General features: G+C 35.9%; 51 protein-coding genes (1 of these 51 running past the window's edge). 24 read left to right on the plus strand and 27 right to left on the minus strand.

Annotation, left to right across the window (positions count from 1 at the left end; genetic code table 11):
- Positions 1-520 precede the first annotated feature (520 nt).
- From FB551_RS21985 to FB551_RS22005, 5 genes are all read left to right on the plus strand, one after another.
- Positions 521-1,687: a T9SS type A sorting domain-containing protein gene (locus FB551_RS21985; RefSeq protein WP_047429067.1), complete on the plus strand. Its 1,167-nt coding sequence runs from the start codon at positions 521-523 to the stop codon at positions 1,685-1,687.
- Positions 1,688-1,813: 126 nt separating this feature from the next.
- Positions 1,814-4,465, plus strand: a complete 2,652-nt coding sequence (locus FB551_RS21990) for a 4-alpha-glucanotransferase (protein ID WP_142018942.1) — start codon at positions 1,814-1,816, stop codon at positions 4,463-4,465.
- A 139-nt stretch (positions 4,466-4,604) separates the two neighbouring features.
- Complete coding sequence (locus FB551_RS21995; protein ID WP_142018943.1) at positions 4,605-5,579, plus strand: hypothetical protein; 975 nt, start codon at positions 4,605-4,607, stop codon at positions 5,577-5,579.
- 187 nt (positions 5,580-5,766) lie between these two features.
- A complete protein-coding gene (locus FB551_RS22000; protein ID WP_226798765.1) occupies positions 5,767-6,189 on the plus strand; it encodes a hypothetical protein in 423 nt (140 codons plus the stop codon).
- 153 nt (positions 6,190-6,342) lie between these two features.
- Positions 6,343-6,852, plus strand: a complete 510-nt coding sequence (locus tag FB551_RS22005; protein WP_047429076.1) for a ferritin — start codon at positions 6,343-6,345, stop codon at positions 6,850-6,852.
- A gap of 430 nt (positions 6,853-7,282) precedes the next feature.
- Here FB551_RS22005 and FB551_RS22010 read toward each other — a convergent pair whose 3' ends face one another.
- Positions 7,283-10,423 (minus strand): UvrD-helicase domain-containing protein, encoded by a 3,141-nt coding sequence (locus FB551_RS22010; protein ID WP_142018944.1) that lies wholly within the window; start codon positions 10,421-10,423, stop codon positions 7,283-7,285.
- 182 nt (positions 10,424-10,605) lie between these two features.
- Between FB551_RS22010 and FB551_RS22015 the strand changes: the two genes are divergently transcribed.
- From FB551_RS22015 to FB551_RS22030, 4 genes are all read left to right on the plus strand, one after another.
- Positions 10,606-11,352: a hypothetical protein gene (locus FB551_RS22015; RefSeq protein ID WP_142018945.1), complete on the plus strand. Its 747-nt coding sequence runs from the start codon at positions 10,606-10,608 to the stop codon at positions 11,350-11,352.
- Between the two features lies 1 nt (position 11,353).
- Positions 11,354-12,172 carry a carboxypeptidase-like regulatory domain-containing protein gene (locus FB551_RS22020; RefSeq protein WP_142018946.1) on the plus strand — a complete coding sequence of 273 codons (819 nt, stop codon included), beginning with the start codon at positions 11,354-11,356 and terminating at the stop codon, positions 12,170-12,172.
- A 17-nt stretch (positions 12,173-12,189) separates the two neighbouring features.
- Positions 12,190-12,999, plus strand: coding sequence for a carboxypeptidase-like regulatory domain-containing protein (locus FB551_RS22025; RefSeq protein WP_226798766.1), 810 nt, complete (start codon positions 12,190-12,192; stop codon positions 12,997-12,999).
- A gap of 79 nt (positions 13,000-13,078) precedes the next feature.
- Complete coding sequence (locus FB551_RS22030) at positions 13,079-13,813, plus strand: SIMPL domain-containing protein (protein WP_142018947.1); 735 nt, start codon at positions 13,079-13,081, stop codon at positions 13,811-13,813.
- A 52-nt stretch (positions 13,814-13,865) separates the two neighbouring features.
- Here the strand turns inward: FB551_RS22030 and FB551_RS22035 are convergent, their stop codons facing one another.
- The 5 genes from FB551_RS22035 to FB551_RS22055 all read right to left on the minus strand — a co-directional run bounded on the left by FB551_RS22035 (position 13,866) and on the right by FB551_RS22055 (position 19,061).
- Positions 13,866-14,378 (minus strand): GNAT family N-acetyltransferase, encoded by a 513-nt coding sequence (locus FB551_RS22035; RefSeq protein WP_142018948.1) that lies wholly within the window; start codon positions 14,376-14,378, stop codon positions 13,866-13,868.
- 3 nt (positions 14,379-14,381) lie between these two features.
- The gene (locus FB551_RS22040; RefSeq protein WP_034695702.1) at positions 14,382-14,603 is read right to left on the minus strand and encodes a PspC family transcriptional regulator; all 222 of its coding nucleotides are present in this window, start codon (positions 14,601-14,603) and stop codon (positions 14,382-14,384) included.
- Between the two features lie 295 nt (positions 14,604-14,898).
- Positions 14,899-16,155, minus strand: a complete 1,257-nt coding sequence (locus tag FB551_RS22045; protein ID WP_142018949.1) for a DUF2851 family protein — start codon at positions 16,153-16,155, stop codon at positions 14,899-14,901.
- 27 nt (positions 16,156-16,182) lie between these two features.
- Positions 16,183-17,331, minus strand: coding sequence for an N-acetyl-alpha-D-glucosaminyl L-malate synthase BshA (gene bshA / locus FB551_RS22050; RefSeq protein WP_079240311.1), 1,149 nt, complete (start codon positions 17,329-17,331; stop codon positions 16,183-16,185).
- 26 nt (positions 17,332-17,357) lie between these two features.
- Entirely contained in the window at positions 17,358-19,061 is a 1,704-nt protein-coding gene (locus FB551_RS22055) for a glycoside hydrolase family 3 protein (protein WP_142018950.1), read from the minus strand.
- 116 nt (positions 19,062-19,177) lie between these two features.
- On the opposite strand from FB551_RS22055, the gene FB551_RS22060 reads away from it, so the two are divergent.
- A complete protein-coding gene (locus tag FB551_RS22060; RefSeq protein ID WP_047429092.1) occupies positions 19,178-19,717 on the plus strand; it encodes a hypothetical protein in 540 nt (179 codons plus the stop codon).
- Positions 19,718-19,800: 83 nt separating this feature from the next.
- Here the strand turns inward: FB551_RS22060 and FB551_RS22065 are convergent, their stop codons facing one another.
- From FB551_RS22065 to FB551_RS22105, 9 genes are all read right to left on the minus strand, one after another.
- Positions 19,801-20,787: a hypothetical protein gene (locus FB551_RS22065; RefSeq protein ID WP_142018951.1), complete on the minus strand. Its 987-nt coding sequence runs from the start codon at positions 20,785-20,787 to the stop codon at positions 19,801-19,803.
- A gap of 150 nt (positions 20,788-20,937) precedes the next feature.
- Positions 20,938-21,534, minus strand: a complete 597-nt coding sequence (ribA, locus tag FB551_RS22070; protein WP_034695719.1) for a GTP cyclohydrolase II — start codon at positions 21,532-21,534, stop codon at positions 20,938-20,940.
- An 18-nt stretch (positions 21,535-21,552) separates the two neighbouring features.
- Entirely contained in the window at positions 21,553-22,011 is a 459-nt protein-coding gene (locus tag FB551_RS22075; protein WP_047429096.1) for a hypothetical protein, read from the minus strand.
- Entirely contained in the window at positions 22,008-22,622 is a 615-nt protein-coding gene (locus tag FB551_RS22080; protein ID WP_142018952.1) for a DUF4254 domain-containing protein, read from the minus strand. The genes FB551_RS22075 and FB551_RS22080 overlap by 4 nt, the downstream gene beginning before the upstream one ends.
- A 15-nt stretch (positions 22,623-22,637) precedes the next feature.
- Positions 22,638-22,853 (minus strand): twin-arginine translocase TatA/TatE family subunit, encoded by a 216-nt coding sequence (locus FB551_RS22085; RefSeq protein ID WP_047429099.1) that lies wholly within the window; start codon positions 22,851-22,853, stop codon positions 22,638-22,640.
- 31 nt (positions 22,854-22,884) lie between these two features.
- Complete coding sequence (locus FB551_RS22090; RefSeq protein WP_047429101.1) at positions 22,885-24,447, minus strand: peptidoglycan DD-metalloendopeptidase family protein; 1,563 nt, start codon at positions 24,445-24,447, stop codon at positions 22,885-22,887.
- Complete coding sequence (locus FB551_RS22095) at positions 24,444-25,289, minus strand: DUF4292 domain-containing protein (protein ID WP_047429105.1); 846 nt, start codon at positions 25,287-25,289, stop codon at positions 24,444-24,446. The genes FB551_RS22090 and FB551_RS22095 overlap by 4 nt, the downstream gene beginning before the upstream one ends.
- 106 nt (positions 25,290-25,395) lie before the next feature.
- Positions 25,396-26,412, minus strand: a complete 1,017-nt coding sequence (locus tag FB551_RS22100; protein WP_047429106.1) for a sugar phosphate nucleotidyltransferase — start codon at positions 26,410-26,412, stop codon at positions 25,396-25,398.
- A 152-nt stretch (positions 26,413-26,564) separates the two neighbouring features.
- The gene (locus tag FB551_RS22105) at positions 26,565-27,992 is read right to left on the minus strand and encodes an oligosaccharide flippase family protein (RefSeq protein WP_047429257.1); all 1,428 of its coding nucleotides are present in this window, start codon (positions 27,990-27,992) and stop codon (positions 26,565-26,567) included.
- A gap of 100 nt (positions 27,993-28,092) precedes the next feature.
- Here FB551_RS22105 and FB551_RS22110 point away from each other — a divergent pair, with 100 nt between their 5' ends.
- Both FB551_RS22110 and FB551_RS22115 read left to right on the plus strand, forming a co-directional pair.
- Positions 28,093-29,430 carry a dihydroorotase gene (locus FB551_RS22110; RefSeq protein ID WP_142018953.1) on the plus strand — a complete coding sequence of 446 codons (1,338 nt, stop codon included), beginning with the start codon at positions 28,093-28,095 and terminating at the stop codon, positions 29,428-29,430.
- A 211-nt stretch (positions 29,431-29,641) separates the two neighbouring features.
- Positions 29,642-30,703 (plus strand): hypothetical protein, encoded by a 1,062-nt coding sequence (locus FB551_RS22115; protein WP_142018954.1) that lies wholly within the window; start codon positions 29,642-29,644, stop codon positions 30,701-30,703.
- A gap of 154 nt (positions 30,704-30,857) precedes the next feature.
- Here the strand turns inward: FB551_RS22115 and FB551_RS22120 are convergent, their stop codons facing one another.
- From FB551_RS22120 to FB551_RS22130, 3 genes are all read right to left on the minus strand, one after another.
- Positions 30,858-33,155, minus strand: a complete 2,298-nt coding sequence (locus tag FB551_RS22120) for a GH92 family glycosyl hydrolase (RefSeq protein WP_142018955.1) — start codon at positions 33,153-33,155, stop codon at positions 30,858-30,860.
- Positions 33,156-33,231: 76 nt separating this feature from the next.
- Complete coding sequence (locus FB551_RS22125; protein ID WP_047429113.1) at positions 33,232-33,915, minus strand: response regulator transcription factor; 684 nt, start codon at positions 33,913-33,915, stop codon at positions 33,232-33,234.
- Positions 33,916-33,927: 12 nt separating this feature from the next.
- The gene (locus tag FB551_RS22130; protein ID WP_142018956.1) at positions 33,928-35,181 is read right to left on the minus strand and encodes a sensor histidine kinase; all 1,254 of its coding nucleotides are present in this window, start codon (positions 35,179-35,181) and stop codon (positions 33,928-33,930) included.
- 159 nt (positions 35,182-35,340) lie between these two features.
- Here FB551_RS22130 and FB551_RS22135 point away from each other — a divergent pair, with 159 nt between their 5' ends.
- The 9 genes from FB551_RS22135 to FB551_RS22175 all read left to right on the plus strand — a co-directional run bounded on the left by FB551_RS22135 (position 35,341) and on the right by FB551_RS22175 (position 43,741).
- The gene (locus FB551_RS22135; protein ID WP_047429116.1) at positions 35,341-35,751 is read left to right on the plus strand and encodes a DUF1573 domain-containing protein; all 411 of its coding nucleotides are present in this window, start codon (positions 35,341-35,343) and stop codon (positions 35,749-35,751) included.
- 174 nt (positions 35,752-35,925) lie between these two features.
- Positions 35,926-36,807 carry an SDR family oxidoreductase gene (locus FB551_RS22140; RefSeq protein WP_142018957.1) on the plus strand — a complete coding sequence of 294 codons (882 nt, stop codon included), beginning with the start codon at positions 35,926-35,928 and terminating at the stop codon, positions 36,805-36,807.
- A gap of 83 nt (positions 36,808-36,890) precedes the next feature.
- Complete coding sequence (locus FB551_RS22145) at positions 36,891-38,831, plus strand: M1 family metallopeptidase (RefSeq protein WP_142018958.1); 1,941 nt, start codon at positions 36,891-36,893, stop codon at positions 38,829-38,831.
- A gap of 367 nt (positions 38,832-39,198) precedes the next feature.
- Positions 39,199-40,086: a DUF2589 domain-containing protein gene (locus FB551_RS22150; protein ID WP_226798767.1), complete on the plus strand. Its 888-nt coding sequence runs from the start codon at positions 39,199-39,201 to the stop codon at positions 40,084-40,086.
- A gap of 14 nt (positions 40,087-40,100) precedes the next feature.
- Positions 40,101-40,796 (plus strand): hypothetical protein, encoded by a 696-nt coding sequence (locus FB551_RS22155; protein WP_047429122.1) that lies wholly within the window; start codon positions 40,101-40,103, stop codon positions 40,794-40,796.
- The gene (locus FB551_RS22160) at positions 40,796-41,374 is read left to right on the plus strand and encodes a hypothetical protein (protein ID WP_142018959.1); all 579 of its coding nucleotides are present in this window, start codon (positions 40,796-40,798) and stop codon (positions 41,372-41,374) included. The genes FB551_RS22155 and FB551_RS22160 overlap by 1 nt, the downstream gene beginning before the upstream one ends.
- Before the next feature lie 10 nt (positions 41,375-41,384).
- Entirely contained in the window at positions 41,385-42,647 is a 1,263-nt protein-coding gene (locus FB551_RS22165; protein WP_142018960.1) for a S8 family peptidase, read from the plus strand.
- Positions 42,644-42,847, plus strand: a complete 204-nt coding sequence (locus FB551_RS22170; protein WP_142018961.1) for a hypothetical protein — start codon at positions 42,644-42,646, stop codon at positions 42,845-42,847. The genes FB551_RS22165 and FB551_RS22170 overlap by 4 nt, the downstream gene beginning before the upstream one ends.
- Positions 42,848-42,913: 66 nt before the next feature.
- On the plus strand, positions 42,914-43,741 hold the full coding sequence (locus tag FB551_RS22175) for an endonuclease/exonuclease/phosphatase family protein (RefSeq protein ID WP_167497913.1): 828 nt from the start codon (positions 42,914-42,916) through the stop codon (positions 43,739-43,741).
- A gap of 4 nt (positions 43,742-43,745) precedes the next feature.
- Here FB551_RS22175 and FB551_RS22180 read toward each other — a convergent pair whose 3' ends face one another.
- Together FB551_RS22180 and FB551_RS22185 are read right to left on the minus strand one after the other, a co-directional pair.
- Entirely contained in the window at positions 43,746-44,432 is a 687-nt protein-coding gene (locus FB551_RS22180; protein ID WP_142018962.1) for a response regulator transcription factor, read from the minus strand.
- Positions 44,422-45,744 (minus strand): sensor histidine kinase, encoded by a 1,323-nt coding sequence (locus FB551_RS22185; protein WP_142018963.1) that lies wholly within the window; start codon positions 45,742-45,744, stop codon positions 44,422-44,424. Before FB551_RS22185 ends, FB551_RS22180 begins: the two co-directional genes overlap by 11 nt.
- Positions 45,745-45,858: 114 nt before the next feature.
- On the opposite strand from FB551_RS22185, the gene FB551_RS22190 reads away from it, so the two are divergent.
- The 3 genes from FB551_RS22190 (at position 45,859) to FB551_RS22200 (ending at position 51,205) form a co-directional block, all read left to right on the plus strand.
- Positions 45,859-46,692, plus strand: coding sequence for a GLPGLI family protein (locus tag FB551_RS22190; protein WP_142018964.1), 834 nt, complete (start codon positions 45,859-45,861; stop codon positions 46,690-46,692).
- A 171-nt stretch (positions 46,693-46,863) separates the two neighbouring features.
- Complete coding sequence (locus FB551_RS22195) at positions 46,864-49,233, plus strand: outer membrane beta-barrel family protein (protein WP_142018965.1); 2,370 nt, start codon at positions 46,864-46,866, stop codon at positions 49,231-49,233.
- Positions 49,234-49,339: 106 nt separating this feature from the next.
- Positions 49,340-51,205: a M1 family metallopeptidase gene (locus tag FB551_RS22200; protein ID WP_142018966.1), complete on the plus strand. Its 1,866-nt coding sequence runs from the start codon at positions 49,340-49,342 to the stop codon at positions 51,203-51,205.
- 35 nt (positions 51,206-51,240) lie between these two features.
- On the opposite strand, the gene FB551_RS22205 is transcribed toward FB551_RS22200, so the two are convergent.
- The 7 genes from FB551_RS22205 to FB551_RS22235 all read right to left on the minus strand — a co-directional run.
- On the minus strand, positions 51,241-52,626 hold the full coding sequence (locus tag FB551_RS22205) for a phosphatase PAP2 family protein (RefSeq protein ID WP_142018967.1): 1,386 nt from the start codon (positions 52,624-52,626) through the stop codon (positions 51,241-51,243).
- A 107-nt stretch (positions 52,627-52,733) separates the two neighbouring features.
- Positions 52,734-53,747, minus strand: a complete 1,014-nt coding sequence (locus FB551_RS22210; RefSeq protein WP_047429138.1) for a zinc metalloprotease — start codon at positions 53,745-53,747, stop codon at positions 52,734-52,736.
- A 429-nt stretch (positions 53,748-54,176) separates the two neighbouring features.
- Positions 54,177-55,181, minus strand: coding sequence for a zinc metalloprotease (locus FB551_RS22215; RefSeq protein WP_142018968.1), 1,005 nt, complete (start codon positions 55,179-55,181; stop codon positions 54,177-54,179).
- 248 nt (positions 55,182-55,429) lie between these two features.
- Positions 55,430-56,071, minus strand: a complete 642-nt coding sequence (locus FB551_RS22220; protein ID WP_047429142.1) for a response regulator transcription factor — start codon at positions 56,069-56,071, stop codon at positions 55,430-55,432.
- On the minus strand, positions 56,068-56,739 hold the full coding sequence (locus tag FB551_RS22225) for a sensor histidine kinase (protein WP_226798768.1): 672 nt from the start codon (positions 56,737-56,739) through the stop codon (positions 56,068-56,070). Before FB551_RS22225 ends, FB551_RS22220 begins: the two co-directional genes overlap by 4 nt.
- A gap of 92 nt (positions 56,740-56,831) precedes the next feature.
- Complete coding sequence (locus FB551_RS22230) at positions 56,832-57,479, minus strand: hypothetical protein (protein ID WP_047429146.1); 648 nt, start codon at positions 57,477-57,479, stop codon at positions 56,832-56,834.
- A 26-nt stretch (positions 57,480-57,505) separates the two neighbouring features.
- Positions 57,506-57,671: the end of a hypothetical protein gene (locus FB551_RS22235; protein ID WP_047429148.1), read on the minus strand. Its footprint extends 377 nt past the window's final position; only the last 166 of its 543 coding nucleotides appear in the window; its start codon lies off the right edge, out of view — the gene reads right to left on this strand; it ends in the stop codon at positions 57,506-57,508.

Below are 57,671 nucleotides of genomic sequence, written 5' to 3' on the forward strand. Positions count from 1 at the left end.
GAGTAGGCCGCCGCCAGTTTTTATTTTATTTTTAAAAATCCTTTATCATAACGATAAAGGATTTTTTTTTGCTTTATACCCAGCTCAGGGTTATGAGTAATGAGCAATGAGCAATGAGAAATAGATAATAGATAATAGATAATAGATAATAGATAATAGATAATAGATAATAGATGCGCGTAGTAAGCAATCATCAATTATCACTTATCATTCATGTTTCTCCCTAGCCCCGATAGCAATGGTTACCCCGCAGCAGGGGTGTAGGCCCTCCGGCTTCGCGCATAGGACAGCACTAGGCGCGAGGAGTATGAATGAATAGCGGGAAAAAGCTCCTGAAATTTTTAGATTTCTGTTATATTCTAATCTACAGAAGTAAACGAAATACACAGTCTTTATGCTGGCTGATATTTTTTGATTTGTAATTCACTTTATTCAATTACCGGAGATTTTTTGTTTTTGTATTTTGAAAATTGTGTAACTTAGTAGAATTAAAACAATTACAAATTTAAATATATATAGTATGAAAAAACATTTATTCCCTCTATTTTTACTGTTATTAGGTGTGAATGCACAAGCACAACAGGATTTCTTTGCGATTACAGGAAAAGACACTCAGAGTATTACTTTCAATGATTTTCGTGCCATTGATGGGACTAATGGAACATCAGGAGAGAAGTTTTTTACAGCTGATTCTTCAGCAAAAGTATTTTCACAAACGAGAAAAGGTGTTGTAGCAGAAGACAGAAATTCTTACAATCATTCTCAAGCCGTGACATTAGCAGCTCTTGCATATGATTCTTCGAATAACAATCTGGTTTATATGCCTATGTTTTCTTCAAATATTTACGTTTTGAATCCGAAGACAAAAGAAATTACTTTAGTGGAAAATAAAGTGGCAAGAGTATCATCATGCGATATCAATTCTCATATTACCAGGATGGCAACCGGATATAACGGAAATATTTATGCTGTAAATAATGCGGGAACACAGTTTTTGGAAATAAGAAAAGAAGCGGGACAATATATTGTAAATGATCTTGGAATTATTAAAGATGATGCTTCTAATGGCCGAAATTCCTTTACTGCTATGGAAACCGGTTTCGGAGGTGATATGATTGCTGATGCAGATAATAACTTCTATGTATTTGCTGCTTCAGGGAATGTCTTTAAAGTTGTGACAAAAGATTTGAAAGCTAAATTTATAGGTAAAATTACGGGGATTCCTGATAACTATTCAGTAAATGGTTCTGCAGTAAATGCTCAGGGTAAAGTTGTTGTAGCAAGTGCAAAAGGAGGAGCTTTATATGAGGTTGATCTGGTAACATTGCAGGCTAAGCAGCTTCCGGGAGAACAGGGACTTCATATTTATGATTTGGCAAGTAAATATTTTGCTAATGATAAATCTTCAACGGTTAATACTCTGGCTACAAATCTCGATATTTATCCAACAAGGGTTGATGAGCACTATATCAACGTTCATGTTAACAACAATGTAAAAGGTACCATTAAATTGAATATCTTTGATATGGCAGGCAAAAATGTAATGACTCAGAGCTTATCTGTAAAAGATAGCTCATTGGATGAAAAAGTATACCTTAAAGGATTGGTGACTGGAGCGTATATTGTAAATATTGCTGATGAATCCGGAAAAATAATATTCAACAAGAAGATTCTGGTAACGAGATAATAGTGTACTGTGAATCATCATATAACAACCTTTTCAAATTATTTTGAGAAGGTTTTTTAATGATTATTTGACATCCAATAAGTTTTATTTTTCGATATTAAAATGTACTTTTATAAAAAAATATAGATGAAACTATACTTTAATGTAGGATATATTGTAAATGCCGGAGAAAATTTGCAGCTGGTATTTGGTGAAGAGGAGAATACCTTACATATCCATACTATGTTTTATGCGGAGAATGGTCTATGGAAATGTGAAGTAGACTATTTTTCAAAATCCATTTCCTATCATTATCGAGTAGTGAACGAAAAAGGAGATGTATTGAGGGAAGAATTCGTGGGGCATCATTTGAGCTTTCCACACAATTATAAGGAGTTTATCATTTTTGATGAATGGAATAACAAAAACTTTCCTGAGAATTATTTAAATAACAAAATTCTTTATAATAAACTACACGATTTTATTCCTGAAAAAGTTACAGTTTTAAAAAAACATACCCATTTGTTCAGGATAGAAGCTCCTATTTATAATCCGGATTGGAGGATTGTTCTTTTCGGAAGTACGGCCTCTTTAGGAAACTGGAGCTATGATAATGTTGTTCATCTGAATCAGACAGATTTTGGAATGTGGGAAACTTCTGTTGAAATCCCGGAGAATGAATTTATCCAGTTTAAATATTGTATTTATGATACTAAAGAAAATAGGGTTATCGATGTAGAGACCGGCGAAAACAGATTTACAGTTGCCAATCCAATAAGTGATGTGCTGCAGGTGGTTTCCAATCATTATTTCAGATTTAAAGGATATCAGATGTATCATGATGCTGGTGTAGCAATTCCTGTATTCTCCCTGAGAAGTGAGGATGGATTTGGAGTTGGAGAATTTACAGATATTAAAAAACTGGCAGATTGGACCAAAGAAACCAATCTGGGAATTATTCAGATTCTCCCGATCAATGATACAACTGCTAATTACTCATGGACGGATTCCTATCCATATGCCGCAGTGTCTGTTTATGCTTTGCATCCACAATATATTTCTTTAGAAAACCTTGATTACGCTTTACCGAAAGAACTCGTTAAAGAATATCTGCTTGAAAAAGAGAAGTTAAATGCCTTGGACCTGATTGATTATGAAAAGATGATAGACGGTAAGTGGAAATATCTGACCGCTGTTTTCAACAAGGAAAAGGACAAAATTTATAAAGACAGGAACTTCAGGAAATTTATCAAGGATAATGAATACTGGCTTGTTCCTTATTCTGCATTCTGTGTTTTGAGAGATAAATATAAAACACCTAATTTCAACGAGTGGAAGACCCACAAAAAATATATTGCAGGTAAGATCTCACAGTTTTTTACAACGAAAAATAAAGATTATGATACCTTAATGCTTCATGCCTGGGTACAATATCAATTGCACGTACAGCTTAAAGATGCTGTTGATTATACCCATAACCTGGGAGTTTCGTTGAAGGGAGATCTTCCCATCGGAATTTACAGATACTCAGTAGAAGCCTGGACAGAACCGGAATTATTCGGTATGGATTTCCAGGCAGGCGCACCACCTGACCAGTTTACAGAACTTGGACAAAACTGGGAGTTCCCCACTTACAATTGGGAAGCAATGAAAGCAGACGATTACAAATGGTGGAAAAACAGATTCAAAGCATTGGAACAGTATTTTGATGCCATGAGAATTGACCATATATTAGGATTCTTCAGAATATGGAGAATGCCGATTTCTGCCGTACAAGGAATTTTAGGGTACTTTTATCCGGCTGTTCCTATTGTAGTGGATGAATTTAAAGCATGGCAGATTCCGTTCGATTTTGACAGGTATTGTAAGCCTTTTATCAACAATAAGATCTTATGGGATAATTTCGGAGAAGAAAGCGCAAAAGCTCTTGAGTTTATGAACCGTAATGAAGACGGTACTTATACTTTCAAGGAAGAATTTGATACCCAGAGAAAACTTGTTAACTTCTTTAAGAAAAAATCATACGGCTCCCTTGAAGAGAAACTGGTTTCCCTTTGTGCCAATGTTTTGTTTTTAACAGAGGAAAGAAATGGGAAAACAGTTTATCATCCGAGATTCAATGTTTACAATACAGAATCTTATAAATACCTTTCGGAAGCAGAACAAAAGAGTATTTATGACCTCTACCATGATTACTTTTTCAGAAGACAGGACCATTTGTGGTTTGAAAAGGCCATGGAAAAACTTCCGGTCATCCTGAATGCTACCAAAATGCTGATTTGCGGTGAAGATCTTGGAATGGTTCCTGCCTGCGTTCCCATAGTGATGGATGAATTGGCTATTATCGCACTTAAAGTACAAAGAATGCCTTCTGATAATATTCCATTCTATAATCCTAAGAATGCAAATTATATGAATGTAGTGACAGCATCCTCCCACGACAGTTCAACATTAAGACAATGGTGGAAGGAAGATCCTGTACTCACACAGAAATATTACAATCAACAATTAATACAGTATGGAAAATCACCCGAAGATCTCAATCCGCATCTTGCAGAGATCATCATGAAACAACATCTGTATAATGAGGCTATGCTTGCTATTTTCCCGATTCAGGAGTTCCTTGCCACAGATGCAGAGCTTACCAATAAGAAAATGGATAACGAAAGGATCAACAATCCTGCAGTTTTCCCACATTACTGGCGCTACAGAATGCACATCAACCTTGAAGACCTGAAAGAGAAGAAATCTTTCAACCAAAAAATTGCTCATTGGATAAAAGATAGTGGAAGAGTGTAAATTTAACATCTGATTATCAATTAGTTAAAAATATTTTGAAAGAAGTTTAATCTTATGATTTAACTTCTTTTTTTTATTTATATCAAAAAGATAGAATTAAGATATTCTGCTATATATTAACCAATTAACGACTATAGAAATGAAAAAAATATTTTTGGGATTAGCTATTGGGTTAGGCGTTTTGACGTCGGCTCAGCAGTATCCGAATAATGGTTGGGATGATGATGGTTATTATCAGAATGAGGGAGGTTATTACAGTGATGAAGATGACAGAAATTATTTTCCTGACGATTATTATTACAATTATCCTCAGGACTATTATCCAAGTAATTATTACCAAAGCTATTATAACGACTACAGAGGAAGTATTATTAATATCGACTGGAACGGATTTTTCGTACAGAACAGATTAAGCAGATGGCAGGTAGACCAGATTATGAGGTTGAATAATCTGTATGCAAGTTTTAGCTCATGGAATAATTTCTACAGATATAATCCGGACAGATGGTATTATGACAGGTTTTATGCCTTGGAAAGAATTTTAGGACCAAGAGTATTCGTGGTTTTCCAGAATAACTATTACAGAGGTTCCAGCCCAATAGTTTATTTCCAGAATTATAGAAGAACCTATTATGTACCGAGATATACGGTAATGCCGAGATATAGAAATATTAATATCAATATTTACAGGGTAGACCGATCAAGATTCCGAAGAATGGATAATCCTACTTTCGATATTGTCAGAAGAAGCAGCAGACCGGATAACGGTTTCAGAAACACGGGAAACCATGGAAATTCAGGTGGCTTCCGGGGAAATAATGGAAATAACAATAATTCCGGTTTCAGAAATGATAATAACGGCGGTTTCAGAGGGAATTCTGATAATGGAGGAAACAGAGGAAATAATGATAACGGAGGCTTCAGAAATAGCAATGGAGGTGGCTTCAGAGGAAATAGTGAAGTAAGAAGAGAAGCTCCGAAACGAGAAGATAATGGTGGATTCAGAGGAAACAATGGAGGAGGTTTCAGACAGAGATCTGAAAATTCTGCACCAAGACAGGAGAGCCGTGGGAATAGCGGCGGCGGTTTTAGAGGCAGTTTAGTAAGGAATTAATTTTCATATATTATATTTAAGTGGTGTGAAGGACAGGTTTTTATAATCTGTCCTTTTTTTTATTCTTTTATTGATTTATTTTTATTAAAATTTAACATTATTTATGAATATGTTAATTTAACTTGTATTTTAATTCATAATCAAAAAGGTATAATAACAAAATAACAATTAATTAAATTTTAAAAAGATGAAAAAATTAGTTTTAGCAATAGCATTTATCGGAATGGGAAGTTTTGCAATGGCACAACAAACTACAACTCCACAAGACAGACAGGCAAGAGCAGTTGAAATGAAGCAGAAAATGGAGCAGAGACAGCAGGAACGTCTCGATCAGATGCAAAAGGACCTTAATCTTAACCCATCTCAGGTAACACAGATAAAGGCTCTTCAAGACAAAAGAAAAGCTGAAATGAAGGCTGAGTTCGACAAAAATAAAGTAGACAGACAAGCTAAGATGCAGGAAATGCAGGCCAAAAGAGCGCAAATGGATGCTGATATGAAAAAAATCCTTACTCCTGATCAATATGATAAATGGCAGGCTGACAGAAAAGCTAAAGCAGAGAAAATGAAAATGGCTATGAAAGAAAGAAAAATGATGAAAAGCCGATGAATACAGGAACTGCTGAAGTAAAATAACAGTTTGTAATTTTAGTTTTTTAATGTGTTAAGGATGGATGATTTTCCATCCTTTTTGTATTAATTTTCTTTAAAACTTTTGATTTCGGGCTTTTATTCCCTATTTTTGACTATAAATTTAATACTTATGGTTAGCGAAAAAATTGCAAAATTAATTAACGAACAAATTGCCCACGAACAATACGCCGCTCAATATTATCTTTCAATGTCTGCATGGTTTTCCGGAAAAGATCTGGATGGAATTGCCAACTATTTCAGAGTACAGAGCAAAGAAGAATTGATGCATGCAGACAAAATGTTTGATTATTTGAATGATGTAGGAGGAGAAATTATCATCGGAGAAATTCCAAAACCTCCACACGAGTTCGAAAACGCGACAGATATTTTTGAGAAAGCATTAGCACATGAGAAAGTGGTAACTAAAAGTATTTTCAATATTGTAAAAAATGCAAACGATGAGGGAGATTTTGCAACAACATCATTCCTGCAGTGGTTCATCAACGAACAGGTAGAAGAAGAAGCGAGTGCTTCTCAATACGTAACAAAAATCAAAATGGTATGTGATAATCCATCCGCATTATATCTTTTTGACCAGGAATTGTCGCAGAGAGTATTTACTCCCAACACAACCGCTTAAGATTGAAAATCTTCAAAATATAAAACCGTTATCCTCAGGAATAGCGGTTTTTTTGTTAAAACAAGAGTGCTATTTCCTATATGGCTGCCTCTGGATTCTCACAGCGGAAATAAAAACCACCGCTCCCAATACAAAACTTAGAAATAAAGAGTTGGCTATGTTTTCAGCGGGCATATAATGATGCCCTTCTGATGTAACGGGCGGATCTAAACAATCGACAATATTGTAAGTGACCACTGTAGTACATAACATGATGATCAGACTTATAAAAAAGGAGTTTAAATATATTCTCATGGTTGGTTAGTTGTAATCAAAATATAATCGGAGACTATATAATTATATTCATCTTAGAATAAAAATAATAAAACCTTTTCATATTTTGAAAGATTTTTTACAAAAATTGTATAGTAATGTTTTGTAAATGTTCAGATTATAGATAAATGATCTGAGTTTTGAGTACTTTTTTGCCCAAACGTTCAAGAATGTTTTTATATCCTTCTACCTGCGCTTCATCCTTCGCTTTTTGTTCACCGGTTTTGAAATCTACAATCATATAACCTTCTTCATTCTTCAAGATACGGTCCGGCCTGAAGATATGGCTTTCTCCTCTTTCAGAGATCATAATATCTTTCTCGTTGATCACTTCCCATTTTTCATCAAAGAATTCTGCATATTTTCTGATAATTTCCTGCAGCGTAACCTGTATCTCATTTTTCTCCTCCAGTGTAATCTGTCCTTCTAAAGCATAACCATCCAATACCTTCACGATGTCATTTTCTGTATTGATCTTTGATAAAAGTTCGTGAACAAATAGCCCGATTCTTACCTTTTCATTTCGCACCTGATAGTTTTTTGAAGGCGTTGCAATCTTGATAGAAGTACTTTTTTCATTAACATTCTTCAGGTTCTGAATATTCTGCGTTTTAAAAGAGGAACTTTTATCTTTCGAATATTTCCTAAGCATTTCAGGATTCACTTCATAAACATCAAACGCATCAGCCTGTTCAGGATTTTTTGTCTGAAGGAATTCCAGAAGCTCAAGATTATTGGAAGTTTTATTCGCTTTTTGAAGATAAAAAAATAATTGTTCAACAGGTCTTGTCGTCGCTACATACTGAAGACATAATCTGTCAATCAGGTTTTTATAAGAATTTTTAGTGTTGAAAAGCAGGATTTCATCATCATAAGCTTCCAGATTTTTGCTGAACTGATTGATGTTGACCGATTTTAAAGCTTCATTCTCATTGGTATCAAACCAGTTGGTGAACTCACTGTCCCGATTCTTATTCATCATTGGGATAAAAACAATGGGAAATTCCAGTCCTTTAGACTTGTGGATGGTCATGATCTGGACAGCATCAATATTTTCTGAAGCCTGAATGGTATAGGAAGCAGCTTCTTCATCCCAGTATTTTAAAAACTCTTTGGTACTGGCACCTGCATTCTGCGTAAAGTTGAAAAGCATTTCCAGGAAGTTCAGTAGAAAGTCTGTTTCTTTATTTTCGACAGAGAATTCGTTGATATAATATTCTATAAAATTGTAAAGATTGAATCTCGGGAAGTTGTCCTGTTTAAGCTGCAGCGAATATTTTTGCTGAATAAACTGCAGAATTTCTTCGTGGCCTTCAATATCCAGAATTTCTTTCATTCCTAAAGTAAAATCCGGCATATGAATTTTTCCCAACGTAGTCAGATGATACATCATCATGATCAGGCAATGTTTATTCTTTGGATTAAGCTCCCAGCGAAGAAATTCAATAACCGCCTTTAACGTATTGGAAAGTTCCAGAGTAAGACCTTTATCTGAGATCGTTTTGATATTTGTTTCTTCTCCTTTGTAGTTTACCTTTAAACTTCCCAGTTTTTGAGAATAGCTGAAAATATCAAAATTTCCCCGGCAAAGAATAGTGATGTCAGAAAACTTGAAACCATTATCCAGACATTCCTGAATATCTTTCTGCATTCTTTCGGAAGTATTGGTATAAAATTCTTCATTCGTAAGATTTTCGATTAGGTTAACCTTAACACGTCCATCCTTTTGGGATTTTGGATTTTGCTCAGCGTCTGCCCCGAAAATATTTTGATGCTCTTCCAGGAGTCCTTCAGAGTGGAAACGGTACAACTCGTTGTTGAATTGTACAATGTTTCTGGCACTTCTCCAGTTGTCTTTTAATACCAGAAGATCAGCTTCCTTTGGTGAAAATTCCTTTTTGTTAATGATATCCAGCATCAGTTTACTTTCGCCGCCACGGAATCTGTAAATACTCTGCTTGGGATCTCCCACCAATGTAAATGAGGTGTACTCGGTGGAGACACTGTGATCTCTCAGCGGAACAAAATTCTGCCACTGCAGTTCTGAGGTATCCTGAAACTCATCAAAGAAATAATGCTGAAATTGTGAACCTACTTTTTCATAAATAAATGCTGATGGTTCATTTTTAAGATTTTCATTGATCAGAATATTAAACTTGGAAAGAAGGACAAGATCATTTTCCTCTTCAATTTTTTGAAGCTCATCCTGAATATCCTTATTTACCTTTAAAGGAAGAAGTGCAGACAAAACTTTCTCTTTCTTTTGAGTCTCAATATACAGAATGATAAGTTTCATCCGGTTGTCCAGAAGCTGATCCAGAATTTCAAAAATCTCAGATTCTTTATGTTTTGACTTTGAAGACGCTCCCTTTCTGTAATTGTTGATCACAGACTCTTCCTGAGTTGTAGGAAAAGGAAAACCGGCTCTCTTCTGTTGATAGAAATCTATAACCTTTGTGAAGAAGCCTCCGATTCCGTTTTTACCCTGAGCAAAATCCTCAATATCAATATTTCTTGATTTGAACAACTCAATGGAACCGGCTGCCAGTTCTGCAGACTGTTTTTTATTGAGAACAATCTCTTTACGTAGCGCATTCTTTATATTCTCATAATTGGCATCGTCAAAACTTTTATTGCTTTTCAGATGCTCGTAGTGAATATCCTTTACAAATTCCTTCGCAGAATCATAAAGATTTTTGTTAAGATTGATTCTTTCATTGTTTTCGAGACTGTAATCTACATAATCCATGAAAGAATTGGAGATCGTTTCATTTTCACCAATCTGATCCAGCATTTTATCTACGGCCTCTATCAGAAACGGCTCAGCTTCAATTTCAAGATTAAAATTTTTAGCCAGTCCCAATTCATAGGAAAAACTTCTTACCAGTCTTGAGTTAAAACGGTCAATCGTTCCGATATTCAGTGTGGAATAATTGTGGAGAACGTAATCCAGCAGTTTTTTAGAACGTTGATGAAGGTCATCAATGGTAATTTTCAGACCCTGTTCTTCAAATGCTTTCTGAATATTTTTCAGATCTGTATTTTCAGCATAATCTTTAGCTGAAAAATTCCCCAACCACGATAAAATTCTTTCCTTCATCTCATTCGCTGCCTTATTGGTGAAAGTCAGGGCGAGAATATTCCTGATCGACTGCTGTTGATTAGGATAGCGGAGACAGATCATCAAAAGCCTTTGTACCAGGGCATATGTTTTCCCGGATCCGGCAGAAGCATTGATGACTGTGTAAGAATTTTGCATTGTTGAAAGAGAATTGAGACTGCAAGTTAGCTAAAATTTAAAAGAAATTTTAACAATTTAATCAGCTCATTTAACAGTTTAGATGGCAAAAATTAAAAAGAAATATTAAAACGCGTTAACTGTGGTTAAACTTATGGGATAAATTAAAAATAATTTTAGCTTTGCTTTATAAAAAATAGCCCGTGAAACTCAAACTATTCTTTTTCTTATCCTTTATTCTTTTTAACCATACCCATGCCCAAAGTTATATATTTGGTAAAATTATTTCCGAAAATGGTACTGAAATGCAGGATGTAAATGTTGTAAATATCAGAACCGATGAAATAGTAGTTTCAAACCGGGATGGCCATTTTATGATTTCCGGAAGACAGGGAGATGAATTACGTTTTATAAAAGCGGGTTATGAACGTCTCACCAAAATAGTTTCTCAGGAAAATACACAGTCTCCTATGAATATAAGTCTTGTACGCCAGACCATTCAGATTCCTGAGGTGGAAATAAAACAAGGGCTTACCGGAAACCTTAAAATTGATTCGAAACTTTATAATAAACCCCAAAAGGTTGAAAAACTGCTCAAAGATATGGATCGGTATATTGCTCAGAAATCAGATCCAAGAATACTGGCCGCAAAACCCGGGGAATTTGTACAGCCGAAAGGAGAAGGTTTTTTTATAGGGAAAGTGAAAAATAAATGGGATGACGTAGATTTAATGAAATACATCAGAGCGAGCCTTGGTGATGATTATTTTACCAATCTTAAAATAGAAAAACCTCTGATAGACCATTTTATTTATTACGTTTTTGCAGGTGGTTTTGAAAGGAAAAAAATTCTGAAATATGGATTCTGCAGTGATGCGGATCTGAACAGATTTCAACGTTTTGTCCTGACAAGAATTTCATCTTATCGTGCTCCACAAACTCAAAGATAATATGAGAACAAAATATATCAAAAGAGTTTCATTATTGGTGTTTTTTTATATCGCTTCAGGATTGTTGGGACAACAAAAAATATCCGGGAAGGTGATAACAGGTGATGAACTTGATTTAGCACCTGTGCTTGTTGTTAATATTTCGGTAAATAGAAGTGTACTAAGTGATATGTCCGGGCGATTTGAAATCGAAGCCAAAGAAAATGATGAGATCAGATTTGTAAAAGAAGGGTATTATCGTGTTGATAAAAAAATTACCAGAGAAGAGATCAATACTCCGTTCAATATTATCCTGAAGAAAGTGGAAATTCAAATTCCGGAGGTTAAAATTAAGTACAGACCTACCGGAAATCTGGCAAAAGATAATCAGCATTATAATGAATCCAGAAAGCTTCAGAGTTTAAAATCTGATATGGAGGATTATATGAGAAGTCCGTTGATTGAACCCTTACCCAATAATACCACATCAAAAACTTTTACCGGACATGATTTTAATGTGGGCCAGGTAAATCTGTTTGGCGTATTTAATGCTGTATCGGACCTGGTAAAGAAGGCAACAAAACCTAAAATTACCAAAGCGAATTACATTGAAACTCAGGATTTCCTCAGGAGAGTAAGAAATGAAGTGAATCTGAATTTCCTTAAGAAATACGGAATGGATGAAGAACAGATTGAAGCGTTTCTTCTTTATGCGGATAAAACGCGTTCATTGGCGAAAAAATACCGTAAAGATTTTAGTGTCAGTGTCATTGAATATGAACTTAAAGTTGCCTTTGGGGAATACAGTAAAACACATCCCTTAGAAGGAACTCGGGAATAATATATATAAATTAAAAGTTGGCTTATATCACTGAAAATATTGAAATATCACAGAGAAGAATTTTTCTTTTCCTGATGCTTCTTTGCAGTACTTTTGTTTTGTCCCAACAAAAAGTAACGGGACGGATAGTGGATGACAATGGTGAAAATCTGAGTAAGGTAATCGTGATTAATATGGCTACTGATAAGAAAGTATATTCTGATTCCGAAGGTATATTTTCTATTGATGCCAATTCTAATGATGAATTAAGATTTGTAAAAGAAGATTTCAACAGAGTCTCCAGAAAAGTTCTTACCAATGGTACCAACTTGCCTCTGTATATTACGCTTCGCCAGATTCCGAGAGATGTGGGGGAAGTAAAAATTGTAAAAAAACTCACCGGAGATCTGGAAACAGATTCCCGGATTGTAGCTAAAGTAGATAAAGGAGAGCAGGTAAGAGATGCCGTTGGCCTTCCGCAGCCGGTAGGAAAGATGAGAGAGAAGCCGGCAGAAGTGAAAAGTGTTCTTTTACCCATACTTTTTGGAAGCCTCAATGTTCAGGGAGTGTATGATCTGATTAGCGGGAAAGCCCGAAGGCAGAAAAGGCAATACAGATATGATGATCTTCAGGAACATATTACCTGGGTCCGGGACAGAATAGATGATGAATATTTCATCAAAGCCGGAATTCCTGGTGACAGAATTTCAGAATTTATTCAGTTTTCATTTTTAGCAAAACCCCAGGTACGAACCTATGTAAAAGCAAGAAATCTTTCCGGTGTCATGCTGAGGCTGGAAGAAACAGCTCCTCTTTTTATAGAGCGATTAAAACAGAATCAAAAGTAATTTAAATGTTAATAAATTCTTAAAATATTGGAATAGAAATTGATACAATAGTAAATAACAATCCAAATTCACAAATTTTATGAATAAAAACATTTTTGCAGTAGCTATTGCAGCATTAGGTTTTATCGTTGGTCTCGCATTTTTAGGAAACGCAATTAAAAACAGAAATAAATCTGAAAATACCATATCTGTAACAGGTTTAGGAACCAAACAGTTTACATCTGATTTGATCACCTGGTCTGGAAGTTTTTCCAAAAATAATGTGGATCTGAAGTCTGCCTATGACGAGCTGGCAATGGATAGAAAAGTAATCAATGACTATCTGCTGTCAAAGGGAATCCAACAGAAGGAAATCGTATTTTCTTCGGTAGATATTCAGAAACAGTTCAGAAGCTATAATGATTCAAACGGAAATTATGTTCAGGGTGAATTCTCCGGTTATAATCTTACCCAAAAAGTTTCTATTGAAAGTAAGGAGGTAGGAAAAATTGAAAACCTATCCAGAAATATTACCGAAATTATCAACCGCGGTATTGAATTCACTTCTTCTTCACCCGCTTATTTCTACACCAAACTGGCTACAGTGAAACAGGAAATGATTGCCAGTGCAACGAAGGATGCCAAGGAACGTGCTGAAAAAATTGCAGAAAACTCAGGAAGCAGCCTTGGAAATCTTAAAAAAGCAACCATGGGTGTGATTCAGATTACAGCTCCCAACTCCAATGAAGATTATTCTTACGGTGGAACTTTTAATACTTCATCCAAAGAAAAGGAAGCCAGTATTACCATCAAACTGGAATATGAAGTAAATTAATATAAATATCAGTAAAAGAAAAACGCCGGAAAGTTATTCCGGCATTTTATATTTAAGCATAAATAATTTTATGAATCTCTTTTTTAGCTTCCTCTACATTTTCAGGAGTGTAGTTGGCAAGCAGCCATAAGTTCAAAGATTTTTTTCCTTCACCATAACTAGGCTGTACATGGTTGGTGTCAATCAGACTGAAATTATTTCTCTGATAAAAAGAATACCGTCTTGAAGCATCCTCACTCAATTCTGCAGGCTCAATTTCCAGGATAATACTTGGATAACTTTCCGATAAATGATTCATAATGTGAGATCCGAGTTTTTTACTTCGGAATGCTTCAAACACTTCAAAATGTTCTACAAAAACAAAAGAATCCAGTTTCCATAGGATGAGGTATCCAATAGCTTCAGATTCGTGGATAACAGACATGAATTCTACATAAGGATTTGAAAATAAACTTTCAAACTTATCTTTATCTCTTTGTTCGTCTGCAGGAAAAGTGGTAGTATAAGAAGTATAGATTTCCTGAACTCTATAATCTTGTGCGGAAGTAATTGGTGAAAATTCCATAATTTATAAATCAAAGACACTAGGTCTTCTGGTGATGAATATATCTTTAATCCAAAGGGTGAATGCCAATCCTAAGTAGATCAGAAAGAAAAAACCTGCCGTTGCAAAAGTAGAATAAATAAAGAAAATTCTCAATTTAGAAACAGGAATTCCCAGTTTGGCACCAGTTCTTGTCAGTACACCAAACCACTCTCTTTCCATTTTATGACGGATATTACTCAGCATTTCCGGATTGTTATTTAATAGTTTAATCTAATACTCAAAGTTAAGGATTTTTTTTGATACATTTTTTGCCTGATTTTATCTGTAAAATCATTCTTGTCCGGTTACATTTAAGAATAATTAACAGTCAGCTCCTGCTGGAGCTGGATTTGATCCTATCGGGATCTGCTGTTAGTAGAAAAAATGAAGTTTCCGTAAAAAATAAAGCTCCCTAGGAGCGATCTGTTAATTCATGCTGTAAATATTGATATTTTCAATGTATTTATTTTTTATCGGACAGTAATGCTGTAAAATATAACTATTCTTTTAAAAGTTTGAAACCGATAGCACAGGATAAACAGTTTTTCGGCTCACAGCAGGTTTTATGATGATAAATAAGACTTTGACTTTCCAGCGCATTGGTAACCCGCACCCCAAGTTTTTTCCAGCTTGTAATGATGGTGTTTTTCTCTCCCGCAATAGACCTGTAAAGCTCAATAATGTCATCTGCAATCTCTTCCTGATGATATTTGTAATAAGCATATTGTAAGGGGATTACCGTGTTTAAAATAAGAAGATCTACAAAATCTCTACTCAATGTTTTAGGCTGTACTTTGGAAATGCTTCCGAAATTAAAATGAAAATCCCAATACTCAGAGGCTTTTATAGAGTGGAAAATACTGTACAGCTGTTCCAAACTTCTCGCTTCCATAATTTTTGAGAATAAGTTCTGATGTTTGTAAAGGTCTGCCAATTGAGACAATCGGATGGTTGGGAAATTGGGTGGTCTTAATCTTAAAAACTTAGGATGAAGCTTTACATCAGAAATGGAAAATTTGCTTTTAATGAAATCAAATTCTCTTTTCCATAGTTTCATCTGGCCATCCTTAGGAATATCCAGCCATCCTGAAATTCCAAATAACAAGGCTTCAAGCTGCAGAGGATTCTGGCGGATTTTATTAATAATACTGTAATCTACACTTTCTGCAATCTGCCGGAAAATTGCAGCATTTACTTTTAACCCGAATGAATAAGCAAAACTGTGGAATAAGACGGCCTCAAAATTATTTTTATATTGATGTAAACTCTGTTCAAGTTCTAAAGATTTTTCATCCAGTTTTTTTAGTATACTTTCTTCATAAAAGTTGACAGGCATTTTTTTTGGGTCAAAAATCTTTTCGCAGGCAATAAATTCGTCTCCATTAATAAGTTTCTCGTACTTCCAGACGATATTTTCATCAATATAATTTTGCAGTTCCAAGGTTGGAACCTGCTTTCCGGTAAGTTCATGAATTTCTATGTCGTGTTGAAACACCACATGAAGAATGATATTGCAATAATTGGGGTCCTGGGAATGATTGTGGAAAATCCAGTCTGAAGAGCGTACATGCAGTTCTATATTTCCTGCGAGAAGTAAGCCGTTGATTTTGATTTTAGCATCAAGAAAATCGGGTCCTGCATTTTTATTCCATTTTCCGAAATTTATGATCTCAACGGAATTTCCTTCAATATCCTTGAAGTCAAAATAGGTGAAAATCTTATAGTTCCAAAGATATTGAAGTAGTTTTTCCGTCATAAGTGTGACGTAAATATAATAGAAATATTATACTTTCGTCAGCTCCTTATTAAAATTTTCTATAGTTGTTCTATACATTTTCTCATAGATAGGAAGAATGTTTTTCAAATCGAACTTTATTGCCTGATCTTTCGCGTTTTGCTTCATTTTGGCTAAAAGTTCATCATTACTTAACAGCTTGATGGTGTAGTTACTCATGGCTTCCACATTTCCGATTTCAGCCAGATAACCTGTTTCTCCCTGAATATTCACCTCAGGAATTCCTCCTGCATTGGAACTGATAACCGGTGTATACGCTGCCATGGCTTCCAAAGCTGCAAGACCAAAACTTTCCTGTTCAGAAGGCAGAAGAAATACATCTGAAAGCTGTAAAATTTTATACAGATCATTTACCTTTCCTAAAAGACGGATTTTGGAAATAAGTTCCGGATTTTCTTCCAGAAACTGATTTACTTTTTCCATGTCAGGACCTTCACCAATAATGATGAGCTTGGATTTAACTTTTCTCTCCACATTTTTAAAGATCTGCAGGACTTCGTCTACACGTTTTACCGGACGAAGGTTGGATACATGGATCAGAATTTTTTCATCCGGATTGGCAAACTGTGTTCTCTGGCACTCAGAGCAGTCATCGAATTCAGAATTATCAATAAAATTGGTAATCACCTGAATCTCTTTTTTGATATTAAAAAACTGAAGGGTATCTTTTTTCAGACTTTCAGAAACTGAAGTAATCGCATCAGACTGATTGATCGAAAATTCTACCGCATGTTTATAACTTGGGTGCTGACCTACAAGGGTAATATCTGTTCCATGCAAAGTAGTCACCAACGGGATATCATTATTATCTTCCTTAAGCATTTGTTTTGCTGTAAAAGCAGCATACGCATAAGGAATGGCATAATGTGCGTGAAGAAGATCCAGTTTGTAAAGATTGACAACCCTATAGATCATCGAACTTAACGCAATATCATATGGCTGGTACTGGAAAAGAGGATAGGTCTGAACATTTACCCTGTGAAAGAAAATATTCGGGTTGGTAATGTCTAATCTTGCAGGAAGTGCAGAACTGATGAAATGTACTTCGTAGCCTTTATTGGCAAGAGACATTCCTAATTCTGTTGCTACAATTCCGCTTCCTCCATAGGTAGGATAGCAAAGTATGCCTATTTTCATTAGATTATTGTTGTTTTAATTTTGTATTATTTGGTGTTTGCTTGGGGAGTTGTATTAAATTCTATACCCATTCCCGGTTTTAACTGGTCATTAACCAATACCGGAAGTTTTCCCCATATTTTTGTTTTTCCGTTTAAAGCATCTGCAGCTGCATTCATAGAATCGTCATTGTTTTCATAAGAAACAAGAACTGTTGAAACTTTTGAGATATCAATATCCTTTAATGCATAAGCACTTCCGAATACATTCAGAATAACATTCTGGTTTTTGGTAAGATCAGAAAGTATTTTTTTGGATTCTGCTGATATTTTATAAGGCTTATAAGCTGTTGAATTGTCTTTGTGGAAACCTATGATCACTGTAGATCCTGCCGGAATAGTTTTAATTTCCCCGGCTTTTTTAATGATAATATTGTTCCCCAATCTGTTGGCGAAAGTTTGGTAAGGAGCTTCTTCAAGAGGAACATAATAAATCTGTTTTCCTTTAAGAGGCAATAATTTCTTTTCATCCTTTAATAAAGTCAATGCATTGGAGTAAAGATTCTGTACCAATTGGGTGTGAGAATCATTATTTAAATCCTTATTGATGTTTTCAGGGTTTTTAGGAGTGTATTGGGTAAGACCAAGAAAATATTTGGTTAACAAGATCTTTTTCACACTTTCTTCCACTCTGGACTGTGGAATTTCTCCTTTATCAATAGCTTTTTGGATCAGTTTTTTACCCTCGGAAACACCTTGTGAGAAAAGCATAATATCATTTCCTGCTTTAAAAGCCATAGCATCCAGTTCGCCCGGTTGGTATTTATTGGCTACAGCGCCCATATTTAAAGCATCTGTAATAATTAAACCTTTATATCCTAATTTATCTTTCAGTAATCCTGTAATAATGTTTTTAGAAACAGAAGCAGGAATTCCCTTTCCTGATTCTAAGCTTGGAACATATAAGTGAGCAACCATTACACCACCGATTCCTTTATTCATCAATGCTTTGAAAGGTGCCAGTTCTACGGCGTCAAGTCTTTCAGTACTGTGAGAAACTACAGGAAGATCAAGGTGAGAATCTGTGCTGGTATCTCCATGTCCCGGAAAGTGTTTGATAGCTGCTAAGATATTGTTATCCTGAAGACCGTTAGAATAGGATAGGGCAGAGGTGATGACATTATCCACTTCAGATCCGAAGCTTCTGTTACCGATAATCGGATTATCAGGATTGGTGTTGACATCTACTACAGGAGCGAAATCCCAGTTGATTCCCATTCTGCGGCAATCTTCTGCAATTTTTGCTGCCATCTGATACACAAGATTTTTATCCTGAATAGCACCTAATGTCATGGCCCATGGAAATTTGTGAGCTGTAGCAATTCTCTGATAGATTCCCCATTCTGCATCCATTCCGATCATTAAAGGAACTTTAGACTTTTGCTGAAATTCATTGACCAGATTGATTTCCCTTGCGGCATCGTCCTGCATTAAAATCAGACCTCCTATTTTATCATTCGTAACAATATTTCTAACCTGGCTGATATAGTCTTCTCCTCTATTGGTATATAATGCCACAATAAAAAGCTGTCCTAGTTTTTCATCCTGAGAAAGATTTTTATAGGTGTTATCAACCCATTGCTGAGCCTTTTTCAGATCTTCCTTAGAAGCATTTTTGGGCTGATACTGGGCTTTCACCTTAGGGCTTATCAGTGCGACAATAAAGAGTGAAGTATATAATAATTTCTTCATGACTTTTTTGAATAAGAACAAAAATACAATTAAAAAAGTGAGGAAAACAAAGTTTTTGAGATTTTTGGTATATGATTTGAATACGCAATATAAATAATAACTAAACTTTACTAAAAATGAAAAAAATACTTCTCTTCTTATTCCTGGGTGCTGTAGGTTTTACCGCTTATAGCTGCGATAATAGTGATGATGTTGTGGTACAAGGTCAGGATAATGATACGTATTCAACAGCTTATGATATTATTCCAAAATTTAATAAACAGGATAGCTATACATATCATTTTGATGACGCATTTAAAAGTCCTTTACTTGAATCTGATGTAGTTCTGATTTATTTACAGACAGGTCTTACCAATAATAATTCTCCAATCTGGAAATTGCTTACTTATACAGAATATCCTAACAATGGTGCTGATAAAGTTGAATACTCATATGACTTCAGTAAGTTTGATATAGGAATTGATGTGAGATCAACTACTGGAGTTAACCTTGATAATAATCCAGTATATTACACGAACAAAAAATTCAGAGTAGTAATTGTTCCTGCAAAAACAGGTACATCTAAGAGTGCAGCTGCTGCTGCAGTTGATTATTCAGACTATAATAGTGTAATCAAATATTACAATATTGATGAGTCTAAAATCAAGACTAAATAATTTAGAAATATCTTTTCAGTTTTTTATAATTAAAAAAGCCTCGGAAGAAATTCTTCCGGGGCTTTTGATTTTATGATAATTGGTTAGCAGCCTCCTCTAAATCCGCAAGGAACACTAGGATCTGGAGTAGTAACTCTAGGTGGTACAAAATGGGATGGATCATATGTTTTTTTTATTATTTTTATATTCCTTATATCAAGCCACATTGCACTTTGTGGGACATGCGACGCAGGCCTTTCTAATGCTTGTTCAGGTAAATAATATATTATAAGGGCATTTTTAGGCTCTAATGTTGAGAAATAGAACGTATAGGTTTTATCTTCATTAGTCCAATGAGTTGTTTTTTCGGTTTTTTGTGTTTTATAATAGTTAGCGGAAACAAATTTCCGTCCAACATTCGGTCTATCAGCGCAAGGGAGATCTCCTGGTATTTGTGGTGAATCTGCTACTTCCAATGCCAAAGTAGCATAAGCTTCGCTTTTATCAATATTAAATAGGTCGTCATCTAATCTGTTATCTCGATTGTTGTTTTTAGTAGTATATATATAATCCTCTACGTTAGTAGTTACAATAATCTCATAAGTTTTATTTGGCTCAAAATATTGTTCTATTGAAATTGCATTTGATATTGGGTCATTTACTAAGGTTGTACCTCCTCTTGTTGAGGTAACTATTTTACCACGATTTTCAGCTTTAAGCATAACGCCATGCCAATAATAACTAGTATTATAAGATGGCCTTCGGCGGGGCTTCCCATAACCTCTTATCTGGTAGCCATTTTGTTCTATTGGGTTTGGTCCGTAACATTTTGTTGAAGTAAAATAACTCCCTTGAGGACTTATTAAATCTGTAAAAGAGCATCCCCCATTTTCATTTATGACACCAGTAGTAAAAGATAAATCCATTATAACTGATTCGGCAGCACTCTTAGCTAAAATATTTTTAGACACCAATGAAAATTCAGTAGTGTTTTTTGGAATTGAATTTTCATCCTGAGAATAAATTAAATCATTGCTATTTGCACAGCCAATTAAAAATAGAGAAGAAATGACGAATAGTGTTTTTTTCATAAAATTATAATTTCATCGCAAAGATAAAACTTTATAAAAAACACACTAATTGGTGAATTGTTATATGAATAGAATGTTTTATTAATTTCAGTAATTAAAAAGCTCCAAAAAATATATTTCTTGGAGCTTTTTATTATATCTTTTGGAAAATTAATTATCATTGTCATCAAGAAGATGTCCAAAGAAATCTTTTTTTGTCTGCAGGTATCCTTTGCTTATTTCATTCGCAGGAATCTGTAAGGGTACTCTTGAATTAAGGTGAATATTGCTGTCTACAACATATTTTACCTTTTCAGGATTATTGGTGAGAAGGTTGATATCTTTTACATCCAATAGATTAAGAATTTCAATGGCTACGCCAAAGTTTCTGTCATCTGCAGGAAGTCCCAGTTCAAGATTGGCCTGTACAGTGTCCAAACCTTTTTCCTGCAGGGAATATGCCTTCAGTTTGTTGATGATCCCGATGTTTCTTCCTTCCTGGCGAAGGTAGATGATAATTCCACCGTTTTCATGGATGTATTTCATTGCAGCATCCAATTGTTGGCCGCATTCACATTTTTTTGAATGGAAAACTTCTCCCGTAATACATTCTGAATGGAAACGAACATTGACCGGTTTTGAAAAATCTGTATTTTCAGCAACAATGGCCATATGCGGCATCCAGTCGTTTTCGTTTTCGGAGAAAGCGATCATTCGGAAAGTGCCGTGCTCTGTGGGAACATTGGCTTCCGCCTGAATTTTAATCATTGATAGTTCAATTAGTTTTTAACTTCCTGGCAAAGTATCTTCAATAACAGAAATATTGGTTTTTAAACGCACCAGATATCTGTTAAGAACTTCATCGTCATCTCTGTCAAGATTTTGCCTTAGCTTTTGAATTTTTTTATATGATTTTTCGAAGCTTTTAAGGGCTCTGCTTTTTCCTGCAGAATTGCTGGCATCAATAGCATATAAATAATTCTGAAGACTGTATTTCAAGCTGGTAATCTCCTCATTTAATCCGTTGTTTTTAAACTTGGGAAAAGTAGAGATCATATTTGAAATTTCAGAAGCATTGACATTCTGCTTGATATTGATATTAAAATTCTTCTTTGAGCTTCTGTCTGAATCAGACCCTTTAGCATCACTATAAAAATTATTTGACAACGGAGAAAGATTAAGCTTTTCCGTTGCACAGGAAGATGTTAATATGATAAGTACTCCAAAGAAAAATAGTCGTTTCATTTTTGTTGCCCTTTTTGATAAAGGATTGGGTTAAGACTTTCATCGTTGTACATTTTCATTTGTTTGTACACTTTCATCTTAACATTACCGTTTTCAATATCAGTAAGCAACTGCTCTATAGAAGTTGACAGGTCTTCTTTCTGAGTAAGCAGAACATCCAGTTTAGCCCGGCAATTGTTTCTGTGTTCTTCAGAAGCAGATTCTCTATTAGCTTCTAACGACATATGATAAACCTTTAATGCAAGAATTGATAGCCTGTCTACTGCCCAAGCGGGAGTTTCTGTATTTATTTTTGCTTCAGGTTTAGGAGTTATATTTTCAAACTTATTAAGAAACCAGCCATCAATATATTCTACCAGATCAGTTCTTTTCTGATTGGAGGCGTCTATCGTTCTCTTCAGTTGAAGAGCTTCAGCCGGATCAATATTTTCATCTCTAATTATATCTTCCAAATGCCATTGAACGGTATCAATCCAGTTCTTTGCATACAAAATCCGTTCCAAACTATCTTTTTCGAACGGGTTATTAATTAGAGTGTTAACGTCATCAGACACGTGATAGTCTTCAATAGCTTGATTGAAGACTTTCCATGCAGTCTCAGTAAATTTCATTAATTCTAGGGAATTTTAGTTGCTGGAAGAATTGTTATTGTTGGAAGCCGATTTGTTGTTTTCAGAACCTGGTTTGTCTTCTTCTTTTACTGCATCTTTAAATTCCTTGATTCCTGAACCTACTCCTCTCATTAATTCCGGAATCTTCTTTCCTCCAAAAAGTAATACCAAAAGTATTGCTACGATAAGGATGTGTTGCCAAGATAAGGCAAGTATTGTTAGTGTATTCATCTCTTAAAATTTTTGCAAAGTTACACTTTTTTTAATATGAAATCCAACCTAATGGATCAACTGGTGTACTTCCGTTCCATACTTGGAAATCAAGGGTATAAGCACCATCAAAATCCTGAGCTATTGTACCTACCGGAGTTCCTGATGAAACCTGCTGTCCTTTGGAAACACTTACATTTCCTAAGTTGGAATAAATGGTAAAATAACTTCCGTGTTTGATGATTACTGTTTTTGTTCCGTCATTGTTGGCTAGAACTGAAGATACTGATCCCGGATACACGGATTTTGCACGCGTACCTGAAGGAACGGAAATTTTGATCCCGTTATTTTCTTCAGTAATATTTTTGAAAACCGGGTGTGGCTGTCTTCCGAAACGGTGAGTAATTTGTCCGGCTCTGTCTGCAGGATAACCCAGTCTTCCTCTGTTATCTGCAAAGCTGTTTCCAGTAGCGGTGGAAACTCCGTAGCTTGTCATGGCTTTGGTCTCAGCTGCTTTTTTCTCTTCTTCTTTTCTCTTTGTAAGAGCGGCCTCTGCTGCTCTTGCAGCAGTTAATTTATCAGCAGCTTCTTTAGCTCTTGCATTCGCCTCATCTGAAGCCTTTTTAGCGGCTACTCTTCTGGCTTCATCTCTTGCATTGGCTTCTGCTTTTGCAGCTTCTTCATTACGTTTTCTTTCTTCCTCAGCTCTTTTTGCTGCAAGATCTGCTGCTCTCTTAGCTTCTGCTTCTGCAAGTCTTCTTTCTCTTTCAAGGGCCTCTGCTCTTGCTTTAGCTTCCGCTTCAATTCTTGCTTTTTCTCTTTCAGCAGCTAATTTAGCTAAACGTATTTTTTCTGCTTCTGCTTTTTTTCTGGCTTCTTCTTCTGCTTTGGCGATTCTGATTTCTTCTGCAATAATAGCTCTGATCTGCCCTTCCAATGCTTTAGACTGAACTTGCTTCTGCTTAAGTTCAGCCGTCAGTTTAGATTCGTTTTTCTTGAAATCAGCTACCAGTTGTTCTTTCTGGGCTCTTTCAGCATTGATTGTTGCCAGATCTTTTTGCTGGTTAACCAATAAATTTTCCTTCGCTTTTACGGAGTTTTGTTTTTGGGCGATGGTTTTTTTGATGAGGTTAGCGGCATCTGTGATTTCAGCTGCTTTTTTATCCTGGTAGTCTGAGTATTGTTTCAGATATTGAACTCTTCGTATGGCTTCTCCTAAATTTTTAGCAGAAAGTATAAAAGTTACTTTGTTCTGTACTCCTTTGTTTTTATAAGCATTCACCAAAACTTCAGCATAGTTTTTTCTTAAAACGGCCAGTTCTTTATTCTGACGGTTGATTTCCAGCTGACGTAAATAGATATCATCTTCAATGAATCTTTTTTCTTTCTGCGTGTTGTTATAAACCTTTTCTCTTAATACCAATTTTTGGTTGACATTAGAGAGATAAGCTACGGAAAGTTTAGATTCACTTCTGGTTTTGGCTAAATCGGTATTTATTTGTGCAATTTGTTTTTTAAGTTCGGCATTCTGCTTTTGCAGCTGTTCTTTGGTCTGCTGTCCCTGGTGCAGTCCGAACATCAAAACACCTATTAAAAAGCTAAATTTTTTAATCATTTAATCTCAATTTTCTTATAACTGGATGGTACAGAATAAGGTGTTTCCATCCTCGAAAAGTCAAATTTCGTATTTTCCATTAAAATCTGACTAGATTTTGAGCCTTTTATAATTATTTTAACATTTTTCGGAAGGCGTATTCCTTCGTATTCATTCCAGTCGCTGTAAGAAACATCCAGCTCGTCTGAAGACAAAATATCTTTTAAATTGACATTTAATAAATCGTAATTAGTGTCGTATTGAAGGGCTATTTGATATTCCCTGTTTTTTTCATCCGTCACAATTTTCTGATTGATGTTAGAAACCATCTTGAATCCCTGTGCGTTTTGGGTCAGGGTAAACTGTTTGTCATTAATTTTCACAAAAGTTCTTCCCATTAATATTTTTTCCAATGATTTATAATCAATGAAATTAACGTTCAGTAAATTATTAAGATAATCAAAATCGGAATCTATATAGGTTTTATTGATCTTGTCCTGTCCTTTTATCCCTTCGGGAGTAGCGATACCTCTGGCTGCATTAATGAACAAAGCTCTGAGATTCATCCATACCTTTTTATCATTTTCAATATAGATCGTAGCATCCAAAGTAGGAACATAGCTTCCTGTTTCTACCTTTATTTTACTGTCTATTTTAATCTGTTCGAATTTAGGCGGAATCAATACATGTTCAAAGAACGTAAATTTATCGCTTACCGGTTCGTTGACGTCTTTTGGATTTCCATTGTCTTTTGTAGTACTAATACTGTCCCGGGTATGATCTGAGTCATTTTGGGCAGTGTTACGGGTCTTACAGGATGATAAGGCGAGAAGTAATAAAAGAAATGGGATCCAGTTTTTCATGTATTTATCTTTTAAATAAAAAATACGTTGCAATATTAACGCCAAACCACACAAAACATTTTGTGTGGCCTGATGATATGATGTTTGAGTTAAATATTTTCCTATCTTATTTAGATAAAAAATCTAAAACGGAATAATCACCTAAAGAAATTTCTCTGGCAACTCCAAAATATTGTGCAGAATTACCGATCATAGAATTGGAAAGATTTCCATGGTTGATTCTTGTGTTTTCCTGGATCAGGGAGTTTTCAATATTAGAGTTCACAACAGTTGTATTGTTTCCTAATGAAACTCCTGGTCCTACTTTTGAATTGGAGATTTTTACGTTTTCCCCAATGAAACAAGGCTGAATAATCAAAGAATTTTCAATCACGGCAGAAGCAGGATGATTCTTCATTTCCTCTCTTTCATACTCAAGGATTTTGCTGTTGGTTTCTACAGTAGCATTTTTGTTACCGCAGTCCATCCAGTCATTTACTTTTCCAAGGGTAAACTTGGCACCTTTAGCTCTAAGGTTCTCAAGTGCTGTTGTCAATTGATACTCACCTCCGTTTTTAATATCATTGTCCATGATATAGTTGATCTCTTCCATCAGTTTTTCAGCACTGTTGAAATAATAAATACCGATGATGGCAAGATCTGAAACGTAAGTCGTTGGTTTTTCAACAAAGTCGGTAATGAAACCGTAATTATCCAATTTCACTACTCCGAATGCGGATGGATCTTCAACACTTTTCACCCAGATTACACCGTCAGAATTTTTGTCCAACTGGAAATCTGCACGGAAAAGAGTATCTGCAAAGGCAATAACGATATCTCCCTGCATAGACTGTTCTGCACATTTTATGGCGTGAGCGGTTCCAAGGGGATCGTTCTGATAATATATACTTCCTTTTGCTCCCAACTTTTCAGCAATCTGAATAAGGGATCTTTCGATCTCAGGTCCAAAATCTCCGATGATAAAAGCTACCTCTTCAATGTTTTCTCCTGCAACTTTAGCGATATCTTCCACTAATCTCTGTACGATAGGTTTTCCTGCAATAGGAATAAGAGGTTTTGGAACTGTCAGTGTATGTGGACGTAATCTGGAACCACGTCCAGCCATTGGGACAATAATTTTCATAAATTATATGTATAAAAGATGTTTTGTTAGTTGTTTTTAATATTTAGGTTAAAGATAATAATTAAAAACCTTTGATAAGTTATGATTTATATCTTTTTAAATAATTGTTTAATAACAATAGGTTTGTGTACAAGCAAAATAAAGACCAAAGTTTAATTCTTTCTGATTCTCGATAAAATCAGGTTTTTCTCAGAATAAATCAAAATTCCGGTAAAGGTCAAAAAGAGCAGGTTACTGGTAATAATGTTATAATTAAGATACTTTACAATGATGAAACTAAAGATGCCAAGCAGTATCAGAAAGAAAGACATTTTCTTCATTCTGTAAGGGATAGGATAGTATTTTTGACCTAAGAGATAAGATACGATCATCATAACAACATAAGCACCAAAAGTGGCCCATGCAGAACCGATCATACTGTGATAGTAATTTAAAGCAAGAAGGTTGAGTCCTATATTGATCCCTGCGCCAAGCCATGAAATAACAGTTCCCATACTGGTTCTGTCTGTTACTTTATACCATGTTGAAAAATTATAATAGATCCCAAAACAAAGATTGGCAATCACAATAATCGGGATGATATCTATAGCGATCCAATAGGATTTATTTGGAATGAAAACAGCTTTCAGCCACGATATATTGGCAATAATTCCCAGCGCTACGGCACAGGCGAAAAAGGCAAAATATTCTGCTACTTTGGCATATGTCTTTTTAGCATCGCCTTTATCCATTTGCTTAAAGAAGAAAGGCTCTATACCCATTCTATAAGCGGTAACAAATAATGTCATCAGTACGGCCAGCTTGTAGCAGCCTCCATAAGCGCCAGCTTCTTCGTCCGAAATATGATTTCTCTGGATCGATTTATCAAAGTTTTCATTAATCATAAAAGCGAAACCTGCCAGCATAAGCGGAAAGGAATATTTGATCATACGCTTAAACAAAGAAGTCACAAACTGGAATCTTACCTTTAATATGATAGGAAACAGCAATAAAAAGCCAAGTGCACTTCCTGCCAGGTTACTGAAGAACGGGTAGTCTACATTTTGGTCTAATCCCATGCTTTTTGATATACTTTCCGGAATCCAGAAGAATAAAGCAGCGGTAAAAACGGCCTGGAATATAGACTGAACAATTCTTACTGCGGAATATTTGATAGGTTTATTATGAAAACGCAGCCATGCAAAAGGAATAACAAGTAAATTATCAAAAAATGCAATCAGGGCAAACCATCTGATATATTCAGGATTGTCGTGATAGCCCGCATAATCAGCAATGGGCTGATTGAAAAGGTAGCAAAAAGCGAGAAAAACCGTGGACGTTGAAAACAAAAACCAGAATGAAGTATTGAAAGTCTTTTTTTCATTATCATCTTCCGCCGAAAAGCGGAAATATGCCGTTTCAAAACCAAAAGAAAGGATGATATTAACAAACGAAATCCATGCATAAAGCTGAGTGAAAATCGCAAAACCTTCATTGGGAATCTTATAGATCAAAAGCGGATTAAGGATGAATAGAATGATTCTTGGGGCTATGGCTCCTACTCCGTAGATGATTGTTTGTCCTAATAGTTTCTTATACAAAGCCGAATTTTTTTGCAAATGTAAAACTTTAAGCATTCGTTTTACGATTTTGGGGTGAATTAAAACTTAAAATCTTAATTTTACAGGGAAATAAATTGAAATGAAAGTTCTTATAAAAAATGTAAATATCGTTAACGAAGGAAAAGTCTTTGAAAGTGATATCCTAATAGACAATGATCTGATTTCTAAAATAGCTGTGGGTATTTCTGAAGATGCAGATCAGATTATTGATGGTTCGGGAAAGTATCTTCTTCCCGGAGTAATAGATGATCAGGTACATTTCCGTGAGCCGGGACTTACTCATAAAGGAGATATTGAAAGTGAATCAAGAGCTGCCATAGCTGGAGGAATAACCAGTTTTATTGATCAGCCGAATACGGTTCCAAATGCTGTTACACAGGAGTTATTAGCCGACAAATATGAGATTGCTTCCCAAAAAGCTTATGCCAACTATGGTTTTATGATGGGAGGGACGAATGATAATCTGGAGGAAGTTTTAAAAACAAACCCTAGAAATGTTCCAGGAATAAAGTTGTTTTTAGGTTCATCTACAGGAAATATGCTTGTTGATAATCCGGAAACATTGGAAAATATTTTCAGTAATACTAAAATGCTGATTGCTGTGCACTGTGAAGATGAAGCAACAATCAAAGCTAATACTCAGAAATACATGGATGAATATGGGGATGATATTCCTGTAAAGTTCCACCACCTGATCAGAAGTGAGGAAGCATGTTATAAATCTTCATCCAAAGCGATTGAGCTTGCGAAAAAAACGGGAGCGAGACTTCACGTTTTCCACCTTTCGACAGCAAAGGAAATGGAACTTTTCCGAAATGATATTCCTTTAAAAGATAAAAAAATCACTGCTGAGGTATGTGTTCATCACCTTACTTTTACCAACGAGGATTATGAAACAAGAGGAGGTCTTATCAAATGGAATCCGGCTGTTAAAACTCAAAAGGATAAAGATGCTCTTTGGGAAGCATTATTAGATGACAGAATCGATGTTATCGCTACAGACCATGCTCCGCATACTGCAGAAGAAAAAAATAATGTATATACAAAATGTCCTTCGGGAGCACCTTTGGTACAGCATTCACTGGTGGTAATGCTTGAAAACTATAAGAACGGTAAAATATCCCTTGAGAAAATTGTTGAAAAGATGGCTCATAATCCTGCTATCCTTTTCAAAGTTGAAAAGAGAGGTTTCGTGAGAGAAGGATATAAAGCGGATCTTGTTTTAGTAGATTTAAATCAGGATTGGACGGTTTCCAAAGACAATTTACTGTACAAATGTGGCTGGAGCCCGCTAGAAGGAATGAATTTCCATTCTAAGGTTACGCATACATTTGTCAACGGACATTTGGTGTATGATAATGGTACAATTGCAGAGGAGAAATTCGGAGAGCGATTACTTTTTGAGCCTAGAGATTAATAGGATATAATCAAAGAATATCGTCTCAGATTAATCTGATATGTTATGATAATTCAATAGGAGTGGGCTTTAGCCCGCTCTTTTTATTTCAGATCTTCCATTGGCTTTTAGCTAAAAATTATATTAATTGAGAAAAGAAAAGGGAAAATATTGGAGGCATACTTTTCATGAAGTTTTATTTAATTAGTTTTGTGCGAAAAAATAATAATCAATGTATAAGTTCTTTTTAATCTTATTTCTCTCAGTTTCTTTACAGCTTAGCTCACAAATTAATACTCAGTTACTTGCAAATTCTTCATGGACAAGGGTGAAATTCAGTATGCTGGATGGCAGCCGAGACTTATCTCAAAGGTCATCACAAGTTTTAGTATGGAAAATAAAAGGAAATAACCTTTGTTTATTTACAGATGCGTTGATTTTAGATAAAGCGAGTTGTATGGACTTCAAATTAGAAAAGGAATTAATGAAAACATCAGATCTTGCGGGGTATCAAATTGAAAAATTAACTGCAGATTCCTTAGTTGTGATACAAAGAATTGTCGGGATAGATTCTCCAGATAAAATAAAAAAGACTTGGTTTATAAAGAGTTCAATTGTACTTAATAATTTTGTGAGAGAGAAAAAGAATGATTCTATTATAATTGCTTCTAAAAATTTTACACCCTCATTAAAAAGAAATATTATTTCTGAAATATTAGAGAATTATTCACAAAAAGATTTTTTTTACAATTTTAGTTCAAAAGGTAATATTTTAATTTTCCCTAAAAAACAAAAGGTTGAAGTAGAAACTGAATATAAAGACGAGACTAAAGCTAATCAAAAAGGGATTGCTTTTTTCAAAACAACTATTGAGAAAAATTATCACCTTTGGGATTTAACAGGCTTTGAGAGTTTTGAAAAAATTATTATTCCTTATGAAATGAGCATTAAGAATGGAAATAGAAGTGGATTAAGCACAATGGGTATCAGATTTTATGGTTTTTCAAATGATGCTAAAGAATTTCCTGTTTTTACTAAAAATAAGTTTGCTTCCACAGATAATTTCAATAAAGGAATGGATGCCCTCAACAAACAAAAGTTTGATAATGCAATTTACTTCTTCAATGAAGCTTATGACAATGACAATACTAATACCGATGCACTATATAATATAGTTTCTATTTCTCTAGCCCAGAATAAATCAGATATTGCATGTACTGCATTGAAAAAATTAAACGATCTGGAACAAACAGAAGGAGCCAAATTGTATAACGAAAAATGTGCTGAAAAATAATAATCAATAGGAGCGGGCTTTAGCCCGCTCTTTTATTTTGAAAACTTCCATTGGCTTCAGCCAAAACTTATTCTTAGCTCTCGCAGATGTAGGAGATTACGCAGATTTTTTTAATCCAATCATCTGCTCAATCCGCCCAATCTGCGGGAATATCTTACCTTTTCGCTTTATTTCCCATATAGAACGTAAGTTTTCCTCCATTCATAATCTCAGAATGTTTCAGGGTAAAATTTCTGATCTCCTTTCCATTCAAAAGAACTTTCTGAACATATACATTTTTCGGACTTTGGTTGATGGATTCAATTTCAAAGGTTTTTCCGTTTTCCAGATTGAGTACAGCATTATCAATGGCAGGACTTCCAATTGAATAATCTTCTGAACCTGGTGCTACAGGATAAAATCCTAATGAACTTAAAATATACCATGCACTCATTTGTCCGGCATCATCATTTCCACCCAGTCCGTCTGGTGTTGCTTTATACTGCATTTCCAGAATACGGCGGATTTGTGCCTGTGCTTTCCATGGCTGTCCGGCCCAGTTATAGAAATAGGCAACATGGTGAGCAGGTTCATTTCCGTGAACATATCCACCAATAATTCCTTCACGGGTAATATCTTCAGTGTCTGCAAAGAATTCATCAGGTAAATGCATGGTGAACAACTCATCAAGTTTTGATGCAAATTTTTTCTTTCCACCCATCATCGTGATCAACTCATCAGGATTTTGAGGAACAAAGAAGCTGTAGTTCCATGAATTTCCTTCAATAAAGCCTTGTCCATGGGTACTTAAGACATCGAAATCTTTCTTAAAGCTTCCATCTGCCAGACGTGGGCGCATAAACCCGATGGTTTTGTCAAAATTATTTTTCCAGTTTTCAGACCGTTTGATAAACTGATTGTAAATTTCTGTTTTGTTTAAATGTTTTGCAAGCTGAGCAATAGCCCAGTCGTCATAGGCATATTCTAATGTATTGGAAACTGATGTCCCATTTTTTTCGGCTGGAATATATCCAAGATCAATGTATTGTCCGATGCCTTCGTAATTTCTTTTATTAGCTGTTTCTATACATGCTTTCAATGCTTCTTCAGGATTACCGTCATAATTTCCTTTAATAATAGCGTCAGCCACAACGCTTACACTGTGATAGCCGCTCATACACCAGTTGTCATTGGCATAATGTGACCAGATAGGCAGCATTTTCATTGAGAATTGATTATAATGAGCCATCATTGATTTTACCATATCACTGTTCCGCTTAGGCTGGATGATATTAAAAAAAGGATGTAGCGTACGGTAAGTATCCCATAAAGAGAACGTAGTATAGTTGGTAAAGCCATCCGCTTTGTGAACATTTTGATCTAACCCTTTATATTCTCCATTCACATCCATATAAGTGGTAGGATTGATAAAGGTATGGTACATAGCAGTATAAAAATTCGTCTTTTCTGTATCAGAACCTTTGATGACAATTTTGTTTAATTCTTTATTCCAGTTGTTTTGAGCTTGAGTTTTAGCCTGATCAAAAGACAGATTTCCGGCTTCTTTTTCCAGGTTTTCCAAAGCATTGGTCTGGCTTACCGGAGAAATGGCAAGTTTTACCTCAATAGCTTCATTTTCATTGGTATCAAAATCAAAATACATTTTCAGATTTTTTCCTGCAATCTCCGGGAAGTTTTTATTCTGATCAAATTTCCGCCAGAATCCTTTGTAAACCTGCTTTTCATCATAATTTTTTTGCCCATAAGATTTAAACGGTTTTGAAAACTTCATCGCAAAATAGACCGTTCTTGTTCTTGCCCAGCCATTAGTCTGACGATAGCCTGTGATGGTATTGCCGTTTTCTACGCGAACATATGTCCATACATTTTTCCCGTCATAATTGTAAATGCCAGCCATCAGATCTAGAATAATATGAGCCTGGTCAGATTTCGGGAAAGTATAGCGATGAATTCCCACTCTTGGAGTTGCTGTCAGCTCTGCAAGGATATTATGATCATCCAGTTTTACTTTATAATATCCTGCTTCTGCTGTTTCGTTTTGATGAGAAAACCTGCTTCTGTATCCGTTTTCAGGATTAGAAGCTGTTCCAGGGTTTAATTGAAGTTTTCCCACGGTAGGTATTACCAGAAAATCTCCGAGATCAGAATGCCCTGTTCCGCTGAAATGGGTAGAACTGAATCCTACAATGGTTTTGTCTTCATATCGGTAGCCAGCACAATATTTATAAACCTCACCATTGTATTTTCCGTTAAGTTCATAGGAAATGGTGTCTGTTTCAGGGCTTAGCTGTACCGCACCAAAAGGAACTGTAGCTCCGGGGTAGGTATGACCCATCTTTTCGGTTCCGATCAGAGGATTGACGTATTGGATTAATTTTTCAAATTTTTGAGCATGAAAGTTTGCACTTAAAAGTACCAGCGAAAGAAAAACAATAGACTTTTGACTTTTCATTAATGACAATTTTTCAAAGTTTAAAATTAAGTAAAATCATCATTTGCTGTTATGTTTTAGAGTAAGAAGGGGTTATTTATTCTTTTTCAGAAAAACGGAAACCTATTCCGTGCAGGTTTTCTATTAAAATATTCTGCTCTTCGGCCAGTACCTTTCGCAATCGGGAAATAAATACATCAAGACTTCGCCCCATAAAGTAATCATCATCACCCCAGATTGCCTTCAAAATATCCTGTCTTTTAACAACAAGATTTTTATGGCGAATAAAGTATAAAAGAAGATCAGATTCTCTTTGAGTAAGAGTAATACTGTTTTCTAAACCTTGCAGTGTATAATTTTTAGGATCAAAATTATATTTGCCAACTTTATATTTCAGAGGAGTCGTATCCGTTTTCTTAGTACGTTTAAGGAAAACTTCAATTTTCAGCATAAGCTCTTCAATACTGAATGGTTTTACCAGATAATCATCAGCACCAATTTTAAGCCCTTTGATCCTGTCTTCTTTTAAAGCTTTGGCAGAAATAAAAATAATAGGAATCTCAGAATTTTTACTTCGAATTTGCTGTGCCACCTCAAACCCATTCATGCCAGGCATCATAATATCCAGCAGACAAATATCGAAATCCTGACTGTTAAATGCTTCCAACGCAGATTCACCATCAGAATAACAGCTGATATCGTAATAACTTTCCAGACTGTCTTCCACCAGAAAAGCTATTGTTTGGTCATCTTCGGCATATAAAATTTTAGATTTCTCCATACTTACACATGATTAATTTGAAAACGGAAAGAAAAGTGTCGTGGTAATTCCATGGTCTTCATTATTCTCTACAGAAATTTTCCAGTGATGCTGCTGAACAACTTTTTTCACATAAAATAATCCCAGCCCGAAACCATTTACTTCTTCACTTCTTTTGGTATGTACCCGGTAAAATTTCTCAAAAATATGAGGAATATTTTTTGCAGGAATCCCCATTCCGTTGTCTTTAAACTTTAAATATAACCCTTTTGAATCTTTATGAGCTGAAATTTTAATGATAGGTTTCATTTCACAATACTTGACAGAGTTATCTAAAAGGTTGTAAATGATATTGGTAAAGTGAAATTCATCAGCCATTACTGAAGTGCTGTTTTCAATATCGATTTCGATGCTGAGGTCTTTATTTTTGTGCTGTATGTTATCTGCAATCTCTTGAATAAAAGGGAGTAACAGGATTTTTTGAGGCTTTAATGACAGTCCTGCTGCATCATTTTTAGCAATATTCAATATTTTCTCAATGTGGCTGTTGAGCTTATGACTTTGATTGATGATAATGGAAGTATAGGTCTGCAGTTTGGAATTATTCTGTACCAGTTCCTGTTTATTGAGCGCTTCTGAGGCCAAAAGTATCGAAGATAAAGGCGTCTTAAACTCATGAGTCATATTATTGATAAAATCACGCTGCAGTTCCGAGAACTTTTTCTGCTGAATAATGGTATAAATAGAATACACATACACCAGAAGGATGATGATAAGAGCAAATGTAAGCAGATACCAGAATCTCAATGAACTGATCAGATAAGTGGTTTTATCAGGAAACCGTATGGAAAAGTAATAGATCAGATTTTTATGCTTCGGGAAATTAATTACCTTGTTACTGGGGCTTTCCTGATGGGTCGTCATATACTTTCCATATATCATTTTATCACTGTGGCAGTTGTATAATGCATATACATAATCTGTATTGATCTGGAAGCGGGTGAATTCTGTTTTCAGGTAATATTCTAGAACTACGGGATGGAATTCATTGTTGATATTAACCACATAGTAGTCATTGGCAATATTCTGTACAGGATTTTCAGTGTAGGATGTCTTTCCTCCGGAGAGCTTTTCCGCAACTTCCATTAAGGCGATATTAACCTTTTGGTTAAATTTTTTATCTTCAAGATTATAAGCCTGGCGGGTCCACATCAGCTGTGCTATTAATATTCCGATAATAGCAATGAACCCCAGTGTTATGATAATATTGAGTCTTTTTATTTTCATTTCCTGAAACAATATTATCCAAAAATATCTATTTATCTTTTATCATTAACAACTCGTTAACAAATGTTAGACAGCGGTTAACAAGTTGTAATCTCAGTCTGCTTTACATTTGTTATATCGAAAGAAAATAATCAGTTTCAAATATTAAAATTTATACTCATGAAAAAACTAAAAATTACAGCTCTTTTGGCAGTGTTGGCATTCTCTCCTTTTTATGCGAATGTAATTACTGCAGACGCTCCATCTATTGTAAAAATGGTCGCAGATGCTATTAAATGGAAATCAGAATCTATCGATGTAGGAAATATTCCTCAGGGAAAACCGAAATTGATCAGATTTGAATTTACGAATACGAGCTCAAAACCAATCATTATTCAGAATGTGGCTCCTTCTTGCGGATGTACTACAGCAGATTATACAAAAACGCCGATCCAGCCGGGAAAAAAAGGATTTGTAGAAGCCAGCTATAACGCAGCAGCAGTAGGACCGTTTATGAAGACTGTAAACGTTACTACCAGTGACAGCAAAACTCCTAAAACACTTTCTTTCAAAGGAGTAGTAGCTTCTTAATATATTGTTTTAACAAATAAAAATAGCCTGGTAATTGTTATCAGGCTATTTTATTTTTCTATAGTCTGATCTATTTTAAGAATAATATAAAGAATAATTATTTGTAGCATTATTTATCAACCTATTTTACAGGATTGCATTTCAATATTTATTACTTTTAAGAAAAAATATTTTATGAGTCTATATACACAACCTATGCTGCGCGAAGGTGCACTAAAAGATAAAGTAGCAATTGTAACAGGAGGCGGAAGCGGTCTTGGAAAAGCGATGACTAAATACTTTCTTGAACTGGGCGCCAAAGTAGTGATCACTTCCAGAAATCTGGAAAAGCTTCAGACCACAGCTAAGGAACTGGAAGATGAAACAGGAGGAAAAGTACTTTGTGTGGCTTGTGATGTAAGAAACTGGGATGAGGTGGAAGCGATGAAAGAGGCAACACTGAAAGAATTCGGAAAGATTGATATTTTGTTGAATAATGCAGCCGGAAACTTCATTTCTCCAACGGAAAAACTGACACACTCCGCTTTTGACTCCATTCTCGATATTGTTTTAAAAGGAACAAAAAACTGTACCCTTTCGGTAGGAAAGCACTGGATAGATTCTAAAACTCCGGGAACAGTACTGAATATTGTAACCACCTATGCATGGACAGGCTCTGCTTATGTAGTGCCATCTGCCTGTGCAAAAGCAGGAGTTCTGGCGATGACCAGATCACTGGCGGTAGAATGGGCAAAATACGGAATCCGTTTCAATGCGATTGCTCCGGGACCTTTCCCTACAAAAGGAGCATGGGACAGACTTCTTCCGGGAGATCTTCAGGAGAAATTCGATATGAAGAAAAAAGTTCCGTTGAGAAGAGTAGGAGAACATCAGGAGCTTGCCAACCTTGCGGCTTATCTGGTTTCCGATTACTCAGCATATATGAATGGGGAAGTGGTAACCATTGATGGTGGAGAATGGCTTCAGGGAGCTGGAGAGTTCAATATGCTTGAAGCAATTCCCGGTGAAATGTGGGATGCCTTAGAAGCAATGATTAAAGCTAAAAAGTCAAATTAAATTAAACTTATAGAAAAAAACTCCCGGATGTGTAACAAATCCGGGAGTTTTTTTTACCTATACACTAAATAATACTTTTTCAAATGAATTTTAAACTTCCAATCCTTGTTTCGACGCTTGCAGTTGTCCTTTTTTCAGGATCTGCATATGCACAGCAAACTCCCAAATATGATTATGTAGAAGCATTTAAACCATTCTTCTACCCTCAGACAGGTACGGCAACCCGCTCTGCAAGTGGGCAGCCGGGACATGCTTACTGGCAGAATTCTGCGGATTACCATTTGAATGTCAGCCTGAATGAAGCCAAAAAAGAGATTACAGGTACAGCAGAAATTACCTATACCAACAACAGTCCGGATAAATTAGGTTTTCTGTGGCTGCAGCTGGATCAGAACCTTTTTGCGAAAGACTCCAGAGGGAATGGAGTAGTTCCGCTTTCAGGAAGCAGAAATGGAGCTCATGGCGAAGAGTTTAATGGCGGATATACTATTAAATCAGTCAAACTTGATGGCAAAAAAGAAGTAAAATATACCATTACTGATACGAGAATGCAGATTGACCTTCCAAAGGAATTAAAAGCCAATGGAGGAGTTGCAAAAATAGAAATTGAATATTCATTTATTTCTCCGGATTACGGCTCAGACAGAATGGGAATTCAGGATACGAAAAACGGTAAGATATTTACCATGGCGCAATGGTACCCGAGAATGTGCGTGTATGATGATGTGATGGGCTGGAATACACTTCCTTACCTTGGAGCTTCGGAGTTTTATCTGGAATACGGGAATATTACAGCCAATATTACAGTTCCGGCTAATCATTATGTCGTAGCATCCGGAGAACTTCAGAATGAGAAAGAAGTGTACAGTAAAGAGGAAATTAACAGATGGAATGAGGCAAGAAACAGTGATAAAACCGTAATGATCCGTCCTGAGTCTGAAATCGGTAAAAATAAAACATCCGGTACAAAAACCTGGAAATTTAAAATTAATCAGACCAGAGATTTTGCATGGGCATCCTCTGCCGGATTTATTTTAGATGCTGCAAAAATCAATTTACCCAGCGGAAAGAAATCTCTGGCTATTTCAGCTTATCCCGCAGAAAGTGCAGGCGATCAAGCCTGGGGAAGATCTACCGAATATACGAAAGCAGCTATAGAGCACTACTCGAAAAAATGGTATGAATACACGTATCCTGCTGCCACCAATGTAGCAGGGAATGAAGGCGGAATGGAATATCCGGGAATTGTTTTCTGTCATATGGATTCTAAAGGAGAAGATCTTTGGGGTGTTACAGACCATGAATTCGGGCACAACTGGTTTCCTATGATCGTTGGATCTAACGAGCGATTATTCGCCTGGATGGACGAAGGATTCAATACATTCATTAACGGACTTTCCACCGAAGCTTTCAATAAAGGTGAATATTACCGTAAACCGAATCTGGCAAGATCAGGAACGTATTTATTAACAGACAGTCTGGAGCCTGTAATGGTAGGACCGGATAATATGAAAGAAAGAAGTATCGGTGCTTTAGCTTATTTTAAACCGGGAACAGGATTAGAGGTCTTAAGAGAAACAATTCTGGGACCTGAGAAATTTGACAAAGCTTTCAAAACCTATATAGATCGCTGGGCTTTTAAACATCCTACACCATGGGATTTCTTCCACACCATGGAAAATGTTTCCGGAGAGGAACTGAACTGGTTCTGGAGAGGATGGTTCTTTAACAAATGGAAAATTGATCAGGCTGTTAAAAATGTAAAATATATCAATGGTGACTTTAAAAACGGAGTTCAGATTACGGTTGAAAATATTGGACAAATGCCAATGCCTACAACGGTACAGATCAAATTCAAAGACGGAACGGCGCAGACAGTAAAAGTTCCTGTTGAGGTCTGGAAAAGAAATACGGAATGGACATTCAAGGTAGATTCTAACAAGGAAATTGATGAGGTGAAGTTGGATCCAAATTCAGTAGTTCCTGATATCAACCTGGAAAACAATAGCAAAAAACCTTCATAGAGATATTGGATATATATCTATAATTTAGATGTAACGCAAAGATCTGATATGCGATGTTTAATTTTTAAGGGGGCAAAGATGATATCAATGGAATTGATTCTTTCTAAGCGTGAGCATATTCATGCAGCTTCATCAGCAACTTGTTGCTTTCTTAGCTTACTTAAGAATAATAAGAAATCATTATCATCTCTGCGTCTATAAAATAGATCTCTGCAATATGCATTATAAAAGCCTGAACTTACCACTGTAAGTTCAGGCTTTTTATTTTTTAGGGTGTTTTTCCTGAACAAGTAGAGGTGTTCTCCTGAAATGTTTTGATGGTCAGTGATCTAATTTTGTCCCACAATATTAATCAAAAACAAAAAACATGGAAACATTAAAATCGGTGCTGGAAGCAAGCCACGCCAAAAAAACAAAAAATGAGTTAATTGATCTTTTATCAGGAGTAGAAAAAGTGCTGACCCCGGCAGTCTACGAAAAAGTATCAGGAATTGAAACTTCAGAACTGAGTTCATTAACGAATAAAGAATTATTAGCAATTGTAGACGAATTCAAAAAGAACTATGATGAAAAGTGGGAAAAATCTTTCTCAGGTGCCTCTTCAGAGATCATGAAACTGATTGCCGGTAGAATGGCTGCTGATGACGAGATTTTCAGAACTTCTGATGCTGCCAGTGCAGATTTTGCAGCAGAATTGGGAAGTATCGACTTTGCCACCATTATTGGCGGGCCTTTGGATGCTTGTGTAAAAGCACAGTCTAATGCCTCAATTGCCACGGTTAATTTCATCAATGAAGTCGGATTTGAACTTACAGATCCTGCCAATGCAACCAGTGCTAAAAAACTGAGAATGGCAGAATTCAAATACAAAAAAAATATTCCGAATCCGGATTTTAAGGAAGATGAGCCGGTAAGTGCTACCAATCCTAAAACGATTCCGAATGATGTAGAAATTTCCGTGCCTTTTATTGCGCTGTTGAATGTTCCAAGTTTCAGAATTGAAACCTGTGAAGTAGACTTTAATGTGAAGCTTAATTCTACATACACAAAAGACGTAAGTGATGAATTTGGGATCAACGCCGGAGTTTCCGGAGGATGGGGACCTGTAAAATTCAAAGTGGATGTATCGTATAAAAGAACTTCCAGTACAGGAATCAAAGTGGAAAAAGAATATTCTCTTGGGGTAAAAGTGCGTGCAACCAATGACGAAATGCCTGCAGGGCTTGAAAAAGTGCTTGGACTTCTTTCACAATAACAGATTTACGAAAGATGATAAAACTATCAGATTACCTGGATTATCTCAACAACGAGATAATTCAGGCTCGTAAAAAAGCAGACGAAAATGCCGTTCTTATTGCCAAAGAATACGCCCGTCATGAGTATCTGAAATATTTCAAGGTTCCGCGCTATGCTTTGCCTAGTGTAAAGATGGATATTCCGATCAAAATCACGGATATCGATTCAGATTCCAAATATAATTTTAAACTGAATCAGGATCAGTTCGTTACAGAAATAAACGAGAGAATCCGTCTGGCAAACAAAGAGAAAAACCTGAATATTTCTGAAATCAGCAAGAGACAGCTGCAGACTGAAGAATTCAAAACGCTGTTCAGTACGCTGGAAAAAAATGATCAGAAATTCGGTAAGCTTCCTGCAGTTGAAGTCCTTAAGCTGGATCTCAGGAAAAAAGTCCAGCTTCTCAATTCCGGAATTTTCCGGCCTCAGGAGGGAGCAACAGAAGAGACCGATGAACTGAAAGATATCTTTTCAAAGGTTTTACTGAATAAATATACGCTGGTAAACGCCAAGCTGAACAGCATTTATATAGATCCCAATACCAGTGCAGCAGAAGATAAAGATAAATTATTCATCAACCTTCATGTGGAAATGGAGGAAGAAGGAATCAGGATTGTGTCTTACAAAGATAAAGACGGTAATGAAATAGAACAGATAACTTTTGAGTAATGCAGGAACTTATTCACTTTACGGTAAAGAAAATCAAAGAACTGCTGGAACAGTTCAATGAAGTTCAGACTTTATATCTGTCAAAAGCATTTGATTTTGATGCCCGGTTTGATGCATTTCTCAATGAGGTTCTGGAATATTTTCGCACCAAAGGAAACACCAGCCATGAATCTGAAGTACTGAAGGTAATGAATATGATTTCCACCGTTAAAAGAGGCTTTAACCCTATAAAAATGGAGAAAATAACGACTGGAAGAAGGGAAATGCTCGGAGGATTCTCGTTCAATGGGATGGAAAGTATTTATGATATTCTGATGGAAATATATGCCAAAGAAAACAAAAAACTTGATGAGGCGGAAGAGCTTATTTCAGGAATCATTGTCTCGTTATACCAAAATGGTATTCTGGATGATGAAAAACTGAAAGACATGAATTCTGTTCCCAAAATCGAACGCTTCTGGACTTCACTGGCTGAGCAGAATACAGCCATATCCGGAATTAATAAAAAACTCAGACTAACCATTATTCCGGAGGATATTTTTCTTATTCTCGAAAAGGTATTTCTGAAATTAATTTAAAAAGATTATTATGGAAACCGGAAGATATATTGTTCTGCTGCAGAACCAGCAGAAAAACGCAATTAAAAAAATAGAGAAAGAACTGGAAGTGAATATTACTTCTTCAGAATTTCTCTCGGAAGAAAACCGTTCTTACGAAATCATTGATAAGGACAATGGAGTCCTTTACAAAAATCTTGGGGTTCTAGTGGTGGAAAATATGGATGAAGAACAGTTGAAAAGTGCTGTGAGAGATGAATCGAATTCTATTGTATACTACGAAAAAGAAAGAGAATTTTTTCCTGCAGATGAATTACAGCTTATTAATGAGCTTAAAAAACAGTCTGCCGGACTTGCAGAAAAAATCTCAGAACTTGAAAAATATATCATCACAAAACCTTTACCTCAAAAATCATTCGTTGAAATGGAATGGGGATTAAAAGCAATCGGATTGGAAAATACCAGCTACACAGGAAAAGGGATTGATGTCTGCATCCTTGATACCGGACTTGAAACTTCCCATCCGGATTTTTCCGCCGAGGTAATGGAAGGAAAATCTTTTATAGACGGTGAAGATTGGAACAGAGACCCAAATGGACATGGCACACATTGCGCTGGAGTGGCTACAGGAAATACAAGAAGTGATAACGGAAAACGTTACGGAATTGCTAAGGACTGCAACCTGAAAATAGCAAAAGTGCTCGCAGATAACGGCAGAGGTACCACCAGCAGTGTCATTGATGCGATAGACTGGGCGATTTCGAAGAAATTCAGAATCCTGTCTCTTTCATTAGCTTCTCCGGTGAAACTTGATGATCAGCCGTCAGTTCTTTTTGAAACCATTGGAGAAAGAGCGCTGGAAAATAACTGTCTTATTATTGCAGCCGCAGGAAATGACAGCAACAGGCCACAGATTCCACAGCCTGTTTCAATGCCGGCCAATTCAAAATCGATTATGGCTGTTGGAGCCATTGATGCTCAAATGAAGATCGCCAGATTTTCAAACGCGGGTCTCAATCCATCCACAGGAGGAAGTATCAATGTCTGTGCTCCCGGAGTAGATATTATCAGTTCCTATCCTAAAAATGCGAAGAACAAAAATAATTTATATTACAGTTTGAGCGGTACAAGTATGGCTGCACCACATGTTTCCGGGCTTGCGGCGTTGTATATGGAACAGTTTCCCGATAAATCAGCAAAAGAGATATGGGAACTGATTGAGAACAAGGCAAGGCCTGTTGAGGGCATAAAATACAGAGATATTGGAAATGGTTTAATACAGATATACTTATGATCACTTACCTCGCAGTTTTAAAGAAGGATATAAATTTAAAAAAGCTTGAAGTTCTTCTCAAAGGTAAAGGTATAAAACTGGCTGCTCACTATAAAACAATAGGAATCGTAAAGCTTGAAAGTCAGCTGCCGGTTTCAGAGTCTGAATTTCAGGAGTATTTTATATCTATAGAAAAAGAAAAAGATAATTTAACAATATAATCACATCAATAAAGCTTTTCTGTCGCAGAGAAGTTTTATTTTTGTATCTTAATGATAAAATAACATATGAATTTCAGATTTTCAATGGTGTTTCTGATGTTTTTTGCATTAGGATTCTCACAAGACCTTACCGTAATGAGTTTTAATATCAGACTGAATGTAGAGTCGGATAAAGACAATGCCTGGCCAAAAAGGAAACAGGACGTTGCCGATCTATTAACCTATTATCACCCGGATTATTTCGGAGTACAGGAAGCGCTTCCGGAGCAGATGAAAGATATTAAAACAGGATTAAAAAACTATGACTATATAGGAGTAGGAAGAGATGACGGCAAAGAAAAAGGAGAGTTTTCTGCCATCTTTTATGATACCAACAAACTGGAAATTGTAAAATCCGGGACGTTCTGGTTATCCGAAACTCCGGAAAAACCCTCAAAAGGCTGGGATGCTGCCCTCAACAGAATCTGTACTTACGCCATATTTAAAGACAAAAAATCGAAAAAGGAATTCCTGGCAATGAATCTTCATTTTGATCATATTGGAAATATAGCAAGAGTGAAATCTTCGGAACTGATCCTGAAAAAGATCAAAGAGCTGAATCCAAAGAACCTTCCGGTAACATTGAGCGGAGATTTTAACCTGACAGATGATTCAGAACCGATTAAAATCCTTTCTCAGAATATGAAAGATACTTTTTATCACTCAGAAACAAAACATTATGGCCCGATAGGAACATTTACGGCTTTTGATATCAATACAGTCCCGAAAGACAGAATCGATTATATTTTTACCCAAGGTTTTAAAATAAAATCTCACAGACATATCAATGACAGAAGAGAAAATCTGTTGTATCCTTCAGACCATTTCCCTGTGATTGTGAATCTTTCCCTATAAAAAATCAGTTGGTTGGAAAATCAACTTCAAATCCAATTCCTCTCAGGGATTGGATTTTTATTTGGGGATCACTGATGAAATATTTGCGAAGTCTGCTGATAAACACATCAAGGCTTCTTCCCGTAAAATAATCATTGGTTTCCCAGAGGTTATCCAGGATATTATCTCTGGTGATGATCGTCCGGTTATGCTTCAGGAGATATAATAAAAGTTCCTGTTCCCGTATGGTCAGCCGATTATTTCCATTAGGATGTGACAACAGAAGTTTGGTGGTATCCAGTGAGAATTCTCCGATTTTTATCTGACTTTCCGTAACCGCAGGAAGTGTTCTTTTCAGAATATTTTTAATTCGTAAAACAAGTTCTTCAGGGTCGCAAGGCTTTGAAATATAATCGTCGGCACCTATTTTCAAGCCCATCAGACGGTCAATTTTTTGATTTTTAGCCGTTAAAAATAACAATGGAAAATGACTTTTTTCCTTTACAATCATTTTGGCCAGAGAAAAGCCGTCAAGATTGGGCATCATCACATCCAGAATTCCTATCTGAAATGGGAAATCAGCATGAAGCAATGGTATAATATCTTCAGGGTTCTGAAACCAGCTGACTTCAAAATCCTCCAATTCAAGATATTGTTTAAGAATCATTCCGAAATCCGGATCATCTTCTGCCAGAAGAATTTTAATTTTCATAAGGAATTGATATTTTAAAAGTACTGCCTGCATGAAGCTGGCTGGAAACCTCTATTTTACCACCATAATTGGTAATGATTTTTTTTACAAAATAAAGTCCCAGCCCAAGACCTTTGCTGTTGTGAATATTGTTATTCTGTATTCTGTAGAATTTTTCAAAAATATGATTCAGTTCTTTTGTTTCCATACCCTGGCCATTATCTGAAACTTCCATTTCCAATTGCTGAGAAAGATTTCGGATATATATTTTAATAGCCGATGCACCGTATTTTACACTGTTTTCGCAAAGATTTTTAATGACCGTTTCCATCAGGTTTTTATCAAAAGGAAGTTTTTGTGAAACTGTATTTTCAAGGTTAAAATCAATGTTCGGGTAAGTCACCGCAAGATCCTGAATGAAAAAATCCCAGTCTTCAGGTTGTATTTCAACCATTTCATCCGGCATTTCATCTTTATGAAGCTGAACCATCAGGCTTTCCAGCCGTGAAATCTGTCTGTCAATAAGAGGAAACGTTTCAGGATTCCATTCTTTTTTTAATGCTTTGGAAGCTATTTTTAAAGTAGCGATAGGCGTTTTAAACTCATGCGAAATGTTATCCACAATGCTGTGGAGAACTTCTACCTGCTTCTGCTGCTGAATCAGATTTCTGATCGTGAAGATATAAAGCAAAAGAACTCCTGCAAGAAGTATAATACAACAAATGATCAGCAGGGTAAGCTCTTTGAAAACAATACTTTTTATATTTCTGATCTCAAAATCTGTCTGGGTTTTAACAAGAAAAGTATTCTTTTTTTCAACATGCCCTTTATCCGTGTCATTTCTTTTGGTGGTTGAGGTTTCCCAACTTCCGTTACTCGCAATACGCGGATTTTTAAGCTTATCCTGCGTTTCAAAAATAATAATAGGTTCGGTAATTACTTTTGTGCTGTCCGGCAAATGAACAATGGAAAGATATCTTATTCTCGCAGAGATTTCATAACCGTCTTGCTGGTGACGGCTGTCGATATAATGAATCAGTCTTTCTCTGGCAGATTTTCTGTTTTCTATGAAATGATTTAGAAAATCCTTTCTGTTGATTTCCTTATTATGGTACTTGATAATGATTTCCTGAAGAGAGTCATCATTCCTTTCTTTCACCTCCTGGATATCTTCAAGACTGTCTGTGTAATTGGTAAGTCCATCATTTACGGATCTGTAGATATCCCTTTCTTTTACCTGATAGGTCTTATACATAAAGTACACCTGAATTCCCAGTAAAAGCAGGAACAAAGCGGCAAAAACCGAAATCAGAATTTTACTCTTGGCTATCATTAAAACAAAGATAAAACTTTAACATTTTACTGAAATAGTATTTTTGTCATTAACCTTTTATTAACCTGATGGTTAATGTGTTTTTGGTAATTTTAGAAAATTAATGACCATTTAATGAAAAAGATACTCATTCTTGTAATTCTGATGCTTGGGATACACATCAATGCTCAAACCCACCGCTTTATATATGAACTTCAATACAGATTTGAACCTAACGGGACAAATTATGATAAAGAAGAAATGGTGCTGGATATCAATCCTGATGAAGTGAAGTTTTATGAATCTGAATTTTTAGCAAGCGATTCCCTGAATATTCTTCATGGGGGAATTTCTTCTCAACATACCAGCCAGTCCAGGCAAACTATTATCCGAAAAAGAAATTCCAATAAAAATAAAAACTTTGTTCAGATCATGATGATGCCTTATTATTATGTTTTTGAAACGGAGGATAATATCCGGTGGAAAATAGAGGCTGATACTAAAAAGATCAATAATTATAATTTACAAAGAGCAACTGCTGTGTTTGGAGGAAGAAACTGGAATGCTTGGTTTACGCCGGATATCAACATTCCTGAGGGCCCCTATAAATTCAGAGGGTTGCCGGGATTGGTTCTGTATGTGGAAGATGACAAGAAAGATTTTATATATTCTTTCTCCCGAAATAGAAATCTCCCAAAAACATACGATACAAAAAGCTTTCTTGAAAAGCATTATTCACTGGATGCTATTGCCATTGACTTAAAGAAATGGGTAAAACTGAATCTGGAGTTTTACAATGATCCATATGCCAGAATGAGAACCGAATTTCAGCCGGACTGGAATGTCCGCATTAATGGGCAGCAAATCAAAAGCAAAGAAGAATTTGCAGGTTTGACTAAACAAACTCAGATAGACATCAAAAAATATTATAATCCGATAGAACTGGATAAAGCCATTCCTTATCCATAAAAAAATATACTCTATTGATTTTAAAACCTGAATTTACGAATTCAGGTTTTGTTATTTTAAAGAAAAGACATTAACCTATCATTAACCCATCGTTAACCGAAATTCTCCCTTTCAATACAGAATTTTGTAGGCATAAAACAGAACAGTGTTTTGTTGGAATAAAAAATAACCATGTATAAAATTCTTTTTTTTCTGTGTTTTCCAGCTTTGATTCTTGCCCAGAAACAAAAAGCTGGAGGAACAGTTGTAAACACCGAAAACGAAAAGCTTTCTTCCGTAAAAGTGGAGGTATATAATGCTCAAAATGCATTAATTAAAGAATTAAAAACAGATGAGAACGGGAATTTTGTACTGAAGGATATAGTAGAACAGGAGGTGAAGCTTGTTATTAAAACTCAGGGATATTCTTTATTTGAGAAAAAATTGAATGTAAAAGAGTCTGAACCACTCAATATCATTCTTAAAAAAGAATCTAACGAAATAGAAGGAGTCGTGATGACAAAACGTAAACCTTTGGTGAAAAGAAAGGTAGACCGTCTGGAATTTAATGTGGAAAACAGTAACATTTCTTCGCTCAATGCCTGGGAAATTCTAAAAAATACACCCAGTGTCACCATCAACAATAGTGTATTGAGTGTAAAGGGAAGTACGGGAATTCTGGTGACGATTAATGATAAAAAAATAATGCTGACAGGAGACGAGCTTAAAAACCTTCTGGAAAATACACAGGGAGATGAAGTGAAATCAGTGGAGGTGATTACCAATCCGCCAGCAAAATATGAAGCCTCAGGAAGTGCAGTGCTGAATATCGTTCTGAAAAAGAATAAAATTGAAGGTTATCGCGGTATTCTTTCATCCAAATATGTGCAGACACAATATGCAAAAGGCGTTTTTGGTGTTTCTCAATATTATAAAAAAGATAAACTTTCCTTAATGGGAAGCTATTATAAAGGGCTGGGAACGTACTACCGGGAAGGAACAGATTATGTAAACTATCCGGAAAGCCAAACCCGATGGGTCAGTACGATGAACAGGAAGGATAAAAACTATAACCAGAATACCCTGAATTTTAATGCGGAATATGAATTGGACAGCCTGACCAATCTAAGCCTCAACTACTCAGGGTATTTTTCTCCAAAGTCCTTCGGAACTTATAATGTTCCTACATTGATCTATAACCAGCAGGATATAGTGGAATCTGATTATACCACCATCAATGATCACCGTTCACGTTCCATCAACAACTCTGTGAGTTTTCAGATAGACAGAAAACTGAATAAAAAAAGCAGTCTTTCATGGATCAATTATTTTACCGGAAATAATGCCGATAAATATCAGAATGTAATTACCCATCTGAATTTTGCAGGCCAGCCACCTAAAGAAGATAACTTCCTTACCCGGAATAAAGCAGATGTTCAGCTGTATTCCACCCAATTCGATTATCAGTGGAAAGGCGATAAACTGGAACTTGAATCGGGAACGAAGTATAGTTTTGTAAAGACCAGCAGTACACTTGATTTCTCCGATAATGAGAACGGAATACTCCAATACCGGCCGGAGAAAAGCAGCATTTTCGATTATAAAGAACACAATTTTGCACTATATTCTTCATTAGCCTATAATATTGGAAAATGGAGTTTCAAAGGCGGACTTCGCGCGGAAATGACAGATCTTGAAGGAGTAGTTTCTGAACCTTATGAATTGAATAAGACCAACTATTGGAAATTCTTTCCTACTTTTTATGCACAGTATACCACAGAAAATAAACAGGAATTCGGATTCTCTTATGGAAAGAGAATAAGCAGACCTTCCTATTCATGGTTGAATCCTGCAAAATCTTACTACAATCTGTTTTCCTATTATCAGGGTGATCCGAAATTAAAAGCGACAATTACCCACAACCTCAATCTTACTTATTCCTGGAAAGACTGGAATCTCGATTTGTATTATCGAAAAGAAATACATCCGTCCATGGAAATCTCCTATCAGGAACCAAGTACCAACAGTCTGATCTATTATTTTACCAATATTGAGAAAGGAGAAGCCTTTGGATTAAGCTTATATAAAAATTTCCAGATCAAATCCTGGTGGAATATTATCCTTTCTGAAAATATTGAGCATAATGAAAATTATTTCAAAGGAATTGACGGAATGTTGTATAAAAATAAAGTCTGGAACTGGGTGTCCAACATTTCAACAAGCTTTACATTGGATAAAAACAGCGACTGGAAAATGGAAATGGGGCACCGCTATTATTCTCCGGGCATACAGGGAACTTTCAGAATATCTTCTCTGTGGTCAGCCTATTTTGTAATGAACAGGAAGTTCTTTAGTAAAAAACTGGAAGCCAGTCTTGTTTTTAGTGATATCTTCAGATCCACAGGGCAGAAGGTCAGCACAAAATATGCAAATCAGGATAATTATTTTCTTGATTATACCGATACTCAGGGAGTGACATTTTCATTGAAATTCAACTTTGGAAATCAATCGGTTAAAAATGCAAAAACAATTCAGAAGACAACTGAGCAGGATAGATTATAGAATGTTTTTATACAAAAGTTAATTACAGTGAAATATTATCGTGAAATAATGATCGTCTGATGGTACATTTTCGCTATTTTTGATGCCTATCTTTAAAAAGATCGCTATGAAGAAAATTTTTTCCGGAATGCTGATCGCAGTCTCTTTACTGCAATTATCAGCTCAGGAATTGTATATGCCGAGGAATATCAAAAAAGCGTATGAAAAAGGTACACGTGATATCTCCGGAGCGCCAGGAAAAAACTACTGGCAGAATAAAGGAGTGTATAATGTAGAGGTGAAAGTAGATGCTGCTACAAAAGTGGTTTCCGGAAAAGAAACTATTGTTTATACCAACAACAGCCCGGATCATCTGAATGAGCTTGCCATACGATTTGTAAATAACCTTCACAAGCCGCAATCGCCAAGATCAGGATTTGTATCCAAAGATTTCCTTTCATCCGGACTGAAAATTAAGTCTTTTGCTGTAAACAATGTAAAATATGAAATCAATAGTGACGATTGGAGTACTGTTGAAAAAGTAAAATTAAAATCAGCTTTAAAATCTAAATCAAAAGCTGAGGTAAAAATAGAGTGGGAATATCCACTGTCGGTTCAGAGTGGAAGAGAAGGACAGATTGATCCTGAAACATTCTACGTGGCATACTCTTTTCCAAGAATTTCCGTGTATGATGATTACAACGGATGGGATATGCTGCAGCACTCAGACAGACAGGAGTTTTATAATGATTTCAATGATTACAGTTTTGCCATTACCGCACCAAAAAATTATGTGGTTTGGGCAACCGGAGATTTTCTGAATCCGGAAGCTGTACTTCAGCCGGAATATTTAAAAAGATATAAAGCTTCTCTGAAAAGTGATAAGCTGATGCATATTGCTACAGAACAGGAAATGAAGTCCGGAAAAGTAACAAAACAGAATAAATGGAATGTCTGGAAGTTTAAAGCCAGCCATATTACAGATTTCTGTTTTGCGATGAGTAACCATTATGTGTGGGATGCCGCCAGTGTTCAGTTAAAAACAAAAAGAGCCAGCGTTCAGGCCGGATATCAAAACGGAGCTAAAGATTTTGAACATTATGTAGAGTGGATGCGCTACAATCTGGATTGGTTCTCAAAAAACTGGCCTGGTGTAGAATATCCTTACAATGTAATGACGGCTATCCAGGGATATGCAGATATGGAATATCCTATGATGATTAATGATACCAGTATTCCTGATGATCTTAATGATGCCCGACTTACGGCAGATCATGAAATTGCCCATACGTATTTCCCGTTTTATATGGGAATCAATGAGACCAGATATGCATTTATGGATGAAGGCTGGGCAACCACGCTGGAATATCTTATAGGAATTGATGAAAACGGAGAGGCTGCTGCTAAGGAGTTTTATAAAAACTTCCGCGTTAAAAAATGGATCAATGATCCTTCTGCTGAACAGGACCAACCGGTAATTACCATGAGTACACAGGTAAGCGGTGCCGGATATGGAAACAATTCCTATGTAAAATCTTCATTGTCTTATCTGGCACTGAAAGATTATTTAGGAGATGAACTTTTCAAAAAAGCATTACATCACTACATGGATAACTGGAATGGGAAACATCCGGTTCCGTGGGATTATTTCAATTCTATGAATACAGGATCAGGAAAAAATCTGAACTGGTTTTTCCAGAATTGGTTTTATACCAATAATTATATTGACTTAAAAGTTACAGGAGCCTCTCAGATGAATGATATGCTTACCATAAATGTAACAAACGTAGGAGGTTTTGCTATTCCGTTTGATGCGATATTGTCTTACGATGACGGAACTACAGAAAAGCTCCATTTTTCACCTTCAGTTTGGGAAAAAGATCAGAAACTGACCGATCTTGTCATTCCTATTAAGAAGAGAATAAAATCGGTGCAGCTGGACGGAGATATCTTTATGGATTATACTCCGGATGACAACCGTAAAAACTTATAAACTAAAAGCCTTCAGATTCTGAAGGCTTTTTTGTTTTAAAAATAGGCTGTTAATCGTAAACCTAGCGTAATATAATTGATTTTTTCTTTAGCAATCAGGTTGTTAAGCTCCTGGTCCAGTTCATCACTATCTTTAATTTCATCGCTGAAATAATAGCGGATGGTAGAATTGATCTGATTGTAATCCGTATAGAAAGTAAGGCCTAATCCCGGATTGAATTTATAGGTCATGGAAGCACCCGTATTCCATCGGAAAGCCGGTTTTGGTTTATATCGGGCAACCTGAAGTTCGTGGTTGGGAGCATCTATCTCGTCTCCTTTTACAAATACTTTTCCATTGGCAGTGGCAGCATATCCTCCGGTAAGCTTTATAGTAAGCTGCCATTTATCTGATAATTCATGAGAAAAATAAGGTCCAATGCCTGCAGAAAGGAATCCCATGGATTGTGTTTTAATTTCATGGTTGCCAAAGTCCTGCCCGTCATCAAATGTTATTCTTTGAGATTTAATAGGAAAGCTGCTGAAGGCTATATCTGCACCCACACCCCATTTTTTTGAAAAGAAATAAGCCCCTTCCAGTCCTCCCTCGAAACCGATTTGTTTTTTATCATCCAGTTCAGATTCTCTCAGGAAGTTGGTTGTCCCTAAAGCGGTCCCCATTTTGAGTGCAAGAAAAGATGGGTAATCGTTACCCTGTATTCTGGATAACATACTTAAGTTATCCCCTTTGTTTTTATAAATTTTGTCAATAAAAAAGTACCCAAGTTCTGTAGATATAATCCCGATACCTGCACCAGCCAGGATATCCGGAACCCAGTGTCTGTTGTTTAAATTTCGTCCAAGTCCTGTAAGAGTGGCAGAACCATATCCGGCAATACTATAGGCTGGGTTTACCAAACCATATTCTTTGTGGAGAAAACTGGCATTAGTAAATGCCATAGCTGCATGTCCTGATGGAAAAGAGTTATTTTTGGATCCATCCGGGCGTTCTACTTTTGTGGTGTATTTAATAGAATTAACTAAAATTGCCATGATGGCTAAACTGGTACCATAAGATAAAGTAGCCCTCCCGAGATTGTTTCTACCCTTTACACCTGCCAGCTTTAATCCGTAGACAGCTACAGCAGGAGCGTATTGCAGATAATCATCATATTTCACTTTGAAATTGGGCAGATATCGGTTTCTTACCTCACGAATATTCTCTTTTTCTCCCCATGTTGCTGCGGCCGCAGTAAAAAGAAGAGCCGGAGCTACTGATTTTTTTACCCATTCTTTTTGAAAGAAAGGAGTTTTCTCCTGAATTGTATACCCTGAATTGATGAGTGCCAGATCTTCCTTGAGATTTCGGGATTGGATAGTGTCCTGTGCTTTAATACAGTATAATTGCAATAGTATTCCTGATGCTAATGCTATTTTTTTCATCTTAGTGGTGTTGAAATTTAAATCGCGTAAAAATATTAAAAAAATCTATCCCAAAAATTGAGATAGACTATTTTAATATTTTTATAATATTCTGTTGAGGTTAGTGGTTATCTCAATCCGGCTCTTGGTCCGGCTGCAGCAACCACAGCCTGCATTCTTGTTTTTTGGTTGGCAGAGAACATAACCATAGATTTGTCATCTACATAATCCATATAGTTCATGAACATCTGAGAACGGCTTACACCACCACAAACTCTGTTTAGTGGATAGGTAGGATTTCCATAGTTAGGGCCAGGAGATGTAGGAGTGTCATTAGAGTAATCTGTCTGACATCCGGCATCGGATGATCCCCAAAGGTGTGGAAGGTTTAGGTAATGTCCCACTTCATGCGTTACTGTTCTTCCTAAATTGAACGGAGCAGAAGCCCCTGTTTTACCTATATACTGATATCCTATTACAAGACCATCGTACCATTGTCCAGCATGTTCAGGATAATAAGCGTAACCTAGTGTTCCAGGCTGGTTGTTTTCGTCAAGGATCGAATTAACCACCCAAATATTCATATTTTTATTGACATCAGTAGCATCAATACCTCCTGTACTTGCTTTTTTCATTTGCTCCAGATCGGATCTCCAACCTGTCTTGGTACTTTGCTTGCGGTTGGTTGCTACTAATTTAAAACGGATTTTTACATCACCCGCCGCAGCTGGCTGAAACGCTGACGGAATTTTATTAATGTCAGAATTGGTAGCGCCATAATCGGCATTAAGCACTGCAATTTGTTCTGCAATTCTTGCATCGGAAATGTTTTGAGCAGAAGTATTGTAAATTACGTTAAAAACTACCGGGATCTCAACAGTTCCATCTGCGAGAACTTTTCCCACTTTAAGATTTTCTGCAAATTTTTCAGTACCGAATTCTATGTCGGCTATTTTTTGTTGTAATGCAGGGTTTTTCAGAAGCATTGCCTGTCTGATTTCTTCTGAAGGGCAACTTCTTTTAAGAGCACTCGGAACAGTGTTTTCCTCCCCCGGAGAAGTCTCGCTTTGATTGGTTAAGCTGTCGTTGTTACACGCCGACATAAGGCCCAGAATCAGGGCTCCAAATAGGAATTTTTTCATATCGTTATAATATAATTTGGTTGAGGTGGTGAAATTATAGTATTTGAAATTAATACGCAAATTATTATTGATTTATTTGCTAAATGTTCATTTTATCGTTTATTTAATTGAATTAAAATCAATTAAATATAATGTATATTGAATTTTAGTTAAAAAAGTATATTTGTTTTATATTTCACATTTAAGTGTGTTTTAAATGTAAATAATTTTATCATTTTACTGTTTTTGTAGGATATTTTTTACAATAAATTGGGCTGAAACAGCTTTTTAAAAACAAGTCAGAAATCCCTTATTTTTTATTAGATTATCTACTATCTTCAATGGCAGATCTGATTTCAATGTTCATTACTTGAAATGAGAGTAAAATAAGAGACAAAAAAATCTGCCTCAAAATTGAGACAGATTTCAAGTATGTAAAAGGTTATAATCTTAATACACTCTTAATCCGGATCTTGCACCAGAAGAAGCTACTACAGACTGCATTCTTGTTTTTTGTCCTGCAGAGAACATAAACATAGCCGCATCATCTACATAATCCATATAGTTCATAAACATTACAGATCTTTGTACACCACTGCAGGTGTTGTATAGCGGATAGGAAGGTTTTCCGTAATTGGCAGTAGTTTGTGTAGGCGTATCGCTCACCTGGTCGTTTCCACAGTTGGCATCTCCCCAGATGTGTCTTAAGTTCAGGTAGTGACCTACCTCATGGGTTGCGGTTCTTCCCAGGTTGAAAGGCGAAGAGGCTCCGGTCTTTCCAAAGTAGGGAGCTGCAATTACAACACCATCATTCCATAGACCTGCCGACTCAGGAAAAGTGGCATATCCAAGAATTGTGCGGCCCTGGCTGGTCATTTTTCCCACTACCCATAAGTTTAAATAATTGGTAGGATTAGTGGCGTCAATTCCTCCTTTGGATGCTTTTTTCATATCATCATTAGTAGCCCAGCTTGTTTTTGAAGTGGATTTTCTAATGGTATTTACAAGCCTGAATTTTACTTTTGTATCTCCCGAACTTACTGTCTGGAATTCAGTAGGGATTTTGTTTGCATCACTGTTAGTTCCTGAATAATCGGCATTAAGGACTGCGATTTGTTCTGCAATTCTTGCGTCAGAAACGTTTTCAGCTGTTGTTTTGTAGATGACATTTACGATAACAGGGATTTCTACGGTACCATCGGCAAGAACTTTTCCAAACTTCACATCATTGGCAAATTTTTCTGTATTGGTTTCCAATGCCGCAAATCTTTGTTGAAGTTCAGAACTTTTTTTCAGTGCTTCCTGTCTGATTTCCTCAGAAGCACAGCCTCTTTGAGTTAAGCTTGCCGTAGTGGCTGCTTCGTCAGTTGTGTTTTCGTTTTGATTGGTGATGCTGTCATTGTTACATGCAGCCATTACACTGAGCATAAAAGCTCCAAATAATAGTTTTTTCATATCAAAATCATTTAGGTTGAGAATGTGAAATTATATTATTTAAAATTAATATGCAAATGATTTCTTTGTTTTATTAATTAATTACTAATAATTGGATGTTTTTATTGGTTTTAATATAGTGTTATTGGATATCTATTGAATTTTAATTAATTTAATCAATTTAACTAATTCATTTTTAGTTTTTGATCGCTTTGAATGGATTTTTTTCTTTTATGTTTTATTTTAAAAGAAATTTTTCACCTTAAAACTTAATTAGCAAAACCATTTTTAATGGCGAAGACGGCTAGCCCTACTCGGGTTTTGAGATCCAGTTTTTCACAAAGTTGGTCACGGTAGCTTTCCACTGTTCTTGGGCTGCAGCACATTCTGTCTGCAATTTCCTTATAGCTGAGTTCGGTTACGGTGTATTTCAGAAATTCTTTTTCTCTGTCGGAAATTCTTACGGCAATCTCAGTTTCTGTCTCTTTGTTCAAATTGGAAAATATAATTTTGGAAGCCCAATCCGGGTAAAAGAAACCATCGCTGTTAAGTCTGGTAAGTGCGGTTTCGAGATCTCTTGGATGGGTGTTTTTGAGCAAATAGCCTTTTGCTCCGCTCTTGATCATCTTAATTACACTGTTGTCATCTCCCTGCATACTGAGTGCCATAATTTTAATCTCAGGATGATTTTTTGTAAGCCATAATGCCGTTTCAAAACCGTCCATGATAGGCATGCTGATATCTAAAAGAATAATATCGGGAATTGCATTCCCTTCTTCAAATTTCTGGATAAGATCTTTCCCGTTTTCACTGACATAGATCACTTCAAATTCACTGAAGTTACCAATGATTCCTTCCAGGGCTTTCGCAATAAGTATATGGTCGTCAACAATGACAATAGATTTTTTCATGACTGCTTTTTTAAGATAATATTGATATGAGTTCCCATATTTTCCTGGCTTTCCATACGAAAACTGGCTCCTATGATTTCAGCTCTGTTTTTCATATTGGTAAGACCTATTCCATTGGATTTGATCTGGGAAGTGTCAAACCCGATTCCATCATCACGAATATCAAGTTCCCAAAGGATATCTTCAGACGTATTAAGGGTGATAAAAATATTTTTACAACAGGAATGCTTTATACTGTTCTGAATGAATTCCTGAGTAATCCTTAACAGAACATTTTTATGTACAAAGCCCAAATCCAGTTGTTTAAAATTGTGTTCAAAACTTACATGACATTTTTTGAAAGAATTCGTGTTATCTGCTTCTTCCTGTATCAAAGTTACAATTTCCTTCTGGTTGATATTGTCATCCGTCAATGTTTTTGACAAGCTTCTGAGATCCTGCAAAGATTGATTGATAATCTGTGAAACCTGATCAATTCTTTCACTTGCTTCAGAAACTTTGTTTTCATAAAGCATCTGCTGTACATAAAGACTTACGAGGGTAAGTTTCTGTCCAATATTGTCGTGCAGTTCCCGGCCGATCTGCTGCATGGTGGCTTGTTGGATTTCCAGCTGGGTAGACAGAAGCTCTCTTTGATGAAGTTCATTTTTCCTTTCAATTTCATTCAAATACTCTTTTTTTCGCTGCCTGTAATTGCGGATATAAATAAATACGGCTATTACAAACATCAAAAAAAAGATGTTGAATGAAATAAGAGTTATTAAGAGTTCTGTTTTCCCCATATGAATGAACTTGCAAATAAAATATACATGACCGCTCCTGAAACCTGGAAATATATATAATAAATATCCCAGATATCAATATATTTCCAAAGAAGAGAGTTAAATGTCATAAACGGAAGGTTGGCAATGTAAAAGAGCGTTACCCCCAGATTGATATAAAACATTTTGTTTTTACTGAAATTTAGAATCTCAGATGAATTAACTTGTTTATAATACTCCATAATGACGAGGGCCATTAAGAGCAGACAACCTATATTGTAGTTGAAAGAAAAGATCACTTTCTTTTCTGGAAAAAAAAGTGCCCTGAGAACATATGTTAAAAGATACGTTCCTGTTAAGATATAGAATAGTTTTGTTTTCTTTAGAGATTCTTTTGCATACAGCCAATAAAAAAATATAAACTGCAGTGGAATCACAAAATAGTTGTGAAAAATTATTCTGTCTATTTTAAGCGGTTTTTCTCCCCATTTTACAGCTGATTCACACAAAAAAATAACAATCAGATAAATTGCCAGGTATTTCCAATGTAGTTTTTTTACACGATTATAATAAATAAGGGAAGTTATAGCAGCAAAGGCTTCTCCCCAATACATAAATGAAGAAAAAAATTTTTGAATCTCAGTCATACTGTGTTTAAGGATATGAATGGTAATTAATAAGATATGCCCAACGGAGGTGATGGTGGAATCAGAGTACCGCTGTTTTCTCCAAGACCTTTGTCATCATCATCATCTTCTCCTCCTCCTATACCTTTGACAGAACGTGAGTTTAATGATAAAGGATTGCCATCAGTATTTTGGAAAGGATTGAAATCATAA

Source organism: Chryseobacterium aquifrigidense (genome assembly GCF_006716485.1).
Taxonomy (GTDB): domain Bacteria; phylum Bacteroidota; class Bacteroidia; order Flavobacteriales; family Weeksellaceae; genus Chryseobacterium; species Chryseobacterium vietnamense.

Excerpts from the sequence above, each read along its gene's own strand:
- FB551_RS21985 (WP_047429067.1), top strand. The coding sequence starts at position 521 with ATGAAAAAACATTTATTCCCTCTATTTTTACTGTTATTAGGTGTGAAT.
- FB551_RS21990 (WP_142018942.1), top strand. The coding sequence starts at position 1,814 with ATGAAACTATACTTTAATGTAGGATATATTGTAAATGCCGGAGAAAAT.
- FB551_RS21995 (WP_142018943.1), top strand. The coding sequence starts at position 4,605 with ATGAAAAAAATATTTTTGGGATTAGCTATTGGGTTAGGCGTTTTGACG.
- FB551_RS22000 (WP_226798765.1), top strand. The coding sequence starts at position 5,767 with ATGAAAAAATTAGTTTTAGCAATAGCATTTATCGGAATGGGAAGTTTT.
- FB551_RS22005 (WP_047429076.1), top strand. The coding sequence starts at position 6,343 with ATGGTTAGCGAAAAAATTGCAAAATTAATTAACGAACAAATTGCCCAC.
- FB551_RS22010 (WP_142018944.1), bottom strand. The coding sequence starts at position 10,423 with ATGCAAAATTCTTACACAGTCATCAATGCTTCTGCCGGATCCGGGAAA.
- FB551_RS22020 (WP_142018946.1), top strand. The coding sequence starts at position 11,354 with ATGAGAACAAAATATATCAAAAGAGTTTCATTATTGGTGTTTTTTTAT.
- FB551_RS22030 (WP_142018947.1), top strand. The coding sequence starts at position 13,079 with ATGAATAAAAACATTTTTGCAGTAGCTATTGCAGCATTAGGTTTTATC.
- FB551_RS22035 (WP_142018948.1), bottom strand. The coding sequence starts at position 14,378 with ATGGAATTTTCACCAATTACTTCCGCACAAGATTATAGAGTTCAGGAA.
- FB551_RS22040 (WP_034695702.1), bottom strand. The coding sequence starts at position 14,603 with ATGCTGAGTAATATCCGTCATAAAATGGAAAGAGAGTGGTTTGGTGTA.
- FB551_RS22045 (WP_142018949.1), bottom strand. The coding sequence starts at position 16,155 with ATGACGGAAAAACTACTTCAATATCTTTGGAACTATAAGATTTTCACC.
- bshA (WP_079240311.1), bottom strand. The coding sequence starts at position 17,331 with ATGAAAATAGGCATACTTTGCTATCCTACCTATGGAGGAAGCGGAATT.
- FB551_RS22055 (WP_142018950.1), bottom strand. The coding sequence starts at position 19,061 with ATGAAGAAATTATTATATACTTCACTCTTTATTGTCGCACTGATAAGC.
- FB551_RS22060 (WP_047429092.1), top strand. The coding sequence starts at position 19,178 with ATGAAAAAAATACTTCTCTTCTTATTCCTGGGTGCTGTAGGTTTTACC.
- FB551_RS22065 (WP_142018951.1), bottom strand. The coding sequence starts at position 20,787 with ATGAAAAAAACACTATTCGTCATTTCTTCTCTATTTTTAATTGGCTGT.
- ribA (WP_034695719.1), bottom strand. The coding sequence starts at position 21,534 with ATGATTAAAATTCAGGCGGAAGCCAATGTTCCCACAGAGCACGGCACT.
- FB551_RS22075 (WP_047429096.1), bottom strand. The coding sequence starts at position 22,011 with ATGAAACGACTATTTTTCTTTGGAGTACTTATCATATTAACATCTTCC.
- FB551_RS22080 (WP_142018952.1), bottom strand. The coding sequence starts at position 22,622 with ATGAAATTTACTGAGACTGCATGGAAAGTCTTCAATCAAGCTATTGAA.
- FB551_RS22085 (WP_047429099.1), bottom strand. The coding sequence starts at position 22,853 with ATGAATACACTAACAATACTTGCCTTATCTTGGCAACACATCCTTATC.
- FB551_RS22090 (WP_047429101.1), bottom strand. The coding sequence starts at position 24,447 with ATGATTAAAAAATTTAGCTTTTTAATAGGTGTTTTGATGTTCGGACTG.
- FB551_RS22095 (WP_047429105.1), bottom strand. The coding sequence starts at position 25,289 with ATGAAAAACTGGATCCCATTTCTTTTATTACTTCTCGCCTTATCATCC.
- FB551_RS22100 (WP_047429106.1), bottom strand. The coding sequence starts at position 26,412 with ATGAAAATTATTGTCCCAATGGCTGGACGTGGTTCCAGATTACGTCCA.
- FB551_RS22110 (WP_142018953.1), top strand. The coding sequence starts at position 28,093 with ATGAAAGTTCTTATAAAAAATGTAAATATCGTTAACGAAGGAAAAGTC.
- FB551_RS22115 (WP_142018954.1), top strand. The coding sequence starts at position 29,642 with ATGTATAAGTTCTTTTTAATCTTATTTCTCTCAGTTTCTTTACAGCTT.
- FB551_RS22120 (WP_142018955.1), bottom strand. The coding sequence starts at position 33,155 with ATGAAAAGTCAAAAGTCTATTGTTTTTCTTTCGCTGGTACTTTTAAGT.
- FB551_RS22125 (WP_047429113.1), bottom strand. The coding sequence starts at position 33,915 with ATGGAGAAATCTAAAATTTTATATGCCGAAGATGACCAAACAATAGCT.
- FB551_RS22130 (WP_142018956.1), bottom strand. The coding sequence starts at position 35,181 with ATGAAAATAAAAAGACTCAATATTATCATAACACTGGGGTTCATTGCT.
- FB551_RS22135 (WP_047429116.1), top strand. The coding sequence starts at position 35,341 with ATGAAAAAACTAAAAATTACAGCTCTTTTGGCAGTGTTGGCATTCTCT.
- FB551_RS22140 (WP_142018957.1), top strand. The coding sequence starts at position 35,926 with ATGAGTCTATATACACAACCTATGCTGCGCGAAGGTGCACTAAAAGAT.
- FB551_RS22145 (WP_142018958.1), top strand. The coding sequence starts at position 36,891 with ATGAATTTTAAACTTCCAATCCTTGTTTCGACGCTTGCAGTTGTCCTT.
- FB551_RS22150 (WP_226798767.1), top strand. The coding sequence starts at position 39,199 with ATGGAAACATTAAAATCGGTGCTGGAAGCAAGCCACGCCAAAAAAACA.
- FB551_RS22155 (WP_047429122.1), top strand. The coding sequence starts at position 40,101 with ATGATAAAACTATCAGATTACCTGGATTATCTCAACAACGAGATAATT.
- FB551_RS22160 (WP_142018959.1), top strand. The coding sequence starts at position 40,796 with ATGCAGGAACTTATTCACTTTACGGTAAAGAAAATCAAAGAACTGCTG.
- FB551_RS22165 (WP_142018960.1), top strand. The coding sequence starts at position 41,385 with ATGGAAACCGGAAGATATATTGTTCTGCTGCAGAACCAGCAGAAAAAC.
- FB551_RS22170 (WP_142018961.1), top strand. The coding sequence starts at position 42,644 with ATGATCACTTACCTCGCAGTTTTAAAGAAGGATATAAATTTAAAAAAG.
- FB551_RS22175 (WP_167497913.1), top strand. The coding sequence starts at position 42,914 with ATGAATTTCAGATTTTCAATGGTGTTTCTGATGTTTTTTGCATTAGGA.
- FB551_RS22180 (WP_142018962.1), bottom strand. The coding sequence starts at position 44,432 with ATGAAAATTAAAATTCTTCTGGCAGAAGATGATCCGGATTTCGGAATG.
- FB551_RS22185 (WP_142018963.1), bottom strand. The coding sequence starts at position 45,744 with ATGATAGCCAAGAGTAAAATTCTGATTTCGGTTTTTGCCGCTTTGTTC.
- FB551_RS22190 (WP_142018964.1), top strand. The coding sequence starts at position 45,859 with ATGAAAAAGATACTCATTCTTGTAATTCTGATGCTTGGGATACACATC.
- FB551_RS22195 (WP_142018965.1), top strand. The coding sequence starts at position 46,864 with ATGTATAAAATTCTTTTTTTTCTGTGTTTTCCAGCTTTGATTCTTGCC.
- FB551_RS22200 (WP_142018966.1), top strand. The coding sequence starts at position 49,340 with ATGAAGAAAATTTTTTCCGGAATGCTGATCGCAGTCTCTTTACTGCAA.
- FB551_RS22205 (WP_142018967.1), bottom strand. The coding sequence starts at position 52,626 with ATGAAAAAAATAGCATTAGCATCAGGAATACTATTGCAATTATACTGT.
- FB551_RS22210 (WP_047429138.1), bottom strand. The coding sequence starts at position 53,747 with ATGAAAAAATTCCTATTTGGAGCCCTGATTCTGGGCCTTATGTCGGCG.
- FB551_RS22215 (WP_142018968.1), bottom strand. The coding sequence starts at position 55,181 with ATGAAAAAACTATTATTTGGAGCTTTTATGCTCAGTGTAATGGCTGCA.
- FB551_RS22220 (WP_047429142.1), bottom strand. The coding sequence starts at position 56,071 with ATGAAAAAATCTATTGTCATTGTTGACGACCATATACTTATTGCGAAA.
- FB551_RS22230 (WP_047429146.1), bottom strand. The coding sequence starts at position 57,479 with ATGACTGAGATTCAAAAATTTTTTTCTTCATTTATGTATTGGGGAGAA.